This is a genomic window from Nonomuraea phyllanthi, assembly GCF_006334985.2.
Classification (GTDB): domain Bacteria; phylum Actinomycetota; class Actinomycetes; order Streptosporangiales; family Streptosporangiaceae; genus Nonomuraea; species Nonomuraea phyllanthi.
The window spans coordinates 115047-172166 of the sequence record NZ_VDLX02000008.1 but is presented as its reverse complement, the minus strand read 5'-3'; the positions used below and the strand labels follow the sequence as shown (position 1 = coordinate 172166).

Genomic DNA, 57120 nt, shown 5'->3' with positions numbered 1-57120 from the left:
CGTGCTGCTGCACGACCGCGAGCACGAGGAGCTGGCCAGGGCGGCGTCGGCGGCGAGCGCGGCGCGGCCGCGGCTGGTGTGCGGCGGGGAGGCGTACGAGGCGCTGCTGGACGGGGCCGAGCCGCTGCTGGTCCGGGTGAGCGACGAGCTGTCGCCGCTGTCGATCAACTACACGAGCGGCACGACCGGCCGCCCGAAGGGCGTCGTCTACCACCACCGGGGCGCCTATCTCCAGGCCCTGGCCATGGCGCTGCACACCAGGCTGGACGCCTCCTCCGCCTACCTGTGGACGCTGCCGATGTTCCACTGCCACGGCTGGTGCTTCCCGTGGGCGGTGACGCTGGCCGGCGCCCGCCACGTCTGCCTGCCCAGGGTCGAGCCGGAGCGGGCCTGGCGGTTGATCCGCGCGCACGGCGTCACGCACCTGTGCGGCGCCCCGACCGTGCTCACGTCGCTGCTGGCGCACCCCGACGCGCCCGCCGACGCGCTGGAGCCGCGGCTGCTGGCCTGCGTGGGCGGCGCGCCGCCGAGCCCCGCGCTGCTGGGGCGGGCGCTGCGGGCGGGGATCGACGTCATCCACCTGTACGGGCTGACGGAGACGTACGGCCCGGCCGTGATCTGCCAGCCGCAGCCGGAGTGGGCCGGGCTGGACGTCGCGGAGCTGGCGGCCCTGACCGCGCGCCAGGGCGTGGGCAACGTGATCGCCCAGCGCATCAGGGTCGTCAACGACAAGGGCGACGACGTGCCGGCCGACGCGGCCACGGTCGGGGAGATCGCGGTACGCGGCAACGACGTCATGCTGGGCTACCACCGCGACCCCGAGGCCACGGCCGCGGCGGCGCCCGGCGGCTGGTTCCGCACGGGCGACCTGGCGGTGCTGCACCCCGACGGCTACGTGCGGCTGGTCGACCGGGCCAAGGACGTGATCATCTCGGGTGGCGAGAACATCGCGTCGGTCGAGGTGGAGAACGTCCTGGTGAGCCATCCAGCGGTGGAGGAGGCGGCGGTCGTCGCGCGGCCGGACGCGCGCTGGGGCGAGGTGCCCGTCGCGTACGTGAACCTGGCCGCGGGGGCGGACGCCACCGAGGGCGAGCTGATCCAGCACGTACGCGACCGCATCGCGCACTTCAAGGCCCCGAAGGCGGTCTTCTTCGGGGAACTGCCGAAGACCTCGACGGGCAAGATCCAGAAGACCGTGCTGAGGGAGCGGGCCACCGGCTCCGGAGGGGCTCCGGAGCCGGCGTAGCGGCCTCCGCGGGACCGGCGGCCCCACGGGTCAGGGGTCGACCGGATCGTGCTCCAGCCGCCTGGCGCGCTCGGCGTCCTCGCCTGGTGCCGGAGCGGCGTCCCTGCCCGCGTACAGGCTGGTGAGCGTGACGGTGAGGAGTGTCACGACGATGACGCCGAGCGAGGCGAGGGTGGGGATCTCGGGGACCCACGCCCACAGGCCGTGCGCCCAGTGCAGCACCAGCTTGAGCCCGATGAACGCCAGGATGACGCCGAGGCCGTAGTTGAGGTGGCGTAGCCTGGCCAGGACGTCGCGCAGCACGAAGTACAGCGCCCGCAGGCCCAGCAGGGCGAAGGCGTTGGTGGCGAAGACGAGGAACGGGTCCTCGGTCACCCCGTACACGGCGGGCACCGAGTCGACGGCGAAGACGATGTCAGTCGCGAACACCGCCACCGTCGCCAGGGCCAGCGGCGTGATCGCCCGCCGGCCCCCCTCGCGCACCACCAGCCGGAACCCGCGGTAGTCGCCGGTCACCGGGACGAAGCGGCGCAGCAGCCGGACGCTGCGCATGGAGTCGATGTCCACGTGCTGGTCGTCGCCCTTGAGCACCTTGACCGCCGTGACGATCAGGACCAGCCCGAACAGCAGGAACGCCCACGTACCGCTCTGCAGCGCCGCGGCGCCCAGCGCGATGAAGACGGCGCGCAGGACCAGCGCCCCGACGATGCCGTAGAGCAGCACCCGCTGGGTCAGCTCCTTCGGCACCGCGAAGGCCGCCAGCAGCAGCATGAACACGAACAGGTTGTCGACCGACAGCGACTTCTCCACCACGTATCCGGTGAAGAACTCGACCGCCACGCCGGTGCCGAAGGCGCCCCAGAGGTACGCGCAGAAGGCCACCGGCAGGATCAGGTAGAAGACGGACCAGGTCAGGGCCTCGCGCATGCGGACCTCGTGCGGGCGCCGGGTCAGCACGACGTCGATGACCAGCAGCAGGACCAGGCCGGCGATGGTGATCGACCACAGGCCGAAGGACGCGATGCTGCCCTGATCAGCCGCGATCGGAACCTGGTCGGGTGCAGCCAGCATTATCCCCGGGGACATGAAACCTCCTCGAACGTGCTCTGCCGTTCGAGGTCTCCTTCACCCGGGGGTAGCGGGCGGCCGTCCGGGGACGCTCACGTACGTCCGTACTGACCGGATCGGCACTTGGGAAGTACTCCCCTCGCCTCCGCTCAGGGTAGGGCAAATCCGGACGACGATCCACTATGGACTGCGAACCTTCGCGGCGTACGGCGCCGGAGCCTTCACTCCTCGGCCAGGACGTCGTCGCCCACGATGCCGCGCAGCCGGTCGTTGGCGCGCTCGAGCGTGGTGAGCGCGATCTCCCGCCACTCCTCGCTCGTCTCCCCCATGGCCTCCTCGGCGAGCTCCGCCCAGGCGCGTTCGATGGCGGGCACCAGGGCGTGGCCCGCCTGCGTGACCAGGATGCGCACCTGGCGGCGGTCACCCGCCACGGCCTCGCGCCGGAACCATCCGCCGCTCTCCAGCCGGGCCAGGCTCCGGGTCGCGGTCGGCGGCTCGATGCCGAGCCGCCCCGCCAGCTCCTTGACCGTCATGCCGCCGGGCTCCTGCGCCAGCAGCCACAGCAGCACGTCCTGCCCCGGGTGCAGCCCCAGCGCCGCGAGCTTGCGCGCCTTGGCGACGCGGTAGAGCTTGCTCATCTTGTTGAGCGCCCGGTTGACGCGCATCGCCTCGCTTGCTTCCACGTTCTCATCCTACCGATGTATAGTCGGCTAATAACTAGTCGGCTAACTATTGGAGATGATGATGGATCTCGGACTCGACGGACGGGTCGCCCTGATCACGGGAGCCTCCGGCGACATCGGCCGGGCGATCGCCAGGGCGTACGCGGCGGAAGGCGCCCTCGTCGCCGCGGGGTGGCACCGCAACGAGGAGCAGGCCCGCGCCCTCACCGACGCGATCGTCCAGGACGGCGGCAAGGCGATCGCGGTGGGGACCGACCAGCGCGACCCCGGATCGGCCGCGGCGGTGGTCCGCCAGGTGGAGCGCGAGCTCGGGCCCGTGGCGGTGCTGGTCGCGAACGCGGTCTCCTGGCCCACGATGGGGGAGGAGACGTGGGACACCCTGACCGACAGCCTCACCACGAACGTGGCGGGCACGCTCTCGCTGGTCGATGCCGTGCTTCCCGGCATGCGCGAGGCCCGGTGGGGGCGGCTGGTGCTGATCTCCACCGACGTGGTGGATCACCCGGTTCCGGCGGGCGCGGCGTACCCGGCCGCCAAGGGCGCGCTGGAGGCGGCGGCGCGCGTGCTCGCCGTGCGGGAGGGGCGGCACGGCGTCCTCACCAACGTCGTACGGCCCGGCTTCACGCTGACGGAGCGCGCGCTGACCCACCCCGGCTTCGGGCAGGAGGTCGTCGACGCCGAGGCGGCGAAGACGCCGACCGGCCGCATCTGCATGCCAGAGGACGTGGCCTCCGCCGCCGCCTACCTGGGCTCGGCGGCGAACACGCACGCCAACGGGCAGATGATCGACGTGGCGGGCGGGCGGCACCTGACCCGCTGACCCGCCGCGCCGGTCAGTCGCCGTGCCACGACCTCCAGAGCGCGGCGTACGTGCCGCCCGCGGCGGCGAGGTCGTGGTGCGTGCCCAGCTCGGTGACCTGGCCCTCCTGCATGACCGCCACCCGGTCGGCGTCGTGCGCGGTCTGCAGGCGGTGGGCGATGGCGATGACGGTACGCCCGGCCAGCACGGCGGCCAGGGCGCGCTCGGTGTGGCGGGCGGTCCGCGGGTCGAGCAGCGCGGTGGCCTCGTCGAGGATCAGCGTGTGCGGGTCGGCGAGCACCACCCGGGCCAGCGCCACCTGCTGGGTCTGCGCGCCGTCCAGCCGGTGGCCGCCGGGTCCCAGCTCGGTGTCCAGGCCGTCCGGGAGGTCGCCGATCCAGTCGGCGCCGACGGCGGCGAGCGCCGCGCGCAGCTCGGCCTCCGTGGCGGCAGGGGCGGCGATGAGCAGGTTGTCGCGTACGGTGCCGAGGAAGACGTGATGCTCCTGGGTGACGAGGATGACGCGCTCGCGCAGCCGTACGGGGTCGAGGTCGGCGACCGGCACCCCGCCCACGGTGACGCCGCCGGTACGCGGCCGGTCCACCCCCGCCAGGAGCCGGCCCAGCGTGGTCTTGCCCGCCCCGGACGGGCCGACGATCGCCAGGCGCTCGCCGGGCCGGACGGTCAGGTCCACCCCGCGCAGCACGTCGGGGCCGCCGTCGTAGGCGTAGCGCACGCCGGTGACCTCCAGCCGGTCGCCGTCCGGCACGGCGGCGCTCCCGGCGGCCTGGCCCGGCCGCGCGGCCGGTGCGATGCCCTCGACCCGGGCGAACGACGCGCCGCTGCTCTGCAGGCGTTCCAGGTGGAAGAGCACGGTGTCGAGGGGTTGCGACAGCTGCCGCAGGTAGAGCGCCGCGGCGACGACCGTGCCCAGCGTCATCGAGTCGCCCGCCAGGAAGCCGCCGACCAGCAGGACGCCGGCCACCGGGATGACGTAGGAGACGTCCACGATCGGGAAGAGCACGCTGCGCAGGAACAGGGTGCGCAGGCGGGTCGCGCGGCACTCCTCGACAGCCCGCAGGCAGGCGTCGAGGCGGCGGCGCTCCAGCCCGAGCGCCTCGACCGTGCGGGCGCCGATGGTGGTGGCGGCCAGCTGCTCGGCGAGCGCCGAGTTGGCGGCGCCTTCCGCCAGGTACGCCGTGGCCGCGCGGCGCAGGTACCAGCGGGCCGCGAACCAGATGCCCAGCAGGCCGAGCACGCCGCACGCGCCCAGCAGCGGGTTCAGCGTGAAGACCGCGCCCAGGATGAACGCGGCCTGGACGGAGGCGATGAGCACCTCCGGGCCGGCGTCGCGCAGCGTGGCGCCGACCGCGGCCACGTCGGTGGTGCCGCGGGTGGTCAGGTCGCCCGTGCCGGCCCGCTCGACCACCGAGGCGGGCAGGTCGAGGGCGCGCTCGGCGAACTGCTCGCGGACGCGGGCCAGCGTACGCTCGCCGAACCGGTGGGCGAGGTGGCCGGCGTAGCGCGACAGCAGCAGCTGGGCCAGGGCGAAGCCGAGGATGGCCACGGCCAGCCGGTCCACCGCTTCGACGCCGGCGCCGGACTTGACCTCGTCGATGATGCGGCCGAGCAGCCACGGGCTCACCAGCCCGGCGCCGGCGGCCAGCGCGTTGAGGGCGATGACGGCGGCGAAGGTGCGGGCGTCCAGGCGGATCAGCCGCAGGGCGGCGCGGCGGGTCGCGGAGGGCTCGGCGACGGGCAGCGCCCCGCGGCCCGTGGGGGCGTCCGTCATCGAACCGCCTCCTCGGGCCGCCCGAGCGGACCGGTTCCGTCAGGCGAGCCACCCCCTCCGAGCGGCCCGGTTCCATCGGACGCGCCACCCCCTCCGAGCGGCCCGGTTCCGTCAGGCGGGCCGCCTCCTTCGAGCGGACCGGTTCCGTCAGGCGGGCCGGCCGCCCCGGGAGGGCCGGTCTCGTCGGTCGTGTCGCGTGAGACCAGCAGGCGGTAGCCGGGGTGGTCGCGCAGGAGGTCGCGATGGCCGCCGGCCGCCGCCACCGACCCGTCCACCAGGAAGTACACCGTGTCGGCCTGCTCCAGCAGGAGCGGCGAGGTGGTGGTGACCGCCGTGGCACGGCCCTGGCGCGCGGCGCGCAGGCGGGAGGCGACGACGGCCTCGGTGTGGGCGTCGAGGGCGGACGTGGGTTCGGCCGCCAGCAGGACCTCGGGGTCGGCCAGCAGGGCGCGGGCCAGGCGCACGCGCTGGCGCTGCCCGCCGGACAGGTTGCGGCCCTGGTGGTCGAGGACGGCGTCCAGCCCGCCGGGCAGCCCGCGTACGACGTCCTCCGCCATGGCCGCGTGCACCGCCCGCTCGACGGCCCGCCCGTCCGGGTCCCGGCTGCCCGCGACGACCTCGCGCAGCGTGCCGGCGAACAGGTCGGCGTCGTTGTCCGCCACGAGGACCCGTTCGCGCAGCGCGGCCCGGTCGACGGCGTCGAGGCGGACCGCGCCCCACGTCGCGTCGGACGGGGCGAAGCCGCCGAGCCGGTCGAGCACCGCCGCCGACTCCCCCGGGCGGGCGCTGACCAGCGCGACCAGCGCGCCGGGGACGACCTCGACACCCGAGTCCGGATCGCGCAGCGCCGAAGGAGACGCGGGCGGAGACTGGCGGGCGTCCGTGGCCTCGGGCTCCACGTTGAGGAAGCGCACGACGCGGCGGGCCGCCACGAGGCCGCGGCTGAGACCATACGCGCCCTCGACGAAGGACGAGACCGGCACCACCAGCACGGCGGCGTACCCGTAGACTGCGACCAGCTCCCCCACGGTGATCTCGCCCTGCGCGGCCATCCGGGCCGCCGGCCAGGTCACGGCGCCGAGGAACAGCGTGGGCAGCCCGACGCCCAGGGCCTGGATCCAGCTGGTCACGGCCCCCACCCGGTAGCCCTCCTCCTGGAGGCGGCGGGAGCCGGACCGGTAGCGCTCGGCGTACACCTCCTTGCCGCCGATGCCGTTCAGGACCCGCAGTCCGGCGGCGATGTCCCCGAACCGGGCGGCCAGCTCCCCCTGCCGCGCCCGGTACGCCGTCTCGGCGCCGCGCAGCCGTCCCATCAGGGGGCCGAGCAGCACCACGAGCAGCGGCACGCCGAGCAGCACCACCGCGGCCAGCAGCGGGGAGACGGTCAGCAGCAGCACGGCCACCACGGCGTACGCGAGCACCGCGCCGACGCCGGGGCCGGTGATGGTCAGCGTCTCGGAGATCACGGCGGCGTCGCCGAACCCGATCGTCACCACCTCCCCCGCCGTCACCCGGCGCGAGAGCGACGCGCCGAGCCGGGTGGCGTGCCGTGCCACGACGTGTACGGTCCGGAAGGCGGCGTCCATCCTGACCCTGGTCATCGTCCGGTGGCGCATGATGGCCAGCCAGGCGTTCAGCACGCCGACGCCCAGCACGGCGGCGATCCAGCCGGCCAGCGCGGGCCGGTCGCCCGCCGTCAACCCGTCGTCGATGGCGCGGGACAGCACGTACGGCGGGAGCGTCAGGAAGACCATCCACGCGCTGCCCAGGGCGGCGCCGGCGGCGATCCTGCGGCGCTGGCTCGTGACCAGCCACCACAGGTAGCGCCCGGCGCCGCGACAGTCGGGAGTCCCGGGGTCCATGGTCCGTTCTGTCATGGGATCGACCCTAGAGGCCGCCTCCCCGGGCGCCGGGCAGGGGGTACCGGGCCGATACCATCCGTCGGCATGAGCGAGCACCCCCTGTGGCCCGCGACGCGGACCGGCGCCGGTGAGGCGACCGTCACGGCGTTCCCGGTGGACGGCGACCGCACCGCCGCGGCTGTCGTGATCTTTCCCGGCGGCGCCTACCACCACCTCGCCGACCACGAAGGGGCTCCGGTGGCGCGGTGGCTCAACTCGCTGGGCGTCGCGGCGTTCGTGGCGCGCTACCGGATCGCGCCGCACCGCCACCCGCTGCCCCTGCTCGACGCCGCCAGGGCCGTGCGCTGGGTCAGGCACCACGCGGCGGGGATCGGGGTGGACCCGGCGCGCGTCGGGGTGCTCGGCTTCTCGGCGGGCGGTCACCTGGCCGGGCTGCTCGCCACCGAGACGGGACCGATGCTGCCGGAGGGCCCGCACGACGAAGTGGACGCCGCCGATCCCCGGCCCGGCCTGGCCGTGCTGTGCTATCCCGTCACCGCGCTCACCGGCCCGGCCGCTCACGGGGGGTCGGCGGACAACCTGCTCGGCGGGGAGGCGCCCGAGTCGCTGCGCTCCGAGCTGTCGCTGGCCGGTCGGGTCGGCGCGGCCGCTCCGCCCACGTTCCTGTGGCACACGGCCGACGACGCGGCCGTGCCCGTCGAGAACACCCTCCAGCTGGCGGGGGCGCTGGCCCGCCACGGGGTGCCGCTGGAGGTGCACGTGTATCCCAGCGGCAGGCACGGGCTGGGGCTGGCCGGGGAGGAGCCGGTCGCGGCCGACTGGACCCGGCGCTGCGCCGCCTTCCTGCGCGGCCGGGGCTGGTGCCCCTGAGCGTGCCCGCCGACGCGGCCGGCCGAGCTGGACGCGCGCCCGCAGCGCCGGTGCGGGGACGGTCAGCCGACGTGGACGTGCGGGCGGCGCTCCCGGTCCTGTTCCGCCTGGCGCAGCACCTCCCTGGTCATGGCCGGTACGTCGCCCCCGCCGAAGAGCACGTACCGCAGCATCGCCACGACCGGGTTGCCCTCGCCCCAGTGGAAGTAGATGTGCGGCACGCTTTTGGTCCGGTCCCGCAGGTGCAGCAGCAGCGCGGCCAGCGAGTTCGCCACGGCCGAGCTCTCGATCTTCAGGATCCGGTGGCCGTACCGCTCCTCGCCCTCGACGTGCAGCTCCGACGCGAACTCCGAGGCGTCCGGCACCGTCACCTCCACGAACATGACCGGCTCGGCGGGCCGCAGCCGGTGCGTCAGCCACATCTCGCGTGACTTGTCGTTGTACTCGGCCTGGTCCCGCTTGTCCGGCTCGTGGGCGATCAGGTGCAGCTCGCCGCAGGCCGCCTCGTACACGAACCGCTCGGCCAGCGGGTCGAGGTGCACCTCGGTGACGCGCAGCTCGGTCGAGCGGGTGGCACGGGAGATCAGCGAGGTGGCGATGATGGCCGCGATGAAGAACGAGGCGATCTTGACGCCTTCGGGCCGTTCCCTGATGTTCTCCGCCAGGGTGTAGGCGAGCAGAAGCGCGATGACGCCGAAGGCCGCGCGCGCCCCGCGCCGGCGGGCCCGGTGCGCCGAGAGCGTGACGGCGACGGCGGCCGAGAGCATGAGCACGAGGACGCCGGTGGCGTACGCGCCGCCCTGGGCGTTCACGTCGGCGCGGAAGATGACCGTGATCCCGAACGCGATCGCCGAGAACACCAGCACCAGCGGGCGCACCGCGCCCGTCCACTCCGGCGCCATGCCGTATCTGGGCAGGTAGCGGGGCACCAGATTGATCAGCCCGGCCATCGCGGAGGCGCCGGCGAACCACAGGATGGCGATGGTGGACACGTCGTACGCGGTGCCGAACCCGTTCCCCAGGTAGCCGTGCGCCAGGTACGCCAGCGCCCGCCCGCTCGCCCTGCCGCCGTCCTGGAACTCGTGGGGCGGGATCAGCACGGTCGTGACGAAGCTGGACAGGATCAGGAACACGCTCATGATGAGCGCGGCGGTGGTGAGCATCCGCCTGGCGCCCCTGATCCGTTCGCTGATCTCGCCTCTGATCACCGGCATGACGGCGACGCCGGTCTCGAATCCCGACAGGCCCAGCGCCAGCTTCGGCATGACGACCAGTGACAGGCCGATCATGGCGAGCGGGCTGGAGTAGTCCAGGCTCAGCGCGCGCCGCCAGTTCACGACGGCCTGCGGGGCCTCGGCGACGTGGACGAGGGCGGTCGCGACGACGACCGCGTTCAGCGCCAGGTAGACGAACACGAGCAGCACGGCGATGCCGATCGCCTCGGTGAAGCCCATCAGGAACACCCCGCCGAGCAGGGCGAGCAGCGCCAGCGTCACGCCGACCCGCTGCCCGTCCAGGAAGCGGGGGACGAACGGGTTCTCCAGGATGTGCGCGGTGGCGTCGGCGGCCGACAGCGTCATCGTGATCACGAAGTCGGTCGCCGCGAAGCCGAGCAGGACCAGCACGAACAGCTTGCCCCACCACTTCGGCGCGAGCCTCTCCAGCATGGCGACCGAGCCCTGCCCGTACGGGGACTCGGCGGCGACCCGGCGGTAGACGGGCATCGCGCCGAGCAGCGTGAGGGCGACCAGGAACACGGTGGCCACCGGTGAGAGCAGCCCGGCCGCCAGCGCGGCGATGCCCGGCTGGTAGCCGAGGGTGGAGAAGTAGTCCACGCCGGTCAGGCACATCACCCGCCACCACGGGTGCTTCACGTGGGGTCCGTGCTCCAGCTGCCTGCGGTCGGTCTGCAGGCCCTCCAGCAACCAGGAGCGCAGCGTCCCTGCCGTGGCGGCCGGCCGCTTCGCCAGCACCATGACGGTCACCCCTCCATCAAGACCGCATGGCACATTTTCCACGCGTAAGGGGTGATCGACCTGATCAGAAGGTCAAGAAAGCGTATGAATAACGCTTGAGGCGGAAGAGGGCACGCCCCGGCCGCTGCCGCACGGCCGGGGCGTCCCTGCGCCTTTGGCGCCCCAGCCACTTCCCCGGACTGGGGCATGTCGAGACTATGGCTTTTCGTCCGCTTTGTATAGCTTTAATGCGGAAATCCGTACATGCGGCTTACCAGACCGCGCTATCCGTGCACGCGAGCCCGCGTCAACCGGTGAAGCGGATCGTCGCCCCCTTGCTGGTGATCGCCACCGTGCGGAAGTTGAGCCGGCCGATGGACCCGCTGCCGCCCTCTCCGATGTAGACGCTGCTGCCGCCCGACCGTACGAGGATCATGTCCTGGTTGAACATCCCGGCGACGTACTGCTTGGAGACGTACACCCTGCCGAGGCGGTACTTGCCGGCCACCCGGAAGCTCACCCGCTTGCTGAAGGTGAACTTGCACTTCCCGTCGTAGCACGCCCGGTAGCTGGGCCTGGCCGCGGCGGAGGCGGGGGTGGCGGCGAGGACGACGGGGCCCGCGACGAGGGCGCACCCCAGGGTCAGGGCGGTGAGGGCCTTCCGGTGCATGGTCTCCCCTTCTTGGGTTTCGCGGCGCTTCACAGTGGGACGAATCCGACGGCTCCGTTCTATCGGGCGCGAGCCGGGAGGGGTCCCGGCGCGCGTTTCCGGACGTGATTGAATCGGCTCTCGATCGAGCACGAAGGGGAACGCATGACGGTGGACCGCGAACGCAGTGTGGTGTTCGGCGAGGCAGTCGAGCAGTACGAGTCGGCCAGACCCGGCTATCCCGCCCGGCTCGTCGCCGAGGTGCTCGACTACGCGCCGCCCGGTCCGGTGCTGGAGGTGGGCGCGGGCACGGGCAAGGCCACCGCCGCGTTCGCCCTCCGCACGGCCGACCTGACCTGCGTCGAGCCCGACCCCAGGATGGCCGCCGCGCTGAGGGCCAAGTGCCCGGGCGTCCGGGTCGAGATCGGCATCTTCGAGGAGTACGTACCGGACCGGCCGTTCTCCCTGCTCTACTCCGCGCAGGCCTGGCACTGGGTCGACGGCGAGACGCGCTGGGACCTCGCCCACGCGGCGCTGGCGCCGTCGGGCGCGGTGGCCGTCTTCTGGAACCGGTACGGCATCACCGACCCCGGGCTGCGGGACGCCCTGGCCGCGGTGGACGCGCGTTACGGCGTGACCACGTCGAGCCTGCACAGCGACACCTCGGTGCGGACGCGGGCGGCCCGGCACGAGCTGGCGGACGATCCCCGCTTCACCGACCTCGACCAGCGCGCCTACACGCGCACCGACCGGTACGAACCCGCCCGCTACCTGGACCTCGTCCGCTCGATCTCGGCGTACCGGATCCTCGATCCCGGCACCCGCGACGCGCTGGTGCGGGACGTCGCGGCACTGGTCGGCGACGGCGTGGACCTGACCCTCGTCACCGACCTCACCCTCGCCCGCCGCAGGGCCTGAGGCCCGCCCAGGACGTCAGCGGGGCGGCGGCGCGGCGGTGCTCTGGCGGACGATCAGCTCGGGCACGACGTACGCGGCGGCGGACCGCTCCCCGCGGCTCTCGATCTGGTCGATCATGAGCGACACGATGCGCTCGGCGACCACGTCGAAGTTCTGCCGCACGGTGGTGAGCGGCGGCGTGAGGTAGGCCGACTCGTCGAGGTCGTCGAACCCGGCCACGCTCACGTCCTGGGGGATGCGGCACCCGGCCTCGGCCATCGCGCGCATCACGCCGAGCGCCATCTGGTCGTTGGCGGCGAAGACGGCCGTCACGCCGGGCCGCCGGGCCAGGGCGCGGCCCGCCTCGTATCCGCTGGCCGCGCTCCAGTCGCCGAACAGCACCCCGGGCACCGAGGCCCCCGCCTCCTTGAGCGTCGCGTGCCAGGACTCGGTCCTGCGCCGGGCGGCGTAGGAGTCCTCCGGGCCGGCGACGTGCCAGACCGTCTCGTGGCCGAGGTCGAGCAGGTGGCGGGTGACGAGCCGGGCGCCGCGTGCCTGGTCGGTGTCGACCATGGGGTGGCGGTGGCTGGCGTCGCCGTCGGCCATGACGACCGGCACGCCGGCCGGCAGGCGCAGCGCGGGCGTGTCGAGGATCTGCGCCTCGACCAGCACGATCCCGTCGACTGCCTGCATGGTGAGCCGGTCGAACGCCTCGTGCACGGCCCGCTCGGTCTGCGACTCGATGGCGATCATGTTCACGGTGTAGCCGGCCCGCTGGGCCGCCCTGGTCACGGCGTCGACGGTGCGGGCGTTGCCGAAGCTGGACAGCCCGAAGCTGATCAGGCCGAGCGCGCGGAAGTGGCCGGTGACCAGGGCGCGGGCGGCGGTGTTGGGGCGGTAGCCGAGCATGCGCATGGCCGACAGCACGCGCCGGCGCGTCTCCTCCTCCACGTTGCTGCGGTTGTTGGCCACCCGCGAGACGGTCTGGCTGGAGACCCCGGCCAGCGCGGCGACATCGGCCATCGACGGCCTGCGCGTGCGCCGCCTCGGCGCCGTGTCCTGTGTCGCCTCGCCCACTCTCACCCCTGGTCCGCTCGATGCTCTCGGCTGATGTTTACGTAAACACGGCTCCACGTCAATGCACGGCCGCGCGACCACTCAAATGCACCCGAACGGCCTCGATCGGTGACCGTCGGTTACCTGTTGACATGATCTGGCGAGGAGTTCAGACTACGGGACACCTTCTGTATGTTCACGTAAACATGTGATCGTCGCCACCGCCCCGGCGAGCAGGACCCGGCGGCGCAGGTGGACCCATCCCTCCGACGCCCGCACGCCCCGACAAGGAGAGCTCAGTGCCAGTCTTCGTGGCAGCGCGAACATCGCGCAGGAGCCCGGGATGACCGCTCCCGCCGTGCCCGCCCCGAGATCCGGCCTCGCCCGGCCGTTCCTGCGCCTGCGCGTCGCCGGCTACGCCTTCTTCCTGCCCTTCCTCGTGGCCTTCCTGGTCACGGTGGTCGCGCCGCTGGCGTACGCCATCTACCTGAGCTTCTTCCAGGACCGCATGATCGGCGGCACGGTCTTCTCGGGCCTGGCCAACTACGCCCGCGCCATCGGCGACGCGCTGTTCGGGGCCGGGCTGCTGCGGGTGGCGCTCTTCCTGGTCGTCCAGGTGCCGATCATGCTGCTCATCGCCCTGGGCTGCGCCCTGGCCATCGACAGCGGCCGGCTGCGCTGGCCGTCGCTGTTCCGCATCACGATCTTCATGCCGTACGCGGTGCCGGCCGTGGTGGCGGCCCTGATGTGGGGCTACATGTACGGCGACGAGTTCGGCCTGGTGGGCCAGATCGGCGACGCGCTCGGCGTCGCGCTGCCCGACCTGCTGTCGCGCTCCTGGATGCTGGCCTCCATCGGCAACATGGTGACCTGGGAGTTCGTCGGCTACAACATGATCATCCTGTACGCCGCGCTGCGGGCCGTCCCCGAGGAGCTCTACGAGGCCGCCGAGATGGACGGCGCGGGGGCGATCAGGATCGCCTGGAGCATCAAGCTGCCGGCGCTGCGCCCCGCGCTGCTCGTGGCCACCGTCTTCTCGATCATCGGCAGCTTCCAGCTCTTCAACGAGCCGAACATCCTCCAGACGCTCGCGCCCGCCGTGATCACCACCAGCTACACCCCCAACATGTACGCCTACAACCTCGCCTTCAACGGCCAGCAGATCAACTACTCGGCCGCCGTCGCCGTCGTGCTCGGCCTGGTCACCGTGGTCGTCGCGTACGCGGTGCAACTCCTCACCGCGAGAAGGGAGAAGACGCTGTGACCGCCGTCGCCGCGGGCCGGCCGGGCGCGCACCGATCCGCCAAGGCGCGGCGCCGCCGCAGGAGCCCCGCCCTCACCGTGATCATGCTGGTGATGTTCGTGTACGCGGTGCTGCCGCTGTTCTGGCTGCTGGCCAACGCCAGCAAGAGCGGCGGCGACCTGTTCTCCACCTTCGGGCTCTGGTTCGGCGGGGACTTCCACCTGTTCGCCAACATCGGCGACACGCTCAGCTACCAGGACGGCATCTTCCTGCGCTGGTTCGGCAACACCGTGCTGTACTCCGTGGTGGGCGCGGGCGGCGCCGCCCTGCTGGCCACCATCGGCGGTTACGCCCTGGCGAAGTACGACTTCCCGGGCCGGCGACTGCTGTTCGCGATGGTGCTGGGCGCGATCTCCATCCCCGGCACGGCCCTGGCGGTGCCGACGTACCTGCTGTTCAGCCGGGTCGGGATCGTCGACACCCCGTGGGCGGTGCTCATCCCGTCGCTGTGCAGCCCGTTCGGCCTCTACCTGATGCGGGTGTACGCGGCCGACGCGGTGCCCGACTCGATCCTGGAGTCGGCCCGGATCGACGGGGCCGGCGAGTTCAGGATCTTCCGCACCATCGCGCTGCGGCTGCTCGCCCCCGGCTTCGTCACCGTCCTGCTCTTCGCGCTGGTCGCGACGTGGAACAACTATTTCCTGCCGCTGATCGTGCTGAACACCCCGGACTGGTTCCCGCTCACCGTCGGCCTCAACCAGTGGAACGCCCAGGCCAACAGCGGCACCTCCGGCGCCGGTGACGCGACCTACCAGCTCATCCTGACCGGCAGCCTGCTGTCCATCGTGCCGCTGATCATCGCCTTCCTGGTGCTCCAGCGCTTCTGGCAGTCGGGCCTGGCCACCGGCAGCGTCAAGCAGTAATCCCCCCATGAGTGAGACCGTGAGTGAGGAACCCGTATGAGAACACTTCCATCGCGTGTCGTGATCACCGGGGCCGCCGCGGCCCTGTCACTGTCGCTGGCCTCGTGCGGCGGCGGCAGCGGCGGGGGCGCCTCGGACGCCGCTCCGGCGGCCGCCGCCCCCAGCGCGTCGGCGGCGGTGCAGGACGCGCTGACGAAGCCGGCCGAGCTGACGTTCTGGACGTGGGTCACGGGGATCGAGAAGACCGTCGCCCGCTTTGAGGCGAAATATCCGAACATCAAGGTGAATGTGGTTAACGCGGGGCAGTCCGCCGACCAGTACACCAAGCTGCAGACCGCCATCAAGGCCGGCTCGGGCGCCCCCGACGTGGCGCAGGTCGAGTACTTCGCGCTCCCGCAGTTCGCGCTCTCCAAGCAGGTCGTCAACCTGGCCGACTACGGCGCCGGCGCGCTCAAGGACAAGTTCGCCGCGTCGGCGTGGGCGCAGGTCGCGATCAACGGCGGCGTCTACGGCATCCCCCAGGACACCGGGCCGATGGCGATGTTCTACCGCAAGGACATCTTCGACAAGCTCAAGATCGAGCCGCCGAAGACCTGGGCGGAGTTCGTGGAGGCCGCCAAGAAGGTCAAGGCCGACAACCCGGACAACTTCCTCACGACCGTCGACCCCGGTGACGCCGGGGGCGTCGACAGCATGATCTGGCAGGCGGGCGGCACGCCGTTCAAGACCTCGGGCGAGAGCAACGTCAGCGTGTCCCTCGCCACCGACCCCGGCGTCAAGCAGTGGGTCTCCACCTGGTCCACGCTGCTCGGCGAGAAGCTGGTCGACCCGCAGCCCGGCTGGACCGACGAGTGGTGGAAGGGCATGGGCTCCGGCAAGTACGCGGTCTGGCTGACCGGCGCCTGGGCCCCCAACGGCATCGTCAACTCCATCCCCAAGACGAGGGGCAAGTGGGCGGTCGCGCCGATGCCGCAGTACGACGCGGCCCAGCCCATGAACGCCGAGAACGGCGGCTCCTCGGTGGCGGTCATCCCCCAGAGCAAGAACATCCCGGCCGCCGTCGCCTTCGCCGAGTGGCTCAACTCCGACCCCGAGGCCGTCAAGTCGCTCAACGAGGAGGCCGGGCTGTTCCCCGCCACGAAGGCGCTGCTCGACGACCCGGCCTTCCGCGACGCGCCGCTGGACTTCTTCGGCGGGCAGAAGATCAACCAGGTGCTGAGCGACGCCTCGGCCGCCGTCCGGCCCGGCTGGCAGTACCTCCCGTTCCAGGTGTACGCCAACAGCGTCTTCAAGGACACCGTGGGCCAGGCCATCGACGGCGGCGGCGACCTGAACGCCGCGCTGAAGGCGTGGCAGGACCGCATCACCGCGTTCGGCACCGAGCAGGGCTTCACCCTCAGCAGCGGCGGCTGAGCCCCGCCCGGTGGTCAGGCGGTGCGGTTGCTCAGCACCAGCGTGCCGGCGGCCATGAACATGCCGCCGTTGCCCAGCGCCACGCTGACCTCGACGCCCGGCACCTGCGCGGCGGCCTGGCCGCGCAGTTGCCGCACCGACTCCTGGATGAGGAACATGCCGTACATGCCGGTGTGGGTGTAGGACAGCCCGCCGCCGTTGGTGTTGAGCGGCAGCCGCCCGCCGGGCTCGGTGTTGCCCTCGGCGATGAACGCCCCGGCCTCGCCGCGCCCGACGAAGCCCATGTCCTCCAGCCCGTAGATCGGCACGTGCGCGAACGCGTCGTAGATCATCAGGTGGTCGACGTCGCCGTGCGAGATGCCGGCCTCCGCGAACGCCTCCGCGCTGGAGCGGCGGAACGCCGCGGAGGTGGTGAAGTCCTCCATCTGGGAGATCAGCGGCGACTCGAAGGTCTCCCCCGTGCCCAGGATGTGCACCGGGGGCTGCGGCAGGTCGCGGGCGCGCTCGGCCGAGGTGATCACGAGCGCCCCGCCGCCGTCGGTGACCAGGCAGCACTCCAGCAGGTGCAGCGGGTAGGAGATCATCCGCGAGTTCAGCACGTCCTCGACGGTGATGGGCTCGCGGTAGCGGGCGCGCGGGTTGCGGGCCGCCCACTTGCGCTGCGCCACCGGCACGTACGCCAGCTGCTCGGGCGTCAGCCCGAACTCCTTCATGTACCGCAGCAGCGGGATCGTGAACATGGTGGGCGGGCCGAGCACTCCGTAGGGGGCCTCGAACTGCGCGTTGGGGCTGGAGGGCGGCAGCATCCCGTACGCCGCGCCGACCCGGGACTTGCCCGACTCGCCGTGGGTGACGAGGATCGTGCTCGCGTGACCGGCCCGGATGGCCGCCACGGCGTGCCGTACGTGCAGGAGGAACGAGGTACCGCCCACGCCCGTGCCGTCGATCCACCGGGGCCGGATGCCGAGCGCGTGCGCCACCTGGATCGGACCGGGCGCCGAGACGCTGGCGATGCCGTCGATGTCGGACATCCGCAGGCCGGCGTCGGCCACGGCGTTCCGCGCGCCCTCCACGTGCAGCCGCAGCGTGGAGTGCTCGGGCAGCACGCCCACCGCGTCCGTCTCCGCCGCGCCGGCGATCACCACGTCGCCCCCGTTCGCCGGGCGCGCCGTCGGGCCGCTCATCGGGCCGCCTCCGTTCCGGCCGGGGTGAACTGCGGGATGGTGACGTCCCCGCGCTGCTCGAACGTGACCTGGAGGTCCATGTCGAGCACCAGGTTGTCCGGGGTGTTGTCGATGCCGACGATGTTGGCCATCATCCGCGGGCCCTCTTCCAGCTGCACCACCGCGATCGCGTACGGCGCGTCCTGCTCGAAGCCCGGGGCCGGGCGGTGGTTGATGGTGTACGAGTACAGGGTGGCGCGCCCGCTGGCGGTGATCCATTCGAGCGCGGCCGAGGCGCAGAACGGGCAGCAGGGGCGCGGGTAGAAGAACGGCCGGCCGCAGTCGAGGCAGCGCTGGATCTTCAGCTCGCCCCGGGCGGCGGCGTCGAAGTACGGTCGCGTCTCCGGTGTCGGCACCGGGGTCGGCTTTCCTCTGGCGGGCACAAGACTCCTTCGTGCGTGGTTGAGCGGGGGTCAGGGGGCGAGCCCGAGCTCGGCCAGCAGTTCCTGCGAGTAGGCGATGCGGCCGGTCAGCTCGCTCGCCGGGGCGTGGCACAGGGCCAGCGCGGCGGCGGCCATCACCTCGGGCGGCTCGGCGTTCGGGTCGTCCTCGGTGGTCAGGTGGTGGAACAGGGTGCCGGGGGTGGGCACGACCTGGGTCGGGGCGAGCGAGTTGACCGCGATCCCGTCGGCGTACAGCTCGGCGGCCAGGCCGGTGCTGAGCCGTTCCAGGGCCGCCTTGCACATGCCGTACACCGTGCCGCCCAGGCCGGCGTACGGTCCCGGTGGGATCTGCGGGTGCCGGGCGGCGACGGAGGAGATGTTGAGGATCCAGCCCCGCCCGCGCTCGCGCATGCCGGGGATGACCAGCTGAGCCAGGTGCGTCGGCGCGGTCACCTGCACCTCGAACATCAGCGCGGCGCGGCGCTCGGTGAAGTCGGCGACGGGGGTGAAGTAGGTGACGGCGGCGTTGTTGACCAGGATGTCGACGGCGCCGTAGCGCTCGCGTACCTGCTCTGCCAGCCGTACGCGGTCCTCGCGCGCGGACAGGTCGGCGGCGAAGGCCTCCGCGGTCCCGCCCGCGGCGCGGATGCCGGCCACCGTGTCCTCCAGGGTACCGGGCAGCCGGCTGGTGCCCTCGGTGAGCGTGCGCGCGCTGACCGCCACGCGCGCGCCCTCGGCGGCGAACCGTGCCGCGATGGCGGCGCCGATGCCCCTGCTGGCCCCGGTCACGAGTGCGACCTGGCCGTCGAGCACGCCCTTGTCCTGCCCGTTCTGCCCGCTCATGGCCGCCCCAGCCTCCCGTTTTAGAATCTCGTTCTGGAATCAGCTTCGGATCCGAGGGTCCCCGCTGTCAAGGCCGGCGGGCATGACGGCGCTTGACCGGCTGATTAAGATTCTAGTATTCAGATCTAGAATTACGCCGAGCCGGAGGGGTGGTACGCGATCATGCCGATCGAACGATGACTACGGCCGAGCGCACGCACGCCGCGCCGGCCGAGGAGCGGGAGCGGCTGCGCCGCGCCTGGCGCATCCTGTCGGTCGTGAGCCTGGCCAGCGTGCTCACCGCGCTCGGCGGCAGCGCGCTGAACGTCGCGCTCCCCGAGGTCGTACGCCAGACCCACGCCGGCGCCGACGCCGCGAGCTGGATCCTCATCGCCTTCCAGCTGACCACGACCGTGCTCACCGTCGTGTTCGGCCGGCTCGCCGACATGTTCGGCCGCCGCGCGATGTACCTCACCGGCCTGGCCACCTACACCCTCGCCAGCCTGCTGGCCGGCCTCGCACCGGACGCCTGGATCATCGTCGCGCTCCGGGTCCTGCAGGCCGCCGGCACCGCCATGCTGCTCACCAACAGCGCCGCGATCGTCACCGACGCCTTCCCCCGCGCCCGGCTGGGCGAGGGCATGGGCGTCTACACCGCGTCGTTCTCCATCGCCCAGCTCGTCGGCCCCACGGTCGGCGGCTTCTTCACCGAGCACCTCGGCTGGCGGTGGGTGTTCTGGTACAACGTGCCGATCGGCCTGATCTGCCTGGCGTGGGGCGCGTTCGTGCTGCCCAGGGGGCGATCGTCCAGCGGCGAGCGCGGCCTCGACCTGACCGGCAACGTGCTCGTCCTGGCCGGGCTCGGCGGGCTGCTGCTGGCGCTGTCGGAGGTCACCCGGCTCGGCTGGGGCCACCCACTGGTCGCCGGCGGCGTGGCCGCCTTCCTGCTGGCGCTGCCGCTGTTCGTGTGGCGCGAGGGCAGGGCCCGCCATCCGGTGGTCGACCTGCGACTCTTCCGCGACCCGCCGTTCGCGCTCGGCACCGCCGCGTCGTTCCTGAACTCCGTGGCCCGCGTCTCGGTGGTGTTCCTGGTGGCGCTGTTCTTCCAGGCCGTACGCGGTGAGGATCCGGTGCCCGCGGCGCTGAAGGTGCTGCCGCTGTCGATCGCGGCCATGGCCGCGTCGGTGACGTCCGGCTTCCTGCAACGGCGGCTGAGCCCGCGGACCGTGACCGTGATCGGCACCTCGCTGACCGCCGCCGGCCTGGCCGGGCTGCTCTGCACCATCTCCGCGACCGTCCCCTACGCCGCGATGGCCGCGTTCCTCGTGCTCATCGGCGTCGGCTCCGGGCTGTTCCTGCCGTCCAACACCACCGTGCTGCTCGACGGCATCCCCTCCAACCGGCTCGGCATCGTCAACGCCATGCGGCTGATGCTGCAGAACACCGGCGGCGTGGTCGGCACCGCCATGGTGCTGTCGGTCATCACCGTCCCACTGCCCGCCGCCCTGCACGACGTCGTCTTCGCCGGGACCCTGTCACAGGCGGCGCCCACCGCCATCCCGGACCTGGTCACGGGATACCGGTGGGCGCTGGGCTGCATGACGGCCGTCGCCGTGCTGAACGTGCTCACCTGCCTGGCCCGTCACGGCACGCGCCGCGCCGTGACCTGACGGCAGGGGGCCTCTGGTGTGCAGCTCTCGTCGGCGGCTCTCTGTCGGCGGCTGATCACCCGCGCCGGCGGACGGGGCGCTCCGCCACGCGCGTCCCGGTCCTTCCGGCGGGGCGCCGTGCGCGGACCGGCTCCTCCTCCTCTTCTTCCTCCTCGGGCTCCTCTTCCTCCTCCGGCTCCTCCTCTTCCTCTTCCTCGGGCTCTTCTTCCTCCCGCTCCTCTTCCTCGGGCTCTTCCTCCTCGGCCCGTTCGGGCTCCTCCTCGCCCTTCTGGGCGCGCTCCTCCTCCATGGCCGTCTCGTGATCCTTGACGACCTGGCTGTCGCGGATCTCGCCGCGCCAGCCCTCGCCGACGCTGTCCGGGTTCAGCAGGAGGTGCGTCATCACGTGCCGCCTGAAGTGCTTGAGCTCCAGCCGCGCGCGCCGGCCCTGGGCACGCCACAGGTTGCCGGTCCGCTCGAACATCCCCTGCGGGTGGTACTCGAGCACCACCAGGACACGGGTCAGGTCGCCGGTGATCGCGTGGAACGTCACGGCACCGTCGACGTAGCCCTTCGCGCCCTCCGACCGCCAGATGATGCGCTGGTCGGGGATCTGCTCGACGATGTGGGACTTCCACGTCCGGTGGGACCAGAAGACCTGCGCCTTCCAGCTGAGCTCCTCGTCCGATTCCTGGTTGACCGTCTCCACCTTCTTCATGAAGGTGGGGAACTCCTGGAACTGGGTCCACTGGTCGTACACAAGGCGGCGGGGCGCGCCGATGTCGATCGCCTCGACGATGTTGACGATCTTCTGCTTGCCGCCCTTGCCGCCCTTGCCGGTGAGCTTCTGGAACATGCCCTTCAGCCCGCCCTTGAGGCCGCCTTTGATCCCGCCCTTCAGGCCGCCCGTGAGACCGCCCTTCAGGGCACCGCCCAGCAGGCCGCCCTTCAGGGCTCCGCCGAGCAGGCCACCGGTACTGTTCGAGCCGGTCACCGCGCTGATGAGGCTCTTTCCGCCGTTTTCCGCGTAGTCGGTCAGCCGGCCGGCCAGCCCCTCGATCTTGTCCTCCGCCGACTCGACCAGCCGCTCCCCGGCCGCCTGCAGCAGGCCCTGCGCCTCCTGGGCGAGCCGGTCGGTCGGCAGGCTCGCGAGGAGCGCGCTCCCGGCCTTCTTGACCGTGCCCGTCGCCGCGCCGGCAGCGCCCTGACCGGCCTTCCTCGCCGTACCCGCGGCGCCCCTGGCGACGCCCGCCGTGCTCTGACCGGCGCTTCTCGCGGCACCAGCCGTGCTCTGGCCGGCGCTCCTGGCGGCACCGGCCGCGCCCTGGCCGGCGCTCCTGGCCGCGCCCGCGGCGCTCCTCGCCGTTCCCGTCACCGCTCGGCCGGTTCCCCGAACCGCCTGACCGGCTCGTCCGGCTCTTGTCTCGGTCACCCGGCTCACCTCCGTGACTGGCCGGCCCGCCGTGTGGGACGGGCTCCTCGCCTCATCCCCTCGGGCGGGAGCTCCTGCTCGTCCTCGTACTCCTCGTAGTCCCGGGGCTCCTCGTAGTCCTCGTCCTCGTAGTCCCGGGGCTCCTCGTAGTCCTCCTCGTCGGCCGCCTTCGCGGCGCGACGGGGTTCCTTCTCCGTCCCCCGCGTGCGCAGGGACTCGGCGCGTTCGTGCAGCTTGTCGCTCAGGGAGTCGATCTGCCTGCCGGCCGCCGCCACCGCCGCCGCCTTGCCCACCTCCATGAGATCCCCACGGAGGCGGTCGGCGATCTGCCCGACCTCGGCGTTGGAACTGAGGGCCTTGAGCCCCTGCGCCAGCAGGCCACCCTGACCACCCATGCGCGCCCGGCCGACCAGCCCCGCCAGCACCAGCGCCGCGGCCGTGAGCAACTTGCGGCGCCGGCCGAGGTAGTAGCCCGCGAGCACGGCAAGGGCTATCCGCGAGGTGTTCGACATGATCAGTGCTCCTTTCCCGCCCGATCGGCTGCCCCCAAAAGGGACAAAGAACCAGATATCAGGGAAAGTTGGACAGAGTTTGGACGCTCAGGCCACCTCGGCGGCCTCTCCGACCTCCTGAAGGATCAGGAACCGGTGCTGGCCTGCCAGCAGGTGGCCGATCCCCACGATGCCCAAGATGGGCCACTCCACGATCTCCAGGACGCCCAGGGCGGCCAGGACCACGTAGTAGGCGACGCACTGGGGCTCCGGCTTGGTGACTTTGCCGAGCACGGGCAGCTCGATCTGCTGCCGGTGCGCGGGCGCGATGCGCGTGGCGACCATGGTGTCGCTCCTTCGATCGGAACTCGCGGTCCGCTGCCCTCCACCCGATGCGGTAACCCGTGCCGGGGTAAAGCTTCGCGGCGGCCGCCACCCGGGGGCCAGTGTGCCGATGCCCGGTAACCGATTGCTACCATCCGTGTTGTCACGACTCCCCCCGATGAGTTGTCAAGGGGGACGAGATGTCAGACACAGAGCCTCCACCGCCTTCCTCTTCCGTCATAGAGGCATGGATCGGACAGGTTCTCCTGCTCGCCGGTGTGCGGCCGCTCGCGTACGCCTCACTCCCGTGCCCGCGGCAAAGGCCGCCGAAGGCGCCGCCGTCCCGCGCGCGGGCCGAGGACCCGTGAGCCCGCGGCGCCAGGAATTCCCGGCCGATTCAGGGGTTCGGCCGGACGGCCGCGGGCAATTGAGTAAAGCGCTTTTATCGCGGACCGCCCGTCATTCAGCGGTACGTAAATTGTTCACACAGCGACGCCTGACAATGTGCCATCAGGCGGTTACCCGGGTTTATCGCCATGACATAACGGACAGCCATCAATCATGTCATGGGGGAAATCACACCAACGGCCGCCGCGGCCATGATGCTCATCCGCACCCCGCGCCTGCGGCGGCGACCCGGTAACACCTCCTCGCGGGACGAAACCGGGCCGGTGGGCGTCGATGACGCCTACCGGCTCTGCGAGCAGATCATGCGGACCCAGGCCCGCAACTTCTCGTACGGCCTGCGACTGTTGCCCGCCCCCAAACGCCGGGCGCTCAGCGCCATCTACGCCCTGGCCCGCAGGATCGACGACATCGCCGACGGGAACGCCCCGGCCGGTCAGCGCCAGGCCCGGCTGTCGGCGCTGCGCGCCACGCTCGACGTGACCGCCCCGGCGCCGCACGACCCCGTGCTGGTCGCGCTCCGCGACGCCACCCACCGCTACCCGATCCCGATCGAGGCCTTCGCCGACCTCATCGACGGGTGCACGGCCGACGTGCACGGCACGACGTACCGGACCTTCGAGGACCTGCTCGGCTACTGCAAGTGCGTGGCGGGCTCCATCGGGCGGCTCTCGCTCGGCGTGTTCGGGACCGCGGACGTCAGGGCGGCCACCCCGCTCGCCGACGCGCTCGGCGTCGCCCTGCAGATCACCAACATCCTGCGCGACCTGCGCGAGGACCGCCTTGCCGGCCGGGTCTACCTGCCCGAACGCGACCTGCGGCGGTTCGGCTGCACGCTGGTGATCGACGAGCGCGGGCGCTTCGCCGACCCGCCGGACCGGCTGGCCGCGCTCGTGCGTTTCGAGGCCGATCGCGCCCGGGGCTGGTTCGCCACCGGCACGCGGCTGCTGCCCATGCTCGACCCGCGCAGCGCCGCCTGCACCGCGACCATGGCCCTGATCTACCGGCGCCTGCTCGACCGCATCAGCGCCGACCCGGCGGGGGCGCTGGCGGCGCGGCTGTCGCTGACCACGAGGGAGAAGACCATGGTGGCGGTGGGGGCCCTCGCCCAGGCCGGGCGCGGGAGAGGCCGGTAGGGCCGTGGACCTGGCGCGCACTCCTGCCCGGCGCGAGCACCGTACACCGGAGAGGCGGGCGCTCCGTTGATCGGCGCCGGGATCCTGGCGTTCTTCGCCGCCGCGTGCAACGCCGCGTCGTCGGTCCTGCAGCGGCGCGCGTCGCTGTCCGCCTCGCCGGACCTGGAGTTCCGCCTGGGCCTGTTCTGGGCGCTGATCCGCAACCCGGTGTGGCTCTGGGGCATCGGGGCGCTGATCGGCGGGTTCATCTTCCAGGCCGCCGCCCTGTCCATCGGCGGCATCGCGCTGGTCCAGCCCGCCCTGGTGATCGAGCTGCCGCTCACCATGATCATCCTGTCCATCGCGTTCAACGCGAGCCTGGACAGGAAGGCCTGGATCGCGATCTGCTCGTTGACGGGGGGCCTGGCGCTGTTCCTGGCGGCGGCGGCTCCGGGGCCGGGCCGGTGGACGCCCGCGACCGCCGAGTGGATCGTCGCCACGGCCGCGACAGCGGGCACGGTCGGCGCGCTCGTCGCGGTGGCGGCCCTGACCACCGCCACCGCCGCCCGCCCCGCCCTCCTGGGCATCGCCGCCGGCATCAGCTTCGCCTTCACCGCCACGCTCATCAAGAAGACCACGATGATCTTCCAGCAGGACCCGGGCCAGCTCTTCGTGACCTGGCCGCTGTACGGCATGGTCGCCGCTGGGCTGTGCGCCGTGTTCCTCCTGCAGAACGCCCTGCACAGCGGGACCCTGGTCGTCGCCCAGCCGGCGCTGACCATGAGCGACCCGATGGCCGGGATCCTGTACGGGGCGCTGATGTTCGGGGAGCCGATCCGTACCGGCTCCTGGGTGGTGCTGGAGGTGGTGGGCGTCGGCCTCATGGTCTACGGCCTCATCGAGCTGAACCGCTCGCCGCTCATCCAGGCGCAGAGCCTGATCCCCCCGGACTCGAGATGAGACCCGCCTGGACGGGCATCGAGTAGAACAGCGCGGAGGCCCGGTCGGTCTGGCGCTTGCGGGCCCTGGGGTCGTCGAGCAGGTCCAGCGCCTCCAGCAGCTCCGGCTCGCTGCCGGTGTGCAGGCTCGCGCCGAGCGCGGCCATGGCCCGCGCCCCGTCACGGCCGTGCCCGGGGATCGGCCGGTGGACGACCACCGGCAGCCCGGCGGCGAACGCCTCCTGGCAGGTCAGGCCCGAGCCGTTGTCGACCAGGGCGTGGGCGGAGGCCATGAGCTCGGGCAGGTCGTCGCGCCAGCCGAGCGCGGGCCCCACCCCGGCCTCGTCGAGGCGGCGCCGCAGCACGGCGTTGTTCCCGCACAGGACGAGCGGCGTGTACCGGCCCGTGGCGGCCACGGCGCGGGCGGTCGCGACGATCTCGCCGACGCCCCAGGACCCGCCCGACACCAGGACGAGCCGGTCGCCGGGGTCCACGCCGAGCCTGCCCGCCACGCGTCCCGGATCGGCCGTCGCGCGCGCGAAGTCCGGGCGGACGACGGGGGCGCAGCGGAGCGCGGGCCGGTGCGTCCGAGCGGCGATGTGGCCGATGATGTCGGGGTTCGGGCACAGGTAGCGGTCGTTGCCGCCGTGCAGCCAGAGCCGGTGCACCGAGAAGTCCATGACCAGGACCGTGCTGGGGCAGGCCAGGCCGCCCCGCTCGCGCAGCCGCCCGGTGATCTGCGCGGCCAGGTGGAAGGTGGAGACCACCTCGTCGGGCGGGCGGGCCTCGACGAGCCGGCGCAGGCGGGGCACGGCGAGCATCGTGAGCGGTGACGTGCTCGACGACGCGGCCGGCGAAGTGCCTGGTGAAGTGCCCGATGATGTGCCCGATGATGTGCCCGATGTCCGTTTGCCGAGGAAGAAGACCTGGTAGATGAGTTCGTAGAGCCAGGGGGCCCGCAGGATCATCCAGTGATACCAGCGCCGCAGCGCCGGTCCCAGCCTGAGCGGGAAGAGCCGGAGGACATCGATGATCTCTACGTCCGCGTTCTCGGCGGCCAGCCGCGCGGCCAGCTCGGCCGCGACGCCGTCGTGGCCGGTGCCCATCGCCGCGGTGAGGATGAGCACCCGCCGCGGCCTGCCCGCGTCACAACGGCTCGCGTCACGGCCCGCGTCACGGTCCGCGTCGCAAGAGCCCGCCTCGCAACGGTCCGCGTCGTCCCGGCCCGTCATGGCCGGCCGCCCGGGGAGGTAGCACGATGAGACTCCGCACCCTGCCGCTCGGCCTGGCCGGCCTGGCGCTGCTGCACGCGGGACCGGCCGCGACCTGGCTGCCGCGGGTGCGGCGGCGGCTGCCCGGCCTGGCCGGGGTGGGCCACCCCGGCCACGTGGCGATCACGTTCGACGACGGCCCGCATCCCGGTTCCACCCCGCGCTTCCTCGACGAGCTGGCGCGGCTGCGCTGCCACGCGACGTTCTTCGTCCTCGGCGAGCTGCTCGAACGCCACCAGCCGCTGGGCCGGCGCATCGTGGCCGAGGGTCACGAGCTGGCCGTGCACGGGTGGCGGCACGGCAACGCGCTGCTCGCCCCGCCCGGACGGGTGGCGGCCGAGCTCGGCCGCGCCGCCGACCTGGTGGAGCAGGTCGCCGGGGTCCGCCCGGCGTGGTACCGCCCGCCGTACGGCGCCCTCAGCCTTGAGGCGCTGGTCGCCGCCCGCCTGCGCGGGCTGCGCCCGGTGCTGTGGACCGACTGGGGCAGGGACTGGGAGGAGACGGCCACGCCGGACTCGGTGCTGGCCACCGTCACCGCCGGACTGCGCGGCGGGGCGACCGTCCTGCTCCATGACTCCGACCACGTCTCCGTCCCAGGCTCCTGGCGACCGGCGCTCGACGCCCTCCCCGCGCTCGTGGGCCACTGCCGGCTCATGGGCCTGTGGGTCGGACCGCTGCGCGACCACGGCGTGGCGGGCGCCACGCATATCAGCGGGGAGAGTTCAGATATTGGGCTGCCCTTTTACCGGCGTATTCAAACGCCGATTTCCACGCCCGCGGGCAACGGCGCCGCCCGGTAAATTCCGGGCCAATCGCGCGGCAATTCCGGGGCAACACAATATGGAACCAATGCGGTCATGTTTGTCATGTCCGGTCGCGGATAACTTTCCTGTCGTGCAGTCAGAGAGAGGCCATTCGCGAGAGCTGGCGGAAAAGGCGCGCCGGGAGAACTTCCCGGTGGCCTCGCGGCTGCTGCCGCGCCGCCACCGCGACCACCTCATGGCCGTGTACGGCTTCGCGCGCTCGGTGGACGACGCCGGCGACGACGAGCCGGGCGACCGGCTGAGGTTGCTGGCCGACATCGAGGCCGACCTGGTCCGGCTGTACGCCGGGCAGGCCCCGAAGCTGGCGCCGATCCGCGCGCTGGCCCGCACTGTGCGCGAGTGCGGCATCCCGGCCGAGCCGTTCCACCGGCTCGTCGAGGCCAACCGGCGCGACCAGACGGTCACCCGCTACGAGACGTTCGACGACCTGCTCGGCTACTGCGAGCTGTCGGCCAACCCGGTCGGCCACCTCGTCCTGTACGTGTTCGGGGAGGTGAGCGGCCCCCGGCTGGCCCTGTCCGACCGGGTGTGCTCGGCGCTGCAGGTGATCGAGCACTGCCAGGACGTCGGAGAGGACTACCGGCGCGGGCGCGTCTACCTGCCGGGCGAGGATCTGCGGCGGGCCGGCTGCCCGCTCGACGACCTAAGCGCGGCGGCCACGTCCCCGAGGCTGCGCCGGGTGGTCGCCCTGCAGGCCGCGCGGGCGGGCAGGCTGCTGGCCGAGGGGCAGACGATCGTCTCCTCGCTGTCCGGCTTCGCCCGTACGGCGGTCGCCGGTTACGTCGCGGGCGGCCACGCGACCCTGGCCGCGCTGCGCGGCGCCCGCTACGACGTCCTCGCCCGTACCGTCCGGCCGCGGCGCGCCCGCCTGCTCGCGGCGTGGGCGCGCGTCCTCATGACCATGAGGTGGCCCGGTGCCGGTCTCCAGCGGCTCCCGTCGGCATGAGAGGGCGGCCGGTGCCCGCGGCAGGGCGCACATGGTGACCTCGGACCCCGCTCCGGTGGCGGTGATCGGCGGCGGCCTGGCCGGCATCTCCGCGGCCGTCGCGCTCGCCGAGGCCGGCTGCCCCGTGACGCTGTACGAGGCCCGTCCGAGACTGGGCGGCGCCACCTACTCCTTCCGCCGCGACGGCCTGACCGTGGACAACGGCCAGCACGTGTTCCTGCGCTGCTGCACGGCGTACCGGGGGCTGCTCGACCGGCTCGGCGGCGCCGGGCTGGTGGACCTGCAGAGCCGGTTCGACGTGCGGGTGCTCGGCACGGCGGGCCGGTCGGGGCGGCTGCGGCGCGCCGCGCTGCCGGGGCCGCTGCACTTCGTGCCCGCGCTCGCCGGCTACCGCCTGCTCGGGCCGGCCGAGCGGTTCCAGGCGCTGCGCGGCTCGATGGCGCTGCGCAGGCTCGACCCGGCGGATCCCGTCCTCGACACGATGACGTTCGGCAGCTGGCTGGCGGCGCACGGCCAGGAGGCCCCGGTACGAGAGGCGCTGTGGGAGCTGCTGACCGTGGCGGCCCTGAACACGGGCGCCGAGCAGGCCTCGCTCGGCCCGGCGGTGAAGGTCTTCAAGACCGCGCTGCTCGGCCGGCCGGACGCCGCGGACCTGGGCATCCCCCGGGTCCCGCTCGGCGAGCTGCACGACGGCGCCGCCCGCGCCGCCATCGGCAGGCTCGGCGGCACGGTACGCCTGTCGGCCAAGGTCACCGCCATCGAGCCGGGCCCGGTCCTCGTCGTGGACGGTGCCAAGGTCCCGGCCTCGGCGGTCATCGTGGCCACCCGGCACGAGCAGGCGGCCAGGCTGGTTCCCGCGCCGGCGGCGCCCGGCCGGGACCGCTGGGGCGCCCTGGACGCCAGCCCGATCATCAACGTCCACGCGGTCTACGACCGGCCGGTCATGCGCCTGCCGTTCGTCGCCGTCACCGGCTCGCCGGTGCAGTGGGTCTTCGACAAGACCCGCGTCGCCGGGCTGCGCCGGGGACAGTACCTCGCGGTGTCGGTGTCCGACGCCGGCGGCTGGATCGACCGGCCGACCGCGGACCTGCGCGAGGTGTTCGTCCCCGCGCTGCACGAGGTGTTCCCGGCCGCGCGCCGGGCCCGCCTGACCGACTTCTTCGTCACCAGGGAACGGCGCGCCACCTTCCTGCAGGCCCCCGGCAGCGGAGCGCTCCGCCCGCCGAGCGCCACCCGATGGCCCGGCCTCTACCTGGCCGGCGCCTGGACCGACACCGGCTGGCCGGACACCATGGAGGGGGCCGTACGCAGCGGGCTCCACGCCGCGCGCCTGGTCAGGCAGCACATCCGACACCAGGAGACCGTGTCATGACGCTCACCCTGCCACCCGCCGAGGCCGCCCGAGAACTCGTCGAGCCGGTGCTCCGCGAGGCCGTCGACCGCCTGGACGCGCGCGCCGCGCGCGTCGCCCGCTACCACTTCGGCTGGGTCGACGAGGCGGGCCGGCCCGCCGCCGCCGGCGGCAAGGCGCTGCGGCCCACGCTCGCGGTGCTGTCCGGGCGCGCCGCGGGCGCCGGCCTCGACGGGTGCCTGCCGGCCGCCGCCGCGGTGGAGCTGGTGCACGCCTTCTCGCTGCTGCACGACGACGTCATGGATGACGACCCGGTACGCCGCCACCGTCCCGCCGCCTGGACCGTGTTCGGCCGCTCGGCGGCCATCCTGTGCGGCAACGCCCTGCTCACCGTGGCCGGGGACCTCCTGCTCGAACAGGGGACCCAGGGCCACGTCGAGGCGGCGCGCGCGCTCAACCGCGCCACCCTCTCGCTCGTCGCCGGCCAGGCCCTCGATCTGGAGTTCCAGGACCGCGGCGACGTGACGCTCGACGAGTGCCTGCTCATGTCGCGGCACAAGACGGCCTCGCTGCTGGCCTGCGCCTGCTCGATCGGCGTCACGGCCGCCGGGGGGCCGGCCGCGCTCACCGAGGCGCTGACCGGGTTCGGCACCGAGGCGGGCCTGGCCTTCCAGCTGGCCGACGACCTGCTCGGCATCTGGGGCAGGGCCGAGCAGACCGGCAAGCCGGTGCTGTCGGACCTGCGTACCCGCAAGAAGAGCCTGCCCGTGGTCGCCGCGCTCACCGGCGGGACGCCGGCCGGGCACCGCCTGGCCGGGCTGCTGGCCCGGCCGGAGCCGCTGGCCGAGGCCGACCTGCACGACGCCGCCCGCCTCATCGAGGAGGCCGGCGGCCGGGCCTGGGCCGAGCGGGAGGCCGCCCGGCGCCTCGACGCGGCCACCCGGCACCTCGCGAACGCCGACCTGCCCCCTGACGTGCGCGACGAATTCCTGCACATCGCCCGCTTCCTCGCATCCAGGGACCACTGACATGACCACCCTCGGGACACCGACCACCGGCGAGACGCCGGCCATCCGCGAGACGCCGGACGCCCTCGGGACGCCCGGCACACTCACCGGCCCGATCACCGGCCCGATCACCGGCGCAGAGCAGGCCCTTCAGGCCGCCTGCGACCACCTGATCGGCCTGCGCTCCGCCGAGGGCTGGTGGAAGGGCGAGCTGCAGACGAACGTCACCATGGACGCCGAGGACCTGCTGCTGCGGGAGTTCGTCGGCATCCGCACCGAGGAGGACACGGCCGAGGCCGCCCGGTGGATCCGCTCGGAGCAGCGGGCCGACGGCACGTGGGCCAACTTCCACGGCGGGCCGGCCGACCTGTCCACCACGATCGAGGCGTACGCCGCGCTGCGGCTCGCGGGCGACCCGCCCGACGCCGAGCACATGCGCGCCGCCGCCCGGCAGGTGCGTGACCTGGGCGGCATCGAGGCGAGCCGGGTGTTCACCCGGATCTGGCTGGCGCTGTTCGGCGAGTGGGAGTGGCGGGACCTGCCGGTCATGCCGCCCGAGATGATCTACCTTCCGTCGTGGTTCCCGTTCAACGTCTATGACTGGGCCTGCTGGGCCAGGCAGACGATCGTGCCGCTGACCGTCGTGACGGCGTACCGGCCGGTGCGCCCGCTGCCCTTCCGGCTGCCGGAGCTGCGCACCGGGCTGCGGCCTGAGCGGGCACGGCGAGGGGGCTGGGAGGCGGCGTTCGGCGCGCTGGACAAGGTGCTGCACCGCTACGAGCGGCGCCCGGCGCGGGGGCTGCGGCGGGCCGCCGTGCGCCGCGCCGTGGAGTGGATCGTCGCGCGCCAGGAGGCGGACGGCTCGTGGGGCGGCATCCAGCCGCCGTGGGTGTACTCCGTGATCGCGCTGCACCTGGCCGGCTACCACCACGACCATCCCGTGATGCGCAAGGCGATCGGCGGGCTCGACCGGTTCACGATCCGCGACGAGAAGGGCCGGCGGCTGGAGGCGTGCCAGTCCCCGGTCTGGGACACGGCGCTGGCGGTCAACGCGCTGCTCGACGCCGGCACGCCCGCCGACCACCCGGCCGTCACCGGGGCCGCCGACTGGCTGCTGCGCGAGGAGATCACCAGGGCCGGCGACTGGGCGGTGCGCAGGCCCGCCCTGGCGCCCGGCGGGTGGGCGTTCGAGTTCGACAACGACGGCTACCCCGACACCGACGACACCGCCGAGGTGGTGCTCGCGCTGCGCCGCCTGGACCGCACCGGCATCCGCCCGGCGGTCGAGCGCGGCGTGCGCTGGATGACCGGGATGGCCTCCCGCGACGGCGGCTTCGCCGCCTTCGACGCCGACAACGACCGCGCGCTCATCACCAAGCTGCCCTTCTGCGACTTCGGCGCGGTCATCGACCCGCCGTCCGCCGATGTCACCGCGCACGTCGTCGAGGCCCTGGCCAAGGAGCGGCCGCACTCCCTCGCCCTGCGCAGGGGCGTGGTCTGGCTGCTCAGGGCGCAGGAGCGGGACGGCTCGTGGTTCGGCCGCTGGGGCGCCAACCACGTGTACGGCACCGGCGCCGTGGTGCCCGCCCTCGTCGCGGCGGGGGTGCGCCCGTGGCACTCCTCCGTGCGCCGGGCCGTGGCCTGGCTCGAACACCACCAGAACGACGACGGCGGCTGGGGCGAGGACCTGCGCTCCTACCGCGACCCGTCCTGGATCGGCCGGGGCGCCTCGACGCCCTCGCAGACCGCCTGGGCCCTGCTGGCCCTGCTCGCCGCCGGCGAGCGCTCCCAGGCGGTGGAGCGCGGGGTGCGCTGGCTGGTCGGCAACCAGCGGCCGGACGGCACCTGGGACGAGCCGTACTTCACCGGCACCGGCTTCCCCGGCGACTTCTACATCAACTACCACCTCTACCGGCTGGTCTTCCCGATCAGCGCGCTCGGCCGCTACCTGCGCCGCGACGGGACCCCGGCCGGTCCGGAGGCGCCATGACGGGCCTGCTGATCTGCGCCGCGCTCGGGGTCGAGGTCCGGGCCATCAGGCGCGGCCTGCCGTCTCCCCACCTCGGCACCAGGGTGATCGCGACCGGGCTAGGCCTCCGCCGGGCCGGCCGCGCGGCCGCCCGGCTGGGCGGGCGCGAGGCGGTGGCCGTGGTCGGCTTCGGCGGCGCCGTCCACGAGAGCCTGCGCCCGGGCGACGTGCTGGTGGCGAGCGAGGTCCGGTTCAGGGGACGGGTGCATCCGTGCCCCTCCGCCCCGCTGCTCGCGGGCGAACTGGCCAGGGCCGGGCTGCCGGTCAGGGTGGGGCCGCTGGTCACCTCCGGCCACGTCGTCATGGGCGCCGAACGCCGCCGCCTGGCCGCCGAGGGCGCGTACGCCGTGGACATGGAGACCGGGCCGCTGGCCCGCGCCGCCGAGGGACGGCCGCTGGCCGCCGTGCGCGTCATCGTGGACACGCCGCGGGCGCCGCTGCTCAGCCCGGGGACGCTCGCCCGGGGCATGGCGGCCCGCCGCACGCTCGCCCTGCTCGGCCCCGTCCTGACCCGCTGGTCGGCGGCCACCGGGCCGCGCACCGTGCTGCTCGCCGCCCCGCGCTCCTTCTGCGCGGGGGTGGAACGTGCCATCGAGATCGTGGAGCTCGCGCTCGAGCGGTACGGCCCGCCCGTCTACGTGCGCAAGCAGATCGTGCACAACCTGCACGTGGTGGAGGACCTGAACCGGCGGGGCGCGGTGTTCGTCGACGAGCTCGACGAGGTGCCCGCCGGGGCGGTGGCCATCTTCTCCGCGCACGGCGTGGCTCCGGAGGTGCGCGAGGAGGCGGCCCGCCGCGACCTGCGGGTGGTCGACGCCACGTGCCCGCTGGTCTCCAAGGTGCACGCCGAGGCCCGCCGGTTCGCCTCCGAGGGGCGGCTGGTGCTGCTCATCGGGCACGCCGGGCACGAGGAGGCCGAGGGCACGCTGGGCGAGGCCGGCGATTCGGGCGTGCTCGTCCAGACCGTCGAGGACGTGGCGGCGCTGCCGCCGGACCGGCCGGTGTCGTACCTCATGCAGACCACGCTCGCGGAGGACGAGGCGGCGGGGATCGCCGCCGCGATCCGGGACCGCTTCCCCGAGGCACGGGGGCCGCGGCGCAACGACATCTGCTACGCGACGACCAACCGCCAGCAGGCGGTGCGCGCGATCGCCGAGGAGTCCGACGTGGTCGTCGTCGTGGGCTCCGCCAACTCCTCCAACTCCCAGCGCCTGGTGGAGGTGGCCGCCCATCACGCGCCCGCCCACCTGGTGGACGACCGGGGCGGCATCGCCCTCGACTGGCTCGCCGGCGCCCGTACCGTCGGGCTCACCGCCGGCGCCTCCGCGCCGCCCGCGCTCGTCGACGACATCGTCGCCGCGCTGCGCGGGCTCGGCGAGGTGCACGTCGAGGAGCGGGTGATCGCCCGAGAGACCGTGCAGTTCTCGCTACCCAAGGAAGCGCTGTCATGACGATTCCGCTGCGGCAAAGCCTGCGCATCGGCGGCTACATCCTCGGCCAGCGGCTCCGGGGACGGTCGAAGTTCCCGCTGCTGGTGGAGCTGGAGCCGTTGTTCGCCTGCAATCTCAAGTGCGCCGGGTGCGGCAAGATCCAGCATCCCGCCGACGTGCTGAAGCGGCGCATGCCCGTGGAGCAGGCCGTCGCCGCCATCGAGGAGTGCGGCGCGCCCATGGTGTCGATCGCCGGCGGCGAGCCGCTCATGCACCCGCAGATCGGCGAGCTGGTCCGCCGCCTCATCGAGATGAAGAAGTACGTCTTCCTCTGCACGAACGCGCTGCTGATCCCGAAGAAGATCGACGAGTTCGAGCCCTCGCGGTTCTTCGCCTGGACCGTGCACATCGACGGCGTGCGCGAGCGCCACGACGCGTCCGTGTGCAAGGAGGGCGTCTTCGACGACGCGGTGGCCGCCGTGCGCGAGTGCCGGCGGCGCGGCTTCCGGGTGACGACCAACACCACGTTCTTCTCCACCGACAGCCCGCAGACCGTCATCGAGGTGCTCGACTACCTCAACGACGACCTGGCCGTCGACCAGATGATGATCTCTCCCGCCTACGCCTACGAGAAGGCGCCGGTGCAGGACCAGTTCATGGGCGTCCGGGAGACGCGGGCGCTGTTCCGCGAGGCCTTCTCCGGCGGGCGGCGGCGGCGCTGGCGCTTCAACCACTCGCCGCTGTTCCTCGACTTCCTGGAGGGGCGGGTCGAGCTGCCGTGCACGGCGTGGGCCATCCCGTCGTACTCGCTGTTCGGGTGGCAGCGGCCGTGCTACCTGATGTCCGACGGGTACGCGCAGACCTACCGGGAGCTGATCGAGGACACCGACTGGTCGGCCTACGGCCGGGGGCGCGACCCGCGGTGCGACAACTGCATGGCGCACTGCGGGTACGAGCCGACCGCCGTGCTGGCCACGCTCGGCTCCCTGAAGGAGTCGTTGCGGGCCATCAGAAGCGCCTAGGCCACCTCGCTCAGCCTCTCCCCGGTCAGCCGAAGCGGCGGGCGAGGCGGCGGAACGGGCCGGGGGCCGCGCCGCGCAGCCGGGCCGGGAGCCTGAGCCAGCCCGGCACGAACGACTCCGGCCGGCCGTGCCGGATCGACGCCACGATGGCCCGCGCCACCCGCTCCGGCGCGATCGGCGCGGGCCAGCCCCGGGTGTACGGGGCGCCGCGCCGTACGAAGAAGGGGGTGTCCACCACGCCCGGCAGCAGCACGGACACGCCGACGCCCGGCACGGCGTGCAGTTCGTGGCGCAGGCCCTCGGCGAAGGCCAGCAGCCCGGCCTTGCTGGCCGAGTAGACGGCCTCCCGCGCCACGCCCACCGCCCCCGCGATCGAGGCGACGAACACCACGTGCCCGCGGCCCGCCGCCACCATGCCCGGCAGCAGCAGCCGCGTGAGCGCGATCGGCGCGGCCAGGTTGACGGCCAGCACCTGCTCGGCGCTGCCGTCCGGCATGTCCACGAACGGCCCGGCCCAGCCCACGCCCGCGTTGTTCACCAGGACGTCCACGTGGCCCGCGCGCGACGCCAGGTCGGCGGCCTGCGTGGTGACGTCGCACACCAGCACGCGCCCGCCGGTGGCGGCGGACACGGCCGCCAGGCGCTCGCGGTCGCGCCCGGCCAGCGTCAGCCGGGCCCCGGTGCCCGCCAGAGCCCGCGCGGTGGCCGCCCCGATCCCCGAGGAGGCCCCGGTGACCAGGACATGGGCGTCGTCCAGCCTCATAGTCGTGTGCTTTCCACTCCTCCGCCGTCTCAACCGCCCCCTTGCCCGCCCCCCTCGACCGCTGACGTCGCGCCCGCGCGTGCCGCGCCGCCGGGTGCCCCGCTATGACGTGGCCGCCAGTTCTTCCCCACCCCCGGTCCAGATCTTGTCACCGGCCGGCGGAAGCGCTGAGTGTCCGTGCTGTTACATCCTGTGATGCGAGCCGCCCGGAACGGGCCGGGCGGCACGTACACGAGGAGAGACTCTCGATGAGATCGACGACACGCGGCATGCGGCTCGCCACCCTCACCGGCGCGGTCGGGCTCGCCGTCCTGGCGTGCGCCACACCGGCCCTGGCGGCGACGCCGTCCGCCGCCAGGGCCGGCGACATCTGCCTCTGGAGCGGCCGCGACTACACCGGCGCGTCGTGGTGCTGGAACCCGGGCAACGGCTACGTGGACGTGCCGCCGGCCCTGCACGACAACGTGGGCTCCTTCCAGGCGGACGCCGCCGGCTGCTTCATCAACTGGATCCACGTGCCCGACCGCAAGGAGACGCGCGTGGTCCGCGACGGCGACTACCGCAGGGTCTACAAGAACGACTTCGGCGGCAGGATCGACGCCGTGGCGCCCCGCTGCTAGATCCCCGGCGGGGCACGGGGATGACGGCGGGCTCCGGACGGTTCGCGGGACGCCGTCACCGGAGCCCGCCACGCCCTCGCCGCTGAGCGTGGCCGTGGGGTGCCGGGCGGGCGCTCCACCAGCGGGCCGGCTCCTCCACCGGAGGCGCACAAAATTGTGCACAATCTGGTTGCCACTAGCTTGGCTTCGTCAGGCAGTGACGGAGGAGGGCGTGCGATGCCGTACGACGACGGCCCGGCCAGCGGTGAGGAGGCGATCGCCATCACCGAGTGCCGGATGGTGCTCGAAGGGCTGTGCGCCGCCAAGGCGGCGGCGCGGGCCACCGACGCGCAGCTGGCCGAGCTGGCGGCCTTGGGCGAGGCGATGGCGGAGGCCGTGGCGGCCGGGGAGCCGCTGACGTACTCGACGATCAACCACGAGCTGCACGCCCGCATCCGCGACATCTCCGGGCAGCGGCCTGCGGTGGAGCTGCTGGAGCGGCTCAACGCCCAGCTGGTACGGCACCGGTTCCAGCTGGCTCTGCGTCCCGGGCGGCCGCAGCGGTCGCTCGGCGAGCACCTGGCGCTGATCGAGGCCATCCGCGCCCGTGACCCGGAGGCGGCCCAGGCCGCCGCGCACGCCCACCTCGCCGGCGTCATCGACGCCCTGGGCCGGTAGCCGGCCTGATTCCGAGGTCCGTCAGCCGAAGACCTGGGCGACGCGGCGCTCGTACGCCCGCCGCCAGGCCAGCCGGTACAGCACCCGCAGCAGCAGCGGCGCGGTGGCGAAGACGTGGGCCCGCTGCTCCTCGGTCGCGGCGTCCAGGGTCCACGCGGCGACCATGGGCAGGTCGCGCCCGTGGCTCTTGCTGACCGCCTTGCCCGCCTCCTCCCACCACTCGGGCGAGACGTGCGCGCGGATCAGCGGCACCACGCGGGACTCCTCCAGGTCGAGGTGCGCGTTCAGCAGGTCGTGCAGCCTGCGCAGGTCCGCGGCCTGGTCCGCGGCCGGGCGGCGGGGGCCGGTCAGGCGCTCGATCACGGCGTCGATCTCCTGGTGGTCGGACTCCAGCCGGTCCAGCACCTCGGTGGCCTCGGGGACCCGGGAGCGGAGCAGGGGCCAGATGTTGACGTCCTCGTCGGCGTGGTGGTGGTGCAGCGCCCGCAGTTGCATGGCGGTGTGCTCGTCGATGAGCGCGCGGCGGGCCTCGTCACCGGCGGGGCAGCGGTCGAGCGCGTCGGCGAGGCGGCCGAAGTCGCGGCGCAGGCCGCGGTGGAAGGCCAGGAAGAGGGTGAGGTCGGGGCCGGTGAGGTGTTCGGTGTTCGTCGTCATGTGCCCACGATGGCCCCGCCCTCTTCAGCGCCACTCAACGAGCACTTGTGATGCGCCTGGCCCACCAGGTCAGCCCGGCCCGCTCGCAGCGTTCCGCGGCCGCGTCGAGGTGGGCGCGGCGGGTCGCGGGGTCCTCGGCGAGCAGGCCGAGGTAGTAACCGACCGGCCCGGCGGGGAACGAGCCGGCGCCGATCGCCAGGCGGTCCTCGTACGGCAGCAGCCGCCCGTACACGTGCCGGCTGCCCTCCAGGTCCCCTGCCGCCCGCCTGGCGAGGCCGCTGAAGCAGAGCGCGGGCAGCTCGCCGAAGTCGCGCGGCAGCGGGTGCCAGCCCTCCCGCCGGATCCTCGCCGGCGTCTCCGTGTCCCCCGCGTAGTACGCCGACATGACCCGTACGGCCTGCCGGTGCGCCGGGTACGGCGAGAACCGCTCGACCAGCTCCTCGTCCTCGACCGGCCGCCCGTCGTGGAGGTGCGCGGCCACCAGCGCCGAGGCCAGCGCCGCGTGCGTGTACCACAGGTTCAGCCGCTCGCCCGCCTCGGCCGCGGCCGTGTACGCCTCCTCCGCGCCCGCCCGGTCGCCGTCCACCAGCCGCCGGGCGCCTGAGTAGATGAGGTGCTGGAAGCGCGGCCAGGGCAGGTCCAGCCGCTCGACGAGCCGCCCGGCCCGGTGCGCCGCCTCGTCCGCGCCGCGCACGTCGTACAGCTCCAGCCGCGTCCGCTCCCGGATCAGCCACCCCAGCAGCTCGAACCCGGTCAGCCCCAGCCCCACCAGCTCCTCCCCGATCGCGTCGAGCTCGCGCATCCGCTCGGGCAGCTGGACGCCCAGGTAGCGGGCGTTGAGCGCGACGGCCAGCAGCCGCTTGCCCCCGGCTCCCGCGTCCACCAGGCGGCGGGCCATCGCCAGCGCCTCCTCGGTCGCGCTGTCGCAGCGCGGGTCCGCCGAGCCGTCGTACCGTTCCGCGCCGAGGCAGCCCAGCAGGCGGCAGCGCAGCTCCGAGTCGCCCTCGGGCAGCCGTTCCAGCAGGCTCTCGATCCGCTCGACCGCCTGCACCTCCATGTCCCCGTACGCGTAGAACTTCCACAGGCCCGGCGCGTCGAGGCTGGTCAGCGCCCGCGCGACCAGGGTGTCGTCCCCGGTACGGCCGGCGGCGAGCACCGCCTCGTTGCGGGTCGCCCGCGCCCCGAACCCGTCACCCGCGTCCAGCCGGGCGCGCACCTGGCCGAGCAGCAGCTCCACGTGCCGCGCCGGGTCGGCGCCGGGCAGCCGGCCGTGCGCGTCGGCCGCCCGCCGCCACCACGTCACCGCGTCGTCGTAGGCGTGCCGGCCCGCCGCCTGCCCGGCCGCCGCCGCGCACAGCTCCACGGCCCGCGCCGCGCCGGCGGGCCCGGCGGCCAGGGCGTGCGCGGCCATCGCGGTCACGTCGGCGGCGGGACGGCGGCCGAGGCCGTGCAGGACGGCCAGGTGCAGCTCGGCCCGGCGGCCGGCGGGCAGGTCGGCGTAGCACGTCTCCCTGATCAGGTCGTGGGCGAACGCGTGGCCGTCGCCGAGCAACCGCGCCTCGCGCGCGGCCGCCACGGCGTCCTCGACCTGCCGCGCAGCCGCAACCACCGCCTGCTCCGTGTCCGCAACCGCCCCCTGTCCTGCGTCCGCATCCCTCCGGGTGGACACCGCCACCGCATCCTCCCCCTGCCGGCCGGCTCCCTCCGCCCAGGAGGCGGTGAGCGCCTCCCCCGCCGGCGGCCGGGGCGCGACGGCGGCGATCGCCTCGGCGAGAAGCAGCGGGTCGCGCGCGTCACCCGCCACGGCGGCCGCCTCCAGCACGGTGCGATGCGCCTCGGGCAGCCGCCTGATCCGCTGCCTCAGCACGTCCGCGAGCCCTTCGGGCACCGTGCTGAGCGCCCTGGGCAGCCCTTCGTCCTCGGCCAGCCGCAGGGTCTCACGGACGAACAGCGGGTTGCCTCCCGTACGCTCGGCCAGCGCGCCGGCCCGTTCGAGGTCCAGGCCGGACAGCTGCGCAACCGAGGCGGCGTCCAGCCCGGCCAGCGGCAGCCGCAGCGCGTGGCCGCGCCCGACCATGCCGAGCGCGTCGTACATGGCGGGCGGTCCCTCGCCCGACCGTACGGTGATGACCACGGCCACCCGGCCGCGCTGCAGCCTGGCGAGGTCGGCGAGCAGCCCCAGCGAGGCCGCGTCCGCCCACTGGAGGTCGTCGAGGAGCACCAGCAGGGGGCGGGTGGCCGCCACGGCGGCGAAATACCCGGCCACCGCCCGATGCAGCCGGAACCTGGCCTCCCCCGCCTCACCCCCACGGCTCCCGGCGACCGGATCGATGCCGCCACGCACACCGACACCCGACCCGCGACCGCCGCCACCTGGCCCGGCATCGGATGGTGGACCGCCGCCACCTGGCCGGGCATCGGATGGTGCACCGCCGATGCCCGGCCAGGCGGAGGATGGTCTATCGCCGCTGCCCGGCCAGGTGCCGGATGGTGGACCGCCGCCATCCGGCCAGGCGGCGGATGATGTGCCGCCGTCGCTGGGGCGGGTGGCGGGTGGGTCGTCGGCGAGGAGGCCGAGCGTTTCGGTGTCCGGGGGGACGTGCGCGGCCAGTTCCCGGACGATCTCGCGCCACGGCCACAAGGGTGGTGCGCCGGACATTTCATGACAGTGGCCCCACGCCACGAACCACCCGTGAGCCGCGAGCCCGCGCGCGAACTCCTCCGCCAGCCAAGTCTTGCCGATGCCCGGCTCGCCGGAGATGACCGCCATCCGGGTGCGGCCGGCGCCGACGTCGGCGGCCACCTCCGCCAGCCGATCGAGCTGCGCCGCCCGGCCCACCACGAGCCGCGCCATCGCCCCGCCGCCCTGGACCGTCCCGCCGTCCCACGACACCCCGCCGTCCCGGCCCGCATCGCCGTCCCTGCCCGCCGCGCCCTCCTGCGGTGCCACACCGTCCCGGCCCGCTTCGCCACTTCGGCGGGCCGCGCCCTCCCGTGGCACCGCGCCATCGCTGCTCGCATCGCCGGCCCGAATCGCCGCACCGCTCAACGGCAGCTCGCCGTGTCGGATCGCCGGGCCGTCCCACGGCAGCTCGCCGTCTTGGACCGCTCCGGCGTCGCGCGGCGTCCCGACCTCCGGCCGTGTTCCCGCATCACGCCGCATCTCCGCGTCACGCCGCGTCCCGATCTGCGGCCGTGTCCCCGGATCACCCGGCGTCCCCGGATCTCCCGGCGTCTCCGCATCGCCTGGTGTCCCGGGAGCGCGCGGCGTTCCCGCATCGTCCGGGGAGCCGGGCGGGAGGGGGCGGGTGAGGGCGGGGTCCTGCGTGAGGATCATCGCCTCCAGCTGCCGGAGCCCCGGGCCCGGGTCCAGGCCCAGTTCCTCGGCCAGGTGGCGGCGGGCCGTGCGCAGGGCGTCCAGGGCGTCCGCCTGGCGTCCGAGCCCGTACAGGGTGCGGGCCAGTGCCTGCCACAGGCTTTCGCGCAGCGGGTACGCCCTGGCCAGCGCCTCCAGCTCCCCCGCCACGCCCGGCGCGGGCTCCATGGCGGCGAGGCGCTGCTCTCGGGCGGCCAGGTGGGCCTGCTCCAGCCGCTCGATCTCCGGCCGTAACCACGGCACGTCCGCGAACTCCTCGTACGGCGTCCCGCGCCACAGCCGCAGCGCCTCCTCGTGGCGTCCCTCGCCGGACAGCCGGACGAACTCCTCGGCGTCCAGCCAGTGGGGGCCGAGCGCGTACCCGGGCGGCCGGTTGATCAGCATGGCCGAGGGGGTGCGGGGCGCGCGCCCGGGTTCGAGGAGGCGGCGCAGGTTGGAGATGTAGCTGTGGAGCGTTCCCAGGGCGCGCGGTGGCGGCCGGCCGTCGTAGAGGCCGTCGAGGATCGCGTCCACGGAGACGGTGGCCCCGCGGGCGACGAGGAGGCGGGCCAGCAGCAGCCGGGGCCGCGGCCCGCCGACGTCGATCGGGGTTTCGCCGACGAATACCGAGAAAGGGCCAAGAACGCGGAACATCACCGCCATGCGGGGATTGTGCCACGCGCGACGCCGTTTCACCCGGGGGTGATCTGCGGTGCCCGCCACCGCGATGTCTTCCCAGGTGCAGGAAGGGCCCCAGGCGTCAGGCGGAGAAGATCTCCGGAGCGGTGCGGCGCAGGTGGTCCACGGTGTCGCGGGCCGCGTCCATCGCCTGCCGTACGGGCCCCACGAGCGCGCCGTCCCGCTTGACGACCTGCCCGTCCACCAGGACCGTGCGGACCAGCCCCGGGTGGGCGCCCAGCACCGTGCCGGCCACCGGGTCGATCACCGGCGCCAGGGCGGCGGTGTCGGCGGCCACCACGATGAGGTCGGCGCGCCTGCCCGGCGTGATGGCGCCGATCCGGTCGTCCAGGCCCGCGGCGGTCGCGCCGCCCGTGGTGGCCATGGCGAGCAGGTCCCGCGCCGTGAGCGGCTCCGGGTGCCCGGAGCGCCGGTGCTGGGCGAGGGCGGCGCGCATCTGGCTCCACAGGTCGCCGGACGTGGCGATCTCGGTGTCGACGCTGAGCCCGGTCACCACCCCGGCCGCCTTCAGCCGCCCGGTCGCGGGCGCGGCCATGCCGGGCATGGTCATCTCGATCAGCGGTGACACGCTGGCGGTCACGCCCAGGTCGGCCGCGAGCTTCAGCTCGTCGTCGGCGCAGCCGCCGGCGTGCACGAGGGTGATCGTCTCGTCGAGCAGCCCGAGCTCGTGCAGCCGGGTGATGCTGCCGGCGTCGCTGAGGTGCATGGTGGTGCGCAGGCCGAGCGAGCGGGCGAGCTCCAGGTCGCGCCGTACGGCGGTCGCGGCGGACATCTCGGGGCCGCGCGCGGCCAGCGCCATCGTCACGCGCGCGCCGTCGTCCGGCAGCGCCGCCCGTACCCGGTGGATGTCGCCGGGCAGCGGCTCGTCGCTGTCGCCGACCCACCGCAGGGGGTCGATCTGCGGCCAGCCGTACGCGAACACGCCCCTGATCCCGCTCTCCCGCAGCGCGGCGACGGAGGCGTCGGAGTGCTCGGGGCTGTTCTGGATGTGGGCCCAGTCGACGAGCGTGGTGATGCCGGAGTCGAGCGCGCCCAGCGCGCCGAGCAGCGTGGCCGCGTGCACGTCGGACGGGCGCAGGACGGGGCCGAGGCGCATGAACGCGGCCCCGAGGTAGTCCATCAGGCTCCAGTCGAGTCCGATGTGCCTGGTCGCCGACTGCCAGGTGTGGCGGTGCGTGTCGACGAGGCCGGGCAGGACGACGGCGCCGGCGGCGTCGACGACCTCCGCGGCCGGAGGGAGCTCGCTGCCGGCGGGCAGGACGTCGGCGATGCGGCCGCCGCGTACGGCGACGCTCGCCGGGCCGTCGGGCACCGCGGGATCCATGGTGATCAGGTGGCCGCCGGTGATGATCAGGTCGTGCCGGGACATCTCTCCCCCTCAGCTGTGAAGTGCGATGAGGACGTTCTCGCACGGCCCGCTTGTAACGGACTCAACCGGCCATGTTGAGCCGCCCACAAGTGGCGTGTCGCGTTTCTGACTCCGCGACACCAGTTAGCGGGCAAAAGTTGTGGTATATGGCTTTTGTGTCTTCTTAGGCGAAATGTAACTCCTGTGTTCTCCACGGCGGCAGAGACTGGAGAAGGACCCGGCGCGCGAGCCCGGGGCCGATTCGCGCCGCAGCGGGTGCGCCCGCCGCGGCTCACCGAAATCGGGGGGATCACAGTGAAACGAGTGCTTCTCGCGGCGGCGCTGGCGCTGACCGCCAGCACCGCCGGTACCGCCGCCGACGCAGCCGTGTGGACGCCCGCGCCGGAGAGCTCACCGTCACCTGAAGACACCTCGACCATGCCGGAGGAGTCGCCATCGCCGGACGACACCATGCCCGAGGCCTCGCCGCCCGAGGCCTCGCCGGGTGCCACCGCGGCCCCGATCGGGCCTGGCTGCGCCACGCTGCAGAGCAGCCTGGCCGGCATCAAGGACCAGCCGGTCGGCACCGCGCTCTCCCAGGTGCCCGAGCTCTCCATGCTGTCGGACGCGGTGAAGAAGGCCGGGCTGGAGGAGAAGCTGAACTCCGCCGAGGACATCACGGTGTTCGCGCCGAACAACAAGGCGTTCGAGGCGATCCCGAAGGAGACCAGGGACAAGGTCATGTCCGACAAGAAGTTGCTGGAGAAGGCGATCTCCTACCACGTGGTGGAGGGCAAGAAGACGCCGGACCAGCTGCAGGGCGCGACGCTCACCACCATGGAGGGCAGTGACCTGACCGTGAAGGGCTCCGGCGAGAATCTCACGATCAACGGCGCCAAGATCGTCTGCGGCGGCGTGCCGACGAAGAACGCCACGCTGTACGTCGTGGACAAGGTCCTCATGCCCCAGTAGACGGGCACGGACCTGGCTCGCGGATGGAGGGCACGATCGCCGGGCGGCGGCCGTGCCCTCCCCCGGGCGAGCAAGCCCCGCACGAACAAGCCCGCACGAACAAGCCCGCGCGGACAAGCCCGTGAACAAGAACGCCGCATCCCGCATCTAACTCCGCGAACTGACCGATCTTTTCATCGTCTTGCGGAGACGTGCCGATGCGTGCAACCCGAACGACGGCTCTCCTTCTCACGGCCACGCTGCTCTGCGGGTGCCAGGCGTCCGCACAGCCGCCGGAGAAGCCTTCGCGGAAGCCCGCGGCGACGCCCTCGGAGAAGCCCACGGCCTCCCCGGCTCCCGTCCCTTCCGCGACGGGCCTCGTACGGGAGGGCCTGGTCGGGCTGCACTCCTCCGACCCGTTCACGGTGAAGGTCGAGTCCCTCGAACGGCACAGCGACCTCACCGTGCTCAGGATGGACATCACGACCACCAAGGACGGCGACGCGGGCGGCGACTTCGGCTACGACGGGCTGCCCTCGCAGAGCGTGAGCTTCGGCAGGTTCCGGCTGTTCGACCCGGTCGGCAGGAAGGTCTACTTCACGCTGCGGGAGAACGACGCCGAGGGTCTGGCGTTCGGGACCCGTCACGCCCTTGCGGGCGCGCCGAAGTTACCCGACCGGTTCCTGCCCGGCGTCCACTACCCCGTGGAGGTGTACTTCCCGCCGCTGCCGCCGCAGGTCCGGCAGGTCTCGATCGTGCCGGACCTCGCCATCGCCCCGTTCACCGGCGTCCCGGTCACCGGGGGCGGGCGGCCGCCCGTGGCCAGGGAGCGCGACGGCACGGCGACGCCCGCTCCGGGGTCGGCCTACCAGTGGCCGGTCGTGCCGCCGGGCGGCACGATCTGGTCCGGGATCTCCGACGTGCACGAGCTGGTCGAGACGCCGGAGCGTACGACGGAGCAGAACGGCACCCAGGAGACGATCGGGCTCCGCACGGACGTGCTCTTCCGCTTCGACAAGGCGAACCTGACGGACAAGGCCGCCACCGTGCTCGACCAGGTGGCCCAGGAGACGCGGGAGCGGGCCGACCCGGACAAGCCGCCCATCGTCATCGAAGGTCACACCGACGGCAAGGGCGAGCCCGGCTACAACCAGACGCTCTCGGTGAAGCGGGCCGAGGCGGTGCGCGCGTACCTCGCGGGCAAGCTCGGCGACACGTACGTCTACAAGGCCACCGGCAAGGGCGAGAGCGAGCCGATCGCCCCCAACACCAAGCAGGACGGCAGCGACGACCCCGAGGGCCGCGCCCGCAACCGGCGCGTCGAGATCTCCTACCAGATCAAGCAGGACCGGCCCGGCGCGACCACCACGACGAGGCCGTCGGCGGACAAGGTACGCGGGTCCGTGCGCGAGCCCGCCCCCTTCCGGCCGGACCCGGGACCGGTGGTGGGCTCGCTGAGCTGGCAACGCTTCAACGACCGGCTGCGGGTGGACGTGCACCCGTTCTACCGCGACGGCGCCTACCTGGTCGCGGTCTTCGACGTCGTGCTGGAGAGCCCGCAGATCTTCATCCCGATCCCGGCCCCGTTCATGGGCGGGTCGCAGCCGTTCTCCTCGGGCTCGGACTACGGCACGTTCACGCTGGTCGACCCGGCCACCAAGGCGCGGTATCACCCGCTGAAGATGTACACCGAGTTCGTGGAGAACTTCGTACTCGTCCTTGACCAGGGCGAGGTCAACAGGAGCTACGTCTACTTCCCCGCCCCCGCCGACTCGGCGACGTCGATCACGCTGGAGGCGGATCAGCTGGGCACGGTGCCGGACATCCCGATCTCCTGAGCGTGTCGAGGCCGGGCCGCCCGCTCCGACCTCCGGGTGGGGGCCCGTCCGGGTCCGCCGACCGGGCGCCGGGCCGCCGGCGCCGTGAGAGGAGCGATCATGGGAATGCCGGTGGTGCACTTCGAGATCATCGGAGCCGGGCCCGCGAAGCTGCGCGACTACTACGGCGAGCTGTTCGGCTGGGAGTTCGGCGTGGGCGACGCGAGCAGTGAGAAGGTGTCGCAGCCGGGCACGTACGGCTTCGTGGACGGAAGCACGACGGGCGAGGGGACCGGCATCAACGGCGGGATCGGCGGCGGCCGGGGACACCGGCCGCAGGTCCTGTTCTACGTGGGCGTCCCGGACGTCGAGGCCGCGCTGCGGAAGGCGGAGAGCCTCGGCGGCCGGCGGCTGATGGGCCCGGAGCCGGAGTCGGGCGGCGACTTCGCGGTCGGCCGGTTCGCCGACCCCGAGGGCAACGTCATCGGCGTCGCCGGTCCCTCGGGAAGGACGCAGGGATGAAGTACCTGCTGCTGATCTACGGCAACCCGCTGAACTGGGAGCACCCGCTGTTCCTGCGCGATCCGCGGTTCCTGGCCCTGCCGGAGGAGGAGCGCGAGACGCTGACCGCGCGGGCGACGGCCCTGCACGAGGAGATCACCGAGTCGGGCGAGCTGCTCGAAGGCCGGGCGCTGGGCGATCCGGCGCACGCCAGGACCGTCAGGGTGCGCGACGGGATCACGGCCACCACGGACGGCCCGTTCGTGGAGGCCAAGGAGCAGCTGGCCGGCTACCTGCTGGTGGACTGCGACCGCCCGGAGCGGGCGGCGGAGATCGCGGCGGGCATCCCCGACGCCCGGTTCGCCGCGGTGGAGGTGCGTCCGGTGGAGGTGCGTCCGGTGGAGGTCCCGCCGGTGGCGGACCGGCCGCCGTCACCCGCGGTCGCGGAGGACGGCGGCGAGCGGCGGGAGCGGCTCAGGCCGGGGCCAGGCGCAGCACCGCGTGCCCGTCCTCGACGGTCACCACCGTGATGCTCAGGCCGTTCTGCGTGGCGGTGCTGTCGGGGCCCATGGAGACCTTGAACTCGCCGTTCGAGCTGGACGACTCGCACATGCTGCCGTCGCAGGTGCCGCTGCTGGAGTTGCCGATGTAGCGGCCGACGATGGTGACGGTGTCGGGCTCGACCGAGCGGACCCGTATCGACGCGACACCCATCTTGCGTGGCACGGGCAGCTTCGCGCCCGCACCGGCTCGCACCTCGCACCGGCCGTCGGCGCAGGCCTTGAGATTGTCGCCGTCGGAGGCGGTCGCCGACGGCGAGCCACCCTCCGCGGCGCCCTCCTCGGGCGCGTCACCCTCGTCCGGCGCGTCGCTCTCCTGAAGCGCGTCGCCCTCCGCCGGCTGTGACGTGCCCGCTTTCGCGTTCGGCGCGGGCTGGGGCGCGGCGGCTCCTCGCGGTGCGCAGCCGGTCATGATCAGGGTCCCGCTCACGATCGCCGCGATCACCCCATGCGTCCATGCCCGCCCCGGATGAGCCGGTGTTGTGCCTGCCGTCTCCACGTGCTGTGCTCCTCGTCCCCCGATCTGGCCGAACGCGCCGGCGGTGAGCCGTCCGGCGCGTTCGGGTCCTTCCACCTCCCAGTCGTACCCCGTTCGCCCGGCAGGGTGTGGCTGCAACGCCGGGAGGGGTCCTGACGTCCGGGTTTATCCGGTTTCCAGCCCCGCTGCCAGGACTTCTGCCAGGTGGACGGGACGGCGGTCGTGGCAGGTGTGCTCGATCTGGGTACGGCAGCTGAAGCCGTCGGCCATGATCAGCGTGTCCGGGTCCGCGTCGCGGATGGCGGGCAGCAGCTCGTGCTCCGCGCAGGCGAGCGACACGTCCATGTGCCCGGCGGTGAAGCCGAAGTCCCCGGCCAGGCCGCAGCAGCCGCTGACGGTGCGCAGCCGTACGCCGGCCCGTTCCAGCAGCTCCTGGTCGGCCTGGTGGCCGAGCACGGCGTGCTGGTGGCAGTGCGGCTGGCAGACGGCGTCGCGCTCGACGCGGGGCGGCTCCCACCCGTCGGTGCGCGTGAGCAGCTCGGCCAGCGTCACGGTCTGCTCGGCCAGCCGGACGGCGTCGCGGTCGTGGCCGAGGAGGTTCGGGGCGTCGTCGCGGAAGACCGCCGTGCAGCTGGGCTCCAGGCCGACGATCGGGGTGCCGCGCCGCAGGATCGGCGCGAGCGTGCGCAGCGTACGGCGCAGCACCCGCTGGGCGATGCCGAGCTGCCCGGTCGAGATCCAGGTGAGCCCGCAGCACAGCGTGCGCGGCGGGACGAGCACCCGGTAGCCGGCCTCCTCCAGGACCCGTACGGCTGCCACGCCCACGCGCGGGGTCAGGTTGTCGGTGAACGTGTCGGGCCACAGCAGCACGTCGCCGCGCTCGCCGGTGCCGCGCGGGCCGCGGCGGCGGTAGGAGTCGCTGAAGCGGGCGCGGGCGAACGACGGCATCGCCCTGCGCGGCTCGATGCCGCCCGCCCGTTTGATGAGCCCGGACAGGCCGGGGGCGTGGGTGAGCGCGTTGACGGCGCCCGGTGCCAGCCTGGCCAGGCGCGCCCACAGCGGAAGCCAGCCCATGCTGTAGTGGGCGGCCGGGCGCACCCGTCCGGCGTAGTGGTGGTCGAGGAACTCGGCCTTGTACGTGGCCATGTCCACGCTCATCGGGCAGTCGTGCTTGCAGCCCTTGCAGGCCAGGCACAGGTCGAGCGCGTCGTGCACGGCGGTCGAGCGCCAGCCGTCGGTGACGGGCGTGTCGGCGTGGCCGTTGAGCATCTCGAACAGCAGCCTGGACCGGCCGCGGGTGGAGTGCTCCTCCTCGCCGGTCGCCCGGTAGGAGGGGCACATGACGCCGCCCGTGTGGGTGCGGCACTTGCCGACGCCGACGCAGCGCATCACCGCCCACTGGAAGCTGCCCTGGTCCTGCGGGTAACTGAACCGCGTGTCCGGGTCGTCCGGGGTCCACTCGCTGCCCAGGCGCAGGTTCTCGGTGGCCCCGTACGGCGCCACGATCTTGCCGGGGTTCATCCGGTCGCCGGGGTCGAACACGGCCTTGACCTGGCCGAACGCCTCCATGATCTCGGGGCCGAACATGAGGGGCAGCAGCTCGCCCCTGGCCTGGCCGTCGCCGTGCTCGCCTGACAGGGAGCCGCCGTAGGAGACGACCAGGTCGGCGGCGCGGCGCACGAAGGAGTGGAAGGCGGCGACGCCGTCCGCGGTGATCATGTCGAACGGGATGCGGGTGTGCACGCAGCCCTGGCCGAAGTGCCCGTACAGCGCGGCCTCGTCGTACCCGTACTCGCCGAACAGGTCGCGCAGGTCGCTCAGGTAGCCGCCGAGACGCTCCGGCGGGACGGCGGAGTCCTCCCAGCCCTCCCAGGTCACGGGCATGTCAGGGACGCGGGCGGTGGCGCCGAGCCCCGCCTCGCGCAGCTCCCACAGCTCGCCCTCCACCTTCTCGTCGTCGAAGAGGGCGATGTGCGGCTCGTGCTCGCTGCCGTGCAGCTCGTCCATCAGGGCTCGGGCGCGCTGGTCGGCCTCCTCCGTGCTGTCGCCGCCGAAGGAGACCATGAGCCAGCCGCCGCCCTCGGGCAGCTGGGCCAGCGCGTCGGGGTGCATGTGCAGGTGGCGTTCGTAGGAGATGAGCTTGTCGTCGACGCCTTCCAGCTGGAGCGGGTGGTGGGCGGCGATGCGCGGTATGGCGTCCGCGGCCGTGATGATGTCGTGGTAGCCCAGCAGCAGCAGGACCTCGGCCTTGGGCACCGGCACGAGCCGCAGCTCGGCCCTCAGCACGGTGACGAGCGTGCCCTCGGAACCGACGAGCGCCCTGGCCACGTCGAACGGGCCGCCGGGCAGCAGCTGGTCCAGGTTGTAGCCGGAGACCCGGCGCGGGATGTCGGGGAAGCGGCGGCGGATCTCGTCGGCGTGCAGGCCGGCGATCTCGCGCAGCCGCCGGTAGATGTCGGCGCGGCGGCCGCCCTCCGCGAGGATGCGGTCGTACTCCTCCTCGCTGGTGGGGCCGACCCACATGCGCGTCCCGTCGTACGTGACGACCTCCAGGCGGGCGACGTTGTCGCCGGTCTTGCCGAACGCCTGGGCGGTCGAGCCGCAGGAGTTGTTGCCGATCATGCCGCCGAGCGTGCACTGGCCGTGGGTGGCCGGGCGCGGCCCGAACATCAGGCCCGCGGGCGCGAGCTGCCGGTTGAGCTCGTCCAGCACGATGCCCGGCTCGACCACGCACGTCATCGCCTGCTCGTCCACCGAGACGAGGCGGTGGCAGTACTTGGACCAGTCGATGATCACGGCGGTGTTGCAGGTCTGGCCGGCCAGGCTGGTGCCGCCGCCGCGCGAGGTGATCGGCGCCTGGTGCTCGCGGCAGACCGCCACCGCCTCGGCGCCCGCCTCGACCGTTCTGGGGAGCACGACGCCGAGCGGGACCTGCCGGTAGTTGGAGCCGTCCGTGGAGTAGGTGCCGCGGCTTCCCGGATCGAAGCGGACCTCGCCGTCGACGCGGTCCTTCAGGTCCCGTTCCAGGTCACGGACCCGTACGTACGGCTCTGCGCCCCGGCTGAGCACCGGGTCCGGAAGGCGCACGGTCTGTCCCACGGCGATCACATCCTCAGCTGGACTGGCGTCGTACCTGGCGGCCCTGCCCGCCAGCACGGCGGTAAACCTGGGCCTGTCCGGGCGGATGCGTCCTTCGTTTGGGGAGCGTGGGCGGGGTAGCACAAATCGCCTGCCGGTCTGCGAGGCGGGAGGGTGATGAGCAGGAGCCACAGCGCGACCCAGAGCGCGACCCACGACGCGATCGACAGCGAGATCGAGGGGGTCGCCGCCGCGGCCTACCGCATACCGACCGACCGGCCGGAGGGCGACGGGACCTTCGCCTGGACGGCCACCACGCTGGTCGTCGCCACGGTCACGGCCGCGGGCACGACGGGGACCGGCTGGACGTACGCCCCGGCCGCCGCTGCCTCGCTGATCTCGGACACGCTCGCCGGGACGGTGACCGGAGCCCGCGCCGCCGACATCCCCGCCGTCTGGGCCCGGATGGTCCGCGAGGTGCGCAACGCCGGCCGGCCCGGCGTCGCCGGGTACGCCGTCTCGGCCGTCGACGTGGCGCTGTGGGACCTCAAGGCGCGCCTGCTCGGCGTGCCGCTGGTCCGGCTCCTCGGCGCGGCGCGCGAGCAGGTCCCGCTGTACGGGTCGGGCGGCTTCACCACGTACGACGACGACGCCACCGCCGAGCAGCTCGGCCACTGGGTGCACGGGCAGGGCATCGGCCGCGTCAAGATCAAGATCGGCGAGTCGGGCGGCACGCGGCCCGCCCGCGACCTGCACCGCGTGGCCCTGAGCCGGAGCGTCATCGGCGCGGACGCCGAGCTGTACGTGGACGCCAACGGCGGCTACACCGCCAAGCAGGCCATCCGCATGGCCGAACTGATGAGCGAGCACGACGTGACCTGGTTCGAGGAGCCGGTCTCCTCCGACGACCTGCCCGGCCTGCGGCTGGTGCGCGAGCAGAGCGTCCCCGACGTGACGGCCGGCGAGTACGGCTGCGACCTGGCCTACTTCACCCGCATGTGCCAGGCGGGGGCCGTGGACTGCCTGCAGATCGACGCCACCCGGTGCGGTGGCTACACCGGCTGGTTCGCCGCCGCGGCCGTCGCCGCCGGGCACAATCTGGAGGTCTCCGCTCACTGCGCCCCCAACCTGCATCTTCCGGCCGCCGCCGCCACGGCCAACCTGCGCCACATCGAGTGGTTCCACGACCACCAGCGCATCGAGTCCGGCCTGTTCGAGGGGGCCGCCGATCCTTCGGGAGGGCTGGCGCGGCCCCGTACCGACGGCCCCGGGCACGGCCTGGAGCTGCGCGCCGCGGCCGCGGAACGCCACCGCGTGGCCTAGCCGTGAGCGACGGAGGTGAGCGGCACATGCGGATCGAGGACTACGCACTGATCGGTGACATGCACACCGCCGCGCTGGTCGGCCGGAACGGCTCGATCGACTGGCTGTGCCTGCCGCGTTTCGACTCCCCCTCCTGCTTCGCCGCCCTGGTGGGAGGCCCGGACTCGGGCCACTGGCTGCTGGCCCCCGCCGGCGCGGACGCCGCGACCTCGCGCCGCTACCGCGAGGGCACGCTCATCCTGGAGAGCACGTGGGAGTGCGGCGGCGGAGCCGTACGGGTGGTCGAGTTCATGCCGCCCCGAGGCGAGGCTCCCGACGTCGTGCGGATCGTCGAGGGCGTGCGCGGCCGGGTCGAGATGCGCATGGAGCTGATGCTGCGCTTCGACTACGGGCGCAACGTCCCGTGGCTGCGCCATGACGAGGGCCGGTTCGCCGCCGTCGCGGGCGGTGACGCGGCCTGGCTGTGCACCCCCGTCGAGCTGCGACCGGACGAGGAGCACCGGCGTACCACGGCGTCCTTCACGGTCGGGCGGGGCGAGCGCGTGCCGTTCGTGCTCACGTGGCGGCAGTCGTGGCTGCCGCGCCCGAAGCCGGTCGACCCGATGGCCGCGCTGGCCGACACCGAGCGGCTGTGGCGCGAGTGGAGCGGGCGCTGCCACTACCGCGGCCACCATGAGGAGGCCGTACGCGCCAGCCTGCGCACCCTCAAGGCCCTCATCTACGCCCCGACCGGCGGCATGGTCGCGGCGCCCACCACCTCGCTGCCCGAGCGGCTGGGCTCCTCCCGCAACTGGGACTACCGCTACTGCTGGCTGCGCGACGCCAGCTTCACCCTGCAGGCGCTGATGTCCGCCGGCTACGACGCCGAGGCGCGCGCCTGGCGCGAATGGCTGCTGCGCGCCGTCGCCGGGCACCCGGCCGACCTGCAGGTCCTGTACACCGTCGAAGGCGCCCGCCGCATCCCCGAGTGGAGCCCCGGCTGGCTGTCCGGCTACGAGGGCTCGCGGCCCGTGCGCATCGGCAACGCCGCCGCCGCGCAGTTCCAGCTCGACATCTACGGCGAGACCCTGAACTGCCTCGACCTGGCCCGCCGCTCGAACATGCCGGTCGAGTACGAGGCCTGGGACCTGCAGCAGGGCATGATGCACTACCTCGAAGGCGCCTGGGAGCGGCCCGACAGCGGCCTGTGGGAGAGCCGCGGCACCCCGCGCCACTTCGTGCACTCCAAGATCCTGGCCTGGGTCGCCGCCGACCGCATGATCCACGCCGTCGAGCACTTCGGCCTCGACGGCCCCGCCGACCGCTGGCGCGCCCTGCGCGCCCGCATCCACGAGGACGTCTGCACCCGGGGGTACGACGCCGGCCGCAACACCTTCACGCAGTACTACGGCTCGACCGGCCTGGACGCCGCCCTGCTGCTGATCCCCCGCCTCGGCTTCCTGCCTGCCGGCGACCCGCGGGTGGCCGGCACGATCGAGGCCGTGCAGCGGGAGCTGGTCGAGGACGGGTTCGTCCTGCGCTACCGGCCCCAGGCCGAGAACGTCGACGGGCTGCCCGGCGACGAGGGCACCTTCCTGGCCTGCTCGTTCTGGCTGGCCGACGCCCTGGCCCTGATCGGCCGGCGGCGCGAGGCAGGGGAGCTGTTCGAGCGGCTGCTGGGCCTGCGCAACGACGTCGGGCTGCTGGCCGAGGAGTACGACACCACCCTGCGGCGCCAGATCGGCAACTTCCCCCAGGCCTACAGCCACGTCTCCATCGTCAACACCGCCACCGCCCTGACCGCCGGCCGGACGTCCGGGTTAACCTCTCAGGCCGCCGGCTTCTCGGCCCGCAGCGCCAGCACCCTGGGCACCGGCCCGCCCGGCGGCTCCAGGAAACGGCTGATCACCAGGCCCGCCGAGACGAAGGCGTTGAGCAGCTCGGCGAGGGGCGTGTGCCGCATGCCGAGCCGCCGCCGGACGCCGTCCTCCCGCCACCAGGGGGCGGACGAGTGCCAGCCCGGCGTCCGGTAGGTGGGGTGCACGACCCGGCCGCCGTCGGGCAGGTCCTCGGTGTGCGGGCCGGTGAAGCACGGGTGCGCCCCGTAGCAGACCAGCGTCCCGCCGGGCCGCAGCACCCGGGCCGCCTCGCGGACCACACTCGTGAAGTCGTCGACGTCCGTCGACAGCCAGACCGTGACGACCGTGGGGAACGTCGCGTCGGCGAACGGCAGCGCAGCGGCGTCGCCCCTGATGAGCGGCTCGCCCGGGGCCCGGCGCCGCTCGGCCAGGCGGAGCTGGTCGGCGGAGTAGTCGAGGCCCACGACCGTGCGGCCGGTGGCGCGCAGCGTGCCGAGGTTCTGCCCGGTGCCGCAGCCGAGGTCCAGGCAGAGGCCCGTGCCGGGGCCGAGCAGGTCGAGCAGGTGGACCCCGTTGCCGTCGGCCCAGGCGGCGGTCAGGTCGTCGTACCAGTCGGCGAGGCCGTCGTAGCGGGGAGCCGGTCCCTGAACAGATGCCACGTCTGCCGTTTCCTTCCCGATCAAGCGATACAGGTAGCGTAAGCCTGCTTCGGCATGGCTTGATCCGGTTCCGGCCGTGGCCGGGGGCTGAGCGGCGAGCGCCCTGGTCGCCCGCCGCTCCCCTGCCCGCGGCGATTCCGCTCGTACGGGACGATCCCGCTCGTACGGGACGGTCCCGCATCTCCACGGCTTACACGACGGCTCCCGAGCCCTCACGGGTGCGGCGGCGCTCGCGCGGCGCGGGAGGCCGGGGCGGGGGCTGCTTGCTGAACCTCTCCAGCCGGATCGCGAGCGGCCCCGCCACGAACGCCGACGACGCCGTGCCGACCACGATCCCGACGATGAGCGCGATGGCGAAGTCGCGCAGGGTGTCGCCGCCGAAGACGGCCAGCGCGGTGAGGATGAAAAGGGCGCCGAGCCCGGTGTTGACGGTACGCGGCACGGTCTGCAGGATCGCCGCGTCGACCACGTCGGCGAGGCGGGCCTGCCGCCGGGCCTGCCAGAGCTCCCGCACCCGGTCGAAGACCACCACCTTGTCGTTGATCGAGTACCCGATGATCGTCAGCATCGCGGCCAGGAATACGCCGTCCACGGGCTTGTCCAGCCAGGCGAACAGCCCGGCGACGGCGGCGGTGTCCACCACGAGCGCGAGCACCGCGGCGGCGCCGAACGTCCACCGGAATCTCACCGCCAGGTAAGCCAGCTGCGCGGCCAGCGCCACACCCAGCGCGATGAGCGCGTTGCGGCGCAGCTCCTCGCCGAGGCTCGGCCCGATCAGCTCGTCGCGCTGCTTGGTCACCTCGCCGGCGTGCCGCTCGAGTGCTTGCTCGATGCCGACCACGTCGTCCGCGCTGATCTGCCCGGTCCGTACGGAGACGAGGGTGCCGGAGGTGTTCACCTGCGCTGCCTGGTGCCCGGCCTCGGTCACCGCCTGCCTGGCCGTCTCCGCGGTCACCGGCTTGGCGGCGGCGAACTCGACGATCCGGCCGCCGGTGAACTCGACGCCGAAGTTCATGCCGTGGGTGACGAGCCCGGCGACGGAGGCGACCACCACCGTGCCGGCGATCGCGAGCCAGAGCCGGCCACGGACCATCAGGCGCGGCTTGCGCCGGTCGATCCACGCGCGTACCCGGCCCTGGGCGGCGATCCCGGACAACCGCGGACCGGCCCGTACGAATGCGATGTCGGTCAGGACGCGGGTGATGAGCATCGCCGAGACCAGCGAGGCGATCACGCCGATGGCCAGGGTCACGCCGAAGCCGCGTACCGGCCCCGAGGCCAGCCAGAACAGCAGCCCGGCGGCCAGCAGCGTGGTGATGTTGGAGTCGGCGATGGCGCTCCAGGCGTTCCTGAAGCCACCGTTCAGTGCGGCGCGCAGGCCCCGGCGCGGGGCGCGGCCGTACTCCTCCCTGGCCCGCTCGAACACCAGCACGTTGGCGTCGACCGCCATGCCGATCGCCAGCACGAACCCGGCCAGGCCAGGCAGCGTCAGCGTGGCTCCGAGTGCGAGCAGCGCGGCGTAGGAGAGCAGTCCGTACGCGGCCAGCGCGACGGTGGCGAGCAGCCCCGAGAGCCGGTAGACCATGACCACGAACAGCGCCGTGACCAGCACGCCCGCGACACCGGCCAGGGCGCTGGCCTCAATGGCCTGCGCGCCGAGGGTCGGGCCGACGGTGCGCTGCTCGATCAGGGTGAGCGGGACGGGCAGCGCGCCGCCCTTGATCAGCACGGCCAGGTCCTGCGCCTCCTGGTGCGTGAACGAGCCGGTGATCTGCGTGGACCCGCCGGGGATGCCGGTACGGCAGGGCACGGACGGGTCGACCTGCGGCGAGGAGATGATCTCGTTGTCGAGCACGATCGCGACCCTGCGGCGGGGATCGCCGGGGCTCTGGCAGGCCGCCGAGCCGGTCAGCTCCTGCCAGGCGGCGCCGTCGCGGAAGTCGACGGTGACGAACCAGCCCGGTCCCATCTGGGGGTCGCTGCCGGCGGCGGCGTCGGTCACGCCGTCACCGCTGACCATGGCAGGCCCGAGCCGCAGGCGCTGCCCCGACTCGTCGGCCAGAACCAGATCGGCACCGGACTGCTTCGAGCCGTCGCCGGTGGCCCGCGGGCTCGGGGTCTGGCCGGCTTCCGGTTGCTCTGAGGTTCGACCGGAGCCCTGTCCGGCTTCCGGCTGTTCCGGGGTTCGACCGGAGCCCTGCCCGGCTTCGGGCTGTTCCGAGGGGTCGCCGGTGGCCTGGCCGAGCACCGGGTGGAAGGCGAGTTGGGCGGTCTTGCCGATGACCTGGGCGGCCTGGCGCGGGTCGAGCACGCCGGGCAGTTCGACGATGATGCGCCGCTCGCCGGAGCGGACCAGGGTCGGGTCGACCACCCCGAGCGCGTCGGCGCGGCGCCGCAGCACGTCGAGGGCACGGTCGGTGGCCTCGGCGTCGGCCTTGGCCATGGGGGAGTCGCGGGTTTCGAAGACCAGTTGGGTGCCGCCGCGCAGGTCGAGCCCCAGGCGCGGCGACATGGTGAAAGTGAGCAGCGATGCGGTGACGACAAGGACACACGCCACCACCGCGCGCCACAAGGGCGCACGTGACATGAGAGCCTCCACGGGCTGTCAGAAGGAAAAAGGACGTCAGCGCGTCGTGGAGGGCGGTGCGCGGGCCGGGGCCAGACGGCGGCCGGCCGGCGGTGGAGCGGGAGCGGAGGCGGT

The 57120-nt window shown here is 73.3% G+C and carries 47 protein-coding genes and 1 pseudogene (2 of these 48 running past the window's edge); 25 read left to right on the top strand and 23 right to left on the bottom strand.

Going from position 1 to position 57120, the window contains the following annotated elements:
* Positions 1-1246, top strand: the 3' portion of a protein-coding gene (locus FH608_RS22445; protein ID WP_139632546.1) for an AMP-binding protein. It extends 302 nt beyond the left edge of the window; 1246 of the gene's 1548 nt are visible here — the last part of the coding sequence; its start codon lies off the left edge, out of view; the stop codon is at positions 1244-1246.
* 30 nt (positions 1247-1276) lie between these two features.
* Here the strand turns inward: FH608_RS22445 and FH608_RS22440 are convergent, their stop codons facing one another.
* Both FH608_RS22440 and FH608_RS22435 read right to left on the bottom strand, forming a co-directional pair.
* Complete coding sequence (locus tag FH608_RS22440) at positions 1277-2332, bottom strand: TerC/Alx family metal homeostasis membrane protein (RefSeq protein ID WP_139632545.1); 1056 nt, start codon at positions 2330-2332, stop codon at positions 1277-1279.
* Positions 2333-2535: 203 nt separating this feature from the next.
* Complete coding sequence (locus tag FH608_RS22435; RefSeq protein ID WP_139632544.1) at positions 2536-2997, bottom strand: MarR family winged helix-turn-helix transcriptional regulator; 462 nt, start codon at positions 2995-2997, stop codon at positions 2536-2538.
* Positions 2998-3058: 61 nt separating this feature from the next.
* Between FH608_RS22435 and FH608_RS22430 the strand changes: the two genes are divergently transcribed.
* Entirely contained in the window at positions 3059-3817 is a 759-nt protein-coding gene (locus tag FH608_RS22430; RefSeq protein WP_139632543.1) for an SDR family NAD(P)-dependent oxidoreductase, read from the top strand.
* 13 nt (positions 3818-3830) lie between these two features.
* On the opposite strand, the gene FH608_RS22425 is transcribed toward FH608_RS22430, so the two are convergent.
* Positions 3831-5588, bottom strand: a complete 1758-nt coding sequence (locus FH608_RS22425; protein WP_139632542.1) for an ABC transporter ATP-binding protein — start codon at positions 5586-5588, stop codon at positions 3831-3833.
* On the bottom strand, positions 5585-7465 hold the full coding sequence (locus FH608_RS22420) for an ABC transporter transmembrane domain-containing protein (protein ID WP_139632541.1): 1881 nt from the start codon (positions 7463-7465) through the stop codon (positions 5585-5587). Before FH608_RS22420 ends, FH608_RS22425 begins: the two co-directional genes overlap by 4 nt.
* Before the next feature lie 69 nt (positions 7466-7534).
* Between FH608_RS22420 and FH608_RS22415 the strand changes: the two genes are divergently transcribed.
* Positions 7535-8320 carry an alpha/beta hydrolase gene (locus FH608_RS22415; RefSeq protein WP_139632540.1) on the top strand — a complete coding sequence of 262 codons (786 nt, stop codon included), beginning with the start codon at positions 7535-7537 and terminating at the stop codon, positions 8318-8320.
* Positions 8321-8382: 62 nt separating this feature from the next.
* Here FH608_RS22415 and FH608_RS22410 read toward each other — a convergent pair whose 3' ends face one another.
* Both FH608_RS22410 and FH608_RS22405 read right to left on the bottom strand, forming a co-directional pair.
* The gene (locus FH608_RS22410; RefSeq protein WP_139632539.1) at positions 8383-10296 is read right to left on the bottom strand and encodes an APC family permease; all 1914 of its coding nucleotides are present in this window, start codon (positions 10294-10296) and stop codon (positions 8383-8385) included.
* 286 nt (positions 10297-10582) lie between these two features.
* Positions 10583-10945 carry a hypothetical protein gene (locus FH608_RS22405; protein ID WP_139632538.1) on the bottom strand — a complete coding sequence of 121 codons (363 nt, stop codon included), beginning with the start codon at positions 10943-10945 and terminating at the stop codon, positions 10583-10585.
* A gap of 144 nt (positions 10946-11089) precedes the next feature.
* Between FH608_RS22405 and FH608_RS22400 the strand changes: the two genes are divergently transcribed.
* Positions 11090-11842 (top strand): class I SAM-dependent methyltransferase, encoded by a 753-nt coding sequence (locus tag FH608_RS22400; protein ID WP_139632537.1) that lies wholly within the window; start codon positions 11090-11092, stop codon positions 11840-11842.
* Between the two features lie 15 nt (positions 11843-11857).
* On the opposite strand, the gene FH608_RS22395 is transcribed toward FH608_RS22400, so the two are convergent.
* Entirely contained in the window at positions 11858-12898 is a 1041-nt protein-coding gene (locus tag FH608_RS22395) for a LacI family DNA-binding transcriptional regulator (protein WP_226899778.1), read from the bottom strand.
* Between the two features lie 322 nt (positions 12899-13220).
* On the opposite strand from FH608_RS22395, the gene FH608_RS22390 reads away from it, so the two are divergent.
* Genes FH608_RS22390 through FH608_RS22380 form a run of 3 tightly spaced genes read left to right on the top strand, consistent with a single transcriptional unit; the run spans position 13221 to position 16456 of the window.
* Entirely contained in the window at positions 13221-14141 is a 921-nt protein-coding gene (locus tag FH608_RS22390; RefSeq protein ID WP_139632536.1) for a carbohydrate ABC transporter permease, read from the top strand.
* Complete coding sequence (locus FH608_RS22385; RefSeq protein WP_226899777.1) at positions 14138-15043, top strand: carbohydrate ABC transporter permease; 906 nt, start codon at positions 14138-14140, stop codon at positions 15041-15043. The genes FH608_RS22390 and FH608_RS22385 overlap by 4 nt, the downstream gene beginning before the upstream one ends.
* A gap of 36 nt (positions 15044-15079) precedes the next feature.
* The gene (locus FH608_RS22380) at positions 15080-16456 is read left to right on the top strand and encodes an ABC transporter substrate-binding protein (RefSeq protein ID WP_139632535.1); all 1377 of its coding nucleotides are present in this window, start codon (positions 15080-15082) and stop codon (positions 16454-16456) included.
* Between the two features lie 14 nt (positions 16457-16470).
* Here the strand turns inward: FH608_RS22380 and FH608_RS22375 are convergent, their stop codons facing one another.
* Genes FH608_RS22375 through FH608_RS22365 form a run of 3 tightly spaced genes read right to left on the bottom strand, consistent with a single transcriptional unit; the run spans position 16471 to position 18905 of the window.
* Entirely contained in the window at positions 16471-17640 is a 1170-nt protein-coding gene (locus FH608_RS22375; RefSeq protein ID WP_139632534.1) for a thiolase C-terminal domain-containing protein, read from the bottom strand.
* Complete coding sequence (locus FH608_RS22370; RefSeq protein WP_139632533.1) at positions 17637-18062, bottom strand: Zn-ribbon domain-containing OB-fold protein; 426 nt, start codon at positions 18060-18062, stop codon at positions 17637-17639. Before FH608_RS22370 ends, FH608_RS22375 begins: the two co-directional genes overlap by 4 nt.
* A 30-nt stretch (positions 18063-18092) precedes the next feature.
* The gene (locus FH608_RS22365) at positions 18093-18905 is read right to left on the bottom strand and encodes an SDR family NAD(P)-dependent oxidoreductase (RefSeq protein WP_139632532.1); all 813 of its coding nucleotides are present in this window, start codon (positions 18903-18905) and stop codon (positions 18093-18095) included.
* Positions 18906-19081: 176 nt separating this feature from the next.
* On the opposite strand from FH608_RS22365, the gene FH608_RS22360 reads away from it, so the two are divergent.
* The gene (locus FH608_RS22360; RefSeq protein ID WP_139632531.1) at positions 19082-20554 is read left to right on the top strand and encodes an MFS transporter; all 1473 of its coding nucleotides are present in this window, start codon (positions 19082-19084) and stop codon (positions 20552-20554) included.
* A 55-nt stretch (positions 20555-20609) separates the two neighbouring features.
* Here the strand turns inward: FH608_RS22360 and FH608_RS22355 are convergent, their stop codons facing one another.
* The 3 genes from FH608_RS22355 to FH608_RS22345 all read right to left on the bottom strand — a co-directional run bounded on the left by FH608_RS22355 (position 20610) and on the right by FH608_RS22345 (position 22801).
* Entirely contained in the window at positions 20610-21908 is a 1299-nt protein-coding gene (locus FH608_RS22355) for an SRPBCC family protein (RefSeq protein ID WP_139632530.1), read from the bottom strand.
* Positions 21909-21970: 62 nt separating this feature from the next.
* Positions 21971-22477, bottom strand: coding sequence for a hypothetical protein (locus tag FH608_RS22350; protein ID WP_139632529.1), 507 nt, complete (start codon positions 22475-22477; stop codon positions 21971-21973).
* A gap of 87 nt (positions 22478-22564) precedes the next feature.
* Entirely contained in the window at positions 22565-22801 is a 237-nt protein-coding gene (locus FH608_RS22345; protein ID WP_139632528.1) for a hypothetical protein, read from the bottom strand.
* Between the two features lie 545 nt (positions 22802-23346).
* On the opposite strand from FH608_RS22345, the gene FH608_RS22340 reads away from it, so the two are divergent.
* Both FH608_RS22340 and FH608_RS22335 read left to right on the top strand, forming a co-directional pair.
* Positions 23347-24321, top strand: coding sequence for a phytoene/squalene synthase family protein (locus FH608_RS22340; RefSeq protein WP_226899776.1), 975 nt, complete (start codon positions 23347-23349; stop codon positions 24319-24321).
* Positions 24322-24387: 66 nt separating this feature from the next.
* The gene (locus FH608_RS22335) at positions 24388-25260 is read left to right on the top strand and encodes a DMT family transporter (RefSeq protein WP_139632527.1); all 873 of its coding nucleotides are present in this window, start codon (positions 24388-24390) and stop codon (positions 25258-25260) included.
* On the opposite strand, the gene FH608_RS22330 is transcribed toward FH608_RS22335, so the two are convergent.
* Complete coding sequence (locus tag FH608_RS22330; protein ID WP_226899775.1) at positions 25220-26365, bottom strand: MGDG synthase family glycosyltransferase; 1146 nt, start codon at positions 26363-26365, stop codon at positions 25220-25222. The two genes, FH608_RS22335 and FH608_RS22330, sit on opposite strands and share 41 nt — an antisense overlap.
* A gap of 131 nt (positions 26366-26496) precedes the next feature.
* Between FH608_RS22330 and FH608_RS22325 the strand changes: the two genes are divergently transcribed.
* The 7 genes from FH608_RS22325 to hpnH all read left to right on the top strand — a co-directional run bounded on the left by FH608_RS22325 (position 26497) and on the right by hpnH (position 35118).
* Positions 26497-27309: a polysaccharide deacetylase family protein gene (locus tag FH608_RS22325; RefSeq protein ID WP_139632525.1), complete on the top strand. Its 813-nt coding sequence runs from the start codon at positions 26497-26499 to the stop codon at positions 27307-27309.
* A gap of 94 nt (positions 27310-27403) precedes the next feature.
* Complete coding sequence (gene hpnC / locus FH608_RS22320; protein ID WP_226899774.1) at positions 27404-28279, top strand: squalene synthase HpnC; 876 nt, start codon at positions 27404-27406, stop codon at positions 28277-28279.
* A 31-nt stretch (positions 28280-28310) separates the two neighbouring features.
* Positions 28311-29651, top strand: coding sequence for a hydroxysqualene dehydroxylase HpnE (hpnE, locus tag FH608_RS22315; RefSeq protein ID WP_139632523.1), 1341 nt, complete (start codon positions 28311-28313; stop codon positions 29649-29651).
* Complete coding sequence (locus FH608_RS22310; protein WP_139632522.1) at positions 29648-30658, top strand: polyprenyl synthetase family protein; 1011 nt, start codon at positions 29648-29650, stop codon at positions 30656-30658. Before hpnE ends, FH608_RS22310 begins: the two co-directional genes overlap by 4 nt.
* Position 30659: 1 nt before the next feature.
* Positions 30660-32627, top strand: coding sequence for a squalene--hopene cyclase (gene shc, locus FH608_RS22305; RefSeq protein WP_139632521.1), 1968 nt, complete (start codon positions 30660-30662; stop codon positions 32625-32627).
* Positions 32624-34117, top strand: a complete 1494-nt coding sequence (gene ispH / locus FH608_RS22300; protein WP_139632520.1) for a 4-hydroxy-3-methylbut-2-enyl diphosphate reductase — start codon at positions 32624-32626, stop codon at positions 34115-34117. The genes shc and ispH overlap by 4 nt, the downstream gene beginning before the upstream one ends.
* Entirely contained in the window at positions 34114-35118 is a 1005-nt protein-coding gene (hpnH, locus tag FH608_RS22295; RefSeq protein WP_139632519.1) for an adenosyl-hopene transferase HpnH, read from the top strand. The genes ispH and hpnH overlap by 4 nt, the downstream gene beginning before the upstream one ends.
* Before the next feature lie 25 nt (positions 35119-35143).
* Here hpnH and FH608_RS22290 read toward each other — a convergent pair whose 3' ends face one another.
* A complete protein-coding gene (locus FH608_RS22290) occupies positions 35144-35881 on the bottom strand; it encodes an SDR family NAD(P)-dependent oxidoreductase (RefSeq protein WP_139632518.1) in 738 nt (245 codons plus the stop codon).
* A 248-nt stretch (positions 35882-36129) separates the two neighbouring features.
* On the opposite strand from FH608_RS22290, the gene FH608_RS22285 reads away from it, so the two are divergent.
* Positions 36130-36501: a peptidase inhibitor family I36 protein gene (locus tag FH608_RS22285; RefSeq protein WP_226899773.1), complete on the top strand. Its 372-nt coding sequence runs from the start codon at positions 36130-36132 to the stop codon at positions 36499-36501.
* Positions 36502-36717: 216 nt separating this feature from the next.
* Complete coding sequence (locus tag FH608_RS22280; protein ID WP_226899772.1) at positions 36718-37158, top strand: GntR family transcriptional regulator; 441 nt, start codon at positions 36718-36720, stop codon at positions 37156-37158.
* 21 nt (positions 37159-37179) lie between these two features.
* On the opposite strand, the gene FH608_RS22275 is transcribed toward FH608_RS22280, so the two are convergent.
* From FH608_RS22275 to FH608_RS22265, 3 genes are all read right to left on the bottom strand, one after another.
* A complete protein-coding gene (locus FH608_RS22275; RefSeq protein WP_139632517.1) occupies positions 37180-37812 on the bottom strand; it encodes a hemerythrin domain-containing protein in 633 nt (210 codons plus the stop codon).
* A 34-nt stretch (positions 37813-37846) separates the two neighbouring features.
* Complete coding sequence (locus FH608_RS22270; RefSeq protein WP_139632516.1) at positions 37847-41830, bottom strand: BTAD domain-containing putative transcriptional regulator; 3984 nt, start codon at positions 41828-41830, stop codon at positions 37847-37849.
* Between the two features lie 97 nt (positions 41831-41927).
* Positions 41928-43235 (bottom strand): amidohydrolase family protein, encoded by a 1308-nt coding sequence (locus FH608_RS22265; protein ID WP_139632515.1) that lies wholly within the window; start codon positions 43233-43235, stop codon positions 41928-41930.
* A gap of 294 nt (positions 43236-43529) precedes the next feature.
* Here FH608_RS22265 and FH608_RS22260 point away from each other — a divergent pair, with 294 nt between their 5' ends.
* From FH608_RS22260 to FH608_RS22245, 4 genes are all read left to right on the top strand, one after another.
* Positions 43530-44186: a fasciclin domain-containing protein gene (locus FH608_RS22260; protein ID WP_226899771.1), complete on the top strand. Its 657-nt coding sequence runs from the start codon at positions 43530-43532 to the stop codon at positions 44184-44186.
* A gap of 197 nt (positions 44187-44383) precedes the next feature.
* The gene (locus FH608_RS22255; RefSeq protein WP_139632514.1) at positions 44384-46003 is read left to right on the top strand and encodes an OmpA family protein; all 1620 of its coding nucleotides are present in this window, start codon (positions 44384-44386) and stop codon (positions 46001-46003) included.
* A 99-nt stretch (positions 46004-46102) separates the two neighbouring features.
* A complete protein-coding gene (locus tag FH608_RS22250) occupies positions 46103-46504 on the top strand; it encodes a VOC family protein (protein ID WP_139632513.1) in 402 nt (133 codons plus the stop codon).
* Positions 46501-47013, top strand: coding sequence for a YciI family protein (locus FH608_RS22245; RefSeq protein ID WP_139632512.1), 513 nt, complete (start codon positions 46501-46503; stop codon positions 47011-47013). The genes FH608_RS22250 and FH608_RS22245 overlap by 4 nt, the downstream gene beginning before the upstream one ends.
* On the opposite strand, the gene FH608_RS22240 is transcribed toward FH608_RS22245, so the two are convergent.
* Both FH608_RS22240 and FH608_RS22235 read right to left on the bottom strand, forming a co-directional pair.
* Positions 46958-47488 (bottom strand): hypothetical protein, encoded by a 531-nt coding sequence (locus FH608_RS22240; protein ID WP_139632511.1) that lies wholly within the window; start codon positions 47486-47488, stop codon positions 46958-46960. The genes FH608_RS22245 and FH608_RS22240 overlap by 56 nt on opposite strands.
* A 198-nt stretch (positions 47489-47686) precedes the next feature.
* Positions 47687-50620, bottom strand: a complete 2934-nt coding sequence (locus FH608_RS22235) for an FAD-binding and (Fe-S)-binding domain-containing protein (RefSeq protein WP_139632510.1) — start codon at positions 50618-50620, stop codon at positions 47687-47689.
* Between the two features lie 156 nt (positions 50621-50776).
* Here FH608_RS22235 and FH608_RS22230 point away from each other — a divergent pair, with 156 nt between their 5' ends.
* Together FH608_RS22230 and FH608_RS22225 are read left to right on the top strand one after the other, a co-directional pair.
* Positions 50777-51922, top strand: a complete 1146-nt coding sequence (locus FH608_RS22230) for an enolase C-terminal domain-like protein (protein ID WP_139632509.1) — start codon at positions 50777-50779, stop codon at positions 51920-51922.
* 26 nt (positions 51923-51948) lie between these two features.
* Positions 51949-53934, top strand: coding sequence for a glycoside hydrolase family 15 protein (locus tag FH608_RS22225; protein WP_226899770.1), 1986 nt, complete (start codon positions 51949-51951; stop codon positions 53932-53934).
* A gap of 83 nt (positions 53935-54017) precedes the next feature.
* On the opposite strand, the pseudogene FH608_RS52875 reads toward FH608_RS22225, so the two are convergent.
* The 3 genes and pseudogenes from FH608_RS52875 to FH608_RS22210 all read right to left on the bottom strand — a co-directional run.
* Positions 54018-54419 (bottom strand): annotated as a pseudogene (locus tag FH608_RS52875) (class I SAM-dependent methyltransferase); the annotation flags it as partial.
* Positions 54420-54609: 190 nt separating this feature from the next.
* Positions 54610-57006, bottom strand: a complete 2397-nt coding sequence (secD, locus tag FH608_RS22215; RefSeq protein WP_139632507.1) for a protein translocase subunit SecD — start codon at positions 57004-57006, stop codon at positions 54610-54612.
* Between the two features lie 36 nt (positions 57007-57042).
* On the bottom strand, positions 57043-57120 hold the 3' portion of the coding sequence (locus tag FH608_RS22210) for a hypothetical protein (protein WP_139632506.1). The gene runs 261 nt beyond the window's last position; only the last 78 of its 339 coding nucleotides appear in the window; its start codon lies beyond the right edge, outside the window — the gene reads right to left on this strand; the stop codon is at positions 57043-57045.

Coding starts and splice junctions, on each gene's coding strand:
- FH608_RS22440 (WP_139632545.1), bottom strand. CDS start 2,332: ATGTCCCCGGGGATAATGCTGGCTGCACCCGACCAGGTTCCGATCGCG.
- FH608_RS22430 (WP_139632543.1), top strand. CDS start 3,059: ATGGATCTCGGACTCGACGGACGGGTCGCCCTGATCACGGGAGCCTCC.
- FH608_RS22425 (WP_139632542.1), bottom strand. CDS start 5,588: ATGACGGACGCCCCCACGGGCCGCGGGGCGCTGCCCGTCGCCGAGCCC.
- FH608_RS22420 (WP_139632541.1), bottom strand. CDS start 7,465: ATGACAGAACGGACCATGGACCCCGGGACTCCCGACTGTCGCGGCGCC.
- FH608_RS22415 (WP_139632540.1), top strand. CDS start 7,535: ATGAGCGAGCACCCCCTGTGGCCCGCGACGCGGACCGGCGCCGGTGAG.
- FH608_RS22410 (WP_139632539.1), bottom strand. CDS start 10,296: ATGGTGCTGGCGAAGCGGCCGGCCGCCACGGCAGGGACGCTGCGCTCC.
- FH608_RS22405 (WP_139632538.1), bottom strand. CDS start 10,945: ATGCACCGGAAGGCCCTCACCGCCCTGACCCTGGGGTGCGCCCTCGTC.
- FH608_RS22400 (WP_139632537.1), top strand. CDS start 11,090: ATGACGGTGGACCGCGAACGCAGTGTGGTGTTCGGCGAGGCAGTCGAG.
- FH608_RS22390 (WP_139632536.1), top strand. CDS start 13,221: ATGACCGCTCCCGCCGTGCCCGCCCCGAGATCCGGCCTCGCCCGGCCG.
- FH608_RS22380 (WP_139632535.1), top strand. CDS start 15,080: ATGAGAACACTTCCATCGCGTGTCGTGATCACCGGGGCCGCCGCGGCC.
- FH608_RS22375 (WP_139632534.1), bottom strand. CDS start 17,640: ATGAGCGGCCCGACGGCGCGCCCGGCGAACGGGGGCGACGTGGTGATC.
- FH608_RS22365 (WP_139632532.1), bottom strand. CDS start 18,905: ATGAGCGGGCAGAACGGGCAGGACAAGGGCGTGCTCGACGGCCAGGTC.
- FH608_RS22360 (WP_139632531.1), top strand. CDS start 19,082: ATGACTACGGCCGAGCGCACGCACGCCGCGCCGGCCGAGGAGCGGGAG.
- FH608_RS22350 (WP_139632529.1), bottom strand. CDS start 22,477: ATGTCGAACACCTCGCGGATAGCCCTTGCCGTGCTCGCGGGCTACTAC.
- FH608_RS22345 (WP_139632528.1), bottom strand. CDS start 22,801: ATGGTCGCCACGCGCATCGCGCCCGCGCACCGGCAGCAGATCGAGCTG.
- FH608_RS22340 (WP_226899776.1), top strand. CDS start 23,347: ATGGGGGAAATCACACCAACGGCCGCCGCGGCCATGATGCTCATCCGC.
- FH608_RS22325 (WP_139632525.1), top strand. CDS start 26,497: ATGAGACTCCGCACCCTGCCGCTCGGCCTGGCCGGCCTGGCGCTGCTG.
- hpnE (WP_139632523.1), top strand. CDS start 28,311: ATGGTGACCTCGGACCCCGCTCCGGTGGCGGTGATCGGCGGCGGCCTG.
- FH608_RS22310 (WP_139632522.1), top strand. CDS start 29,648: ATGACGCTCACCCTGCCACCCGCCGAGGCCGCCCGAGAACTCGTCGAG.
- shc (WP_139632521.1), top strand. CDS start 30,660: ATGACCACCCTCGGGACACCGACCACCGGCGAGACGCCGGCCATCCGC.
- ispH (WP_139632520.1), top strand. CDS start 32,624: ATGACGGGCCTGCTGATCTGCGCCGCGCTCGGGGTCGAGGTCCGGGCC.
- hpnH (WP_139632519.1), top strand. CDS start 34,114: ATGACGATTCCGCTGCGGCAAAGCCTGCGCATCGGCGGCTACATCCTC.
- FH608_RS22290 (WP_139632518.1), bottom strand. CDS start 35,881: ATGAGGCTGGACGACGCCCATGTCCTGGTCACCGGGGCCTCCTCGGGG.
- FH608_RS22285 (WP_226899773.1), top strand. CDS start 36,130: ATGAGATCGACGACACGCGGCATGCGGCTCGCCACCCTCACCGGCGCG.
- FH608_RS22280 (WP_226899772.1), top strand. CDS start 36,718: ATGCCGTACGACGACGGCCCGGCCAGCGGTGAGGAGGCGATCGCCATC.
- FH608_RS22275 (WP_139632517.1), bottom strand. CDS start 37,812: ATGACGACGAACACCGAACACCTCACCGGCCCCGACCTCACCCTCTTC.
- FH608_RS22270 (WP_139632516.1), bottom strand. CDS start 41,830: ATGGCGGTGATGTTCCGCGTTCTTGGCCCTTTCTCGGTATTCGTCGGC.
- FH608_RS22265 (WP_139632515.1), bottom strand. CDS start 43,235: ATGTCCCGGCACGACCTGATCATCACCGGCGGCCACCTGATCACCATG.
- FH608_RS22255 (WP_139632514.1), top strand. CDS start 44,384: ATGCGTGCAACCCGAACGACGGCTCTCCTTCTCACGGCCACGCTGCTC.
- FH608_RS22250 (WP_139632513.1), top strand. CDS start 46,103: ATGGGAATGCCGGTGGTGCACTTCGAGATCATCGGAGCCGGGCCCGCG.
- FH608_RS22245 (WP_139632512.1), top strand. CDS start 46,501: ATGAAGTACCTGCTGCTGATCTACGGCAACCCGCTGAACTGGGAGCAC.
- FH608_RS22230 (WP_139632509.1), top strand. CDS start 50,777: ATGAGCAGGAGCCACAGCGCGACCCAGAGCGCGACCCACGACGCGATC.
- FH608_RS22225 (WP_226899770.1), top strand. CDS start 51,949: ATGCGGATCGAGGACTACGCACTGATCGGTGACATGCACACCGCCGCG.
- secD (WP_139632507.1), bottom strand. CDS start 57,006: ATGTCACGTGCGCCCTTGTGGCGCGCGGTGGTGGCGTGTGTCCTTGTC.